The organism is Spirochaeta dissipatitropha, from assembly GCF_054657935.1.
Genome location: NZ_BAAHXT010000018.1, coordinates 1 through 41,402, shown reverse-complemented (window position 1 = coordinate 41,402; position 41,402 = coordinate 1). Strand labels below are relative to the sequence as shown.

Sequence of the window (41,402 nt, the reverse complement as noted above, 5' to 3'; positions counted from 1 at the left end):
GGGTCCCTGGCAACGACCGTGGCAAGTGTGGCTTTGGCGCAGCCAAAACGCACGTTGACGAAGCTTCCGCAATGCGGAAGCGGAGTGAGTTGCCAGTCGCGAAGCGTGCGAAAAAGGACAAAAAAAAGGGTCCCTGGCAACGACGAAGTTAAGTACCTCACGTACCGCAGTGCAAAGCACAAGGAACGTGAGGGCAACGAACGCGGCTTGCGCAGCAAACGCGTGGTTCCACGGCTTGCCGAAGGCAAACGCGCAAACGAAGACAGACGGAGTCTGGCGGAGTATAGTGCGGCTCGCATCCTGTGCGAACGCACGGATATTCATAGCCAGGCTTTTTTTTGTCCTAATCCTTTTTCAGTTCCGGCAGATAGACCGTGAAAGTGCTGCCTTCACCTGGTTTACTGTTTACAGTAATTGAGCCCTGATGCTGGCTGATGAAATCCTTGCAGAAGCCAAGGGCAAGGCCACTGCCTTTTTCCCCGGCTGTCCCACGTTGCGAGGGTTGTTTTTTGTCACTGAAGAGTCGAGTCACATCCGGATCAAAGCCTATGCCTGTATCCTCAACAGTAAACTTCAGAGTCTTTCCTTCAGTCTTGTCGGTAATCTCCCAGGCCACAGTTATTGTTCCGGAACGGGTAAATTTAATGGCGTTGGATAGTAAATTTCTGCTGACGAATCTCAGGATATTTGGATCTATAGAGATTTCATTGTCATTAGGCGCAGACAGAATTATTGCGTTGTTTTTTTTGACAGCGAGATGATTTAATTCGTTCATTACTGATTGAATTATCCCATGGATATTGCTGGGTACAGGATGAACACCGCTTTTCTGGATCAACATGGTTGTCCATGCAAGTAGATTTTCTATTAGAAAGAGTGAAGAAGATGCAATCTGCTTTAATTCTTTTAGAGCATATTTCTTTTCATCTTCAGTAAGAGTTATTGTTTCAAAGAGCTCGCAGACTGACTGAAGATGTGTAAATGGAGATCTGAGATCGTGAGCAATTATTGATATCAGTTTTTCCTTGAACAGGTTTTGTTTTTGTAGCTCATTATTTTTCACTTGAAGCTGCTCGGAAGTATAACGCAGTTCCAGTAGCGTAGTCACATATCTGCTTAATACCTTGAGTGTCTGCCTTTCATCCTCTGAAAAAGTACGGGGTACTGTGTCGATAGCGCATAATGCTCCCAGGGCAAAACCTTCTGAGGTTATTAGTGGCATACCGGCATAGAAGCGAATTTTGTCTCCACTTAAGACCAAAGAATTATCCCTGAAGCGTTCATCCTGCAGAGTATCCTCAACGACCATAATTTCGCTTTCGAGGATGGTGTGAGCGCAGAATGCAATGTCTCTGGGAGTTTCCTGGATGGAGGATCCGATATTGGCTTTGTACCATTGTCTAGTTGTATCTACTAGTGAAATATTCGCCAGCGGGGTTTTACATATCCGGCTTACCATAAACACAATATCGTCGAATTCCTGTTCTGCTAGAGTATCCAGTATTTTCAGGCTGTGAAGCTTCTTGATCCGTTCGGATTCATTTTCAGACAGGACTGCGCTAATCATTTCGAAACCATATCTACTTTACTCTCAGAGGTCAATCTTACAGCCGACTTATGAACAGTATTGCATAAATTACTATTTGAAATTATTTGGTTCACAATGGAAACTATTTGCTTGACATGTGGCATGACCCATGTAAAAATTAGTTAGTTTGAGGTGGAAACCAAATAAGGGGATTTCATGGATACATCATATAGCCTTGTATGGGAAGATAATTTTAACACAGCAGGAAAACCTGATCCACATAAATGGTCTTACGATCTCGGTCACGGAAAACGCGGTTGGGGTAATGAGGAAAGTCAGTTTTACACAGACAAGGAAGAAAACTGCAAGGTTGAAGATGGCAGGCTAGTCATTACTGCTGTCAGAAATCCAGATATGACATGCAGTTCAGCCCGTATTCATAGTTATGGTAAAGCTTCATGGAAGTATGGACGTTTTGAGATCCGTGCGAAATTACCGACTGGAAAAGGAACCTGGCCTGCTATCTGGATGTTGTCGGACGGTATTCGCGAAGGTGTTTCATGGCCCCTCTGTGGTGAAATTGACATCATGGAACATGTTGGTCGTGATCCGGAAAAAATACATTTTAGTCTACATACTGCTGACTATAATCACAGAAAAGATACACAAATAACCAGCACAAAAAAGCTGCCCGGTATCCTGGAAGGATTTCATACATATCGAATGGATTGGGATGAAGAAGGCTTTGTTTATTATGTGGATGATGAATTTATGTGCAGTTTCAGAAAAGAGGGGAAAAATAGAATTGAAGAATGGCCTTTTGACCAGCCCTTTCATCTGATACTGAACCTCGCAATAGGCGGTCATTGGGGTGGTGAGGTCGATGAGACTGTCTTTCCAGCAGTCATGGAAATTGAATTTGTTCGAGTATATAAAAAAATCCAAGGAAAAAGGAGAGAGCAATGAAGAAGGAAGGAAGAATTTTAATAGCCTGCGCACTGCTAATGGCTATGGTTCTGCTTTTTGTCGGCTGCAGCCGTGACCAGTATGAAGGTCTGGCTACAGATATTGAAGGGGAGTTGACCATCATGCTGTGGTCTGGTGACAATTCATTTTTGGAGGACATCGGTCGCACGACAATCCCGGTAGAGGATCTGCGGGGCCAGAATCAAGCTGCAGCCTATGCAGTAGCCCAGGAGTTCAACAAGATCTATCCTAACGTCAAGATCAACGTGTTTGCGAAAGCTGGTGGTCCTGATGACGGTGAAAGTTGGGTGCAGAGCCGTGAAAATTTCCGGGCTGAATACGGGCGGTATCCGGATATATGGGCTTCTACCGATATACCAGGAGATATCGCACGTGGTCTGATTGCTGATCTTTCAATTTTTTCCGATGATCCTATGTATCAGAGCTTCAACCCCGCAATTATGCAGATGATGAACCACGATGGTTTTCAGGCTGGACTGCCACAGTACCTGCTGCCATGGGGTGTATTTGTAAACCGCTCTCTTGCTGAGGACAACAACCTTGATGTGCCGGATCCTGACTGGGATCTTCAGGACTATACCAACTTTGTCCGTCAGGCAGACATGCGTAACTTCTTCGGGATGATGGCTCCACCACTCGCATTTATAGAGACTGGGACTGACTCCATCCGCTATCAGATGGTCAACCGAACTGAAGGTGATTTTGTGAATCTGGCAAGCGATCAAGTCCGGGATCTGGTAGACTACCTGCCGATTTGGGCACGCTATGGTGTATGGCCACAATTCGGTGCTGGAAACATTCCTCAGGAAATTCTGGATGAGAACTGGTGGTGGGGATTCCGCTTTTTTACACAGGGCCGCTTGCTGACTCTTGAAGGTGATCCCTGGATGATGGGTGATGCAGCTCATCCAGATCCTGATCACTGGGGTCGTGCGCAGATTGCTGACTGGGACATTTATCCTCGTCCGGCTACACCCTATAAACCGGCAACAGTCGGTGTTGTGCTCGATCCGATGGTTGTCTACAACTATGCCATGGATGACGGAGATCCAGCTATGTCCGAAGAAGAGTTGGCCAAAACCAGACTTGCATACACCTTCATGGCATTCTGGGTCGGAGACACACGCAGCTGGGAAGCCCGTGCCAACCAGATGTTCACAGATGGTGATACCGTTAAAACCAGTTTAAATGACTCTTTACCCTTCGTTACCGACGAGGCAACATTCGATGCGCAGATGGAGCATTGGTTCTCAACTGAAACTCACCAGCGTTTTGCCGACGAGAGTCTCATGCCCGGTTTTCACAAGGTGCTCGACATCTGGCGCCAAGGTGACGTATGGGATGTTTCTGACAAATCCTATCCATGGTTTCATGATTTCGAGGGTGGCCGCCGCGAAAATCTGTATGAGTGGAATGCCATCGGAAATGCTGACATAACCGGGGCTGACTGGAATGATCCGAATCTCGCAGATGTTGTGAAATCACGACTGGGTGACTGGAATCGGAATATCAACCAGAACTTCGAACGGTCTTATGCTGAAATGAAACGTGGTATGGAAACCTACTACTAAGACACCGCATTGATTTCCCCCTCCCGGATGGGAGGGGGATTCTCCTAATAGAGATACACCTTATGAAACAAACTAATTTTCGATTTCTGAGTGCTGCTGCAATTGTGACGCTGATATTACTGACTGTGTTTTTTGTTTTGCGTCCCGTTGATCGGGAGATACCAGAACCCGATGAGGCACAGCGTCTTTGGGCATATCTATTGCTACTTGAAGATTTACCGGAACAGAATCAGGATTACCTTGAATACATGCGACGCTACGATACCTCTGACGAGATGGCTCGCTCCAGGACAGGAGCATCCATTCAACTCATAGAACCCGGCACAATCCTTGAGCTTGGTTCAGAGGATTTAATCGTCCAGTTTGAGGTAGAACAATCTGGTCTTTATACACCCGCACTCAGATACCGAAGAACGGATTCCGGTTTGAGTAATACCAGTCTGGACATCCGGGTTAACGGGGTTCATCCTTTTACCGAATCGCGGGCCCTGGAATTGACCCGCCGGTGGGTCGATGAGAGCAAACATTTCACCCGCGACCGTTACAATGACGAATCTCTACCGTTGCAATTGCCGGTACAGGACTGGATTGATAAATATTTATATGATATCTCAGGCCGATTGATTCAGCCAATACAGTTTCATCTCGACCGCGGGATTAACGAGTTTGCAATTCGCAATGATTCTGCCTATAACCTTGAGCTTGAGGAAATATCCCTCGAAACAGTTATCAAACCTGAGTCTTACCTTGAATACTCCCGGGATAGAACTGTGAGTTTGGATAACATTCAACTTGCAGTTAACGCTATCGATTACAGCTCAAAAAATGCCTATAATGTGCGAATGGGATCATCCAACGATCCAGCGGCTACTCCGTTTCATCCGGTTGACCGTCTCTTAAATACAATAGAAGCATCCAGTTGGGCACGAGCCGGAGATGAAATTGCGTATCAGATCACCGTTCCACGCGACGGCTGGTATGCGCTGACCCTGCGCTACAATAATCCTAACAATGATTTCAGTGTATTCCGTTCCATACGGTTAAACGGAGAGATTCCTTTCAGAGAGTTCATGGCCTACGAATTCCCCGCACGTGGAGCTGTCCGTTGGGAACACCACACCTTAGCGGACGAGACTGGCGAACCGTATTACCTTTATTTGCCTGCTGGTGAACATGAGATCAGCCTTAAAGCGGAAAAGGAACCAGTTACCGAGGCTGTTCGGGCCTTGAACATGATTATCTCGCATATGAATTTCTTTGGAATCGAGATTATGAAGGTTACCGGGCGCGATATTGACCGTAATCGTACCTGGAGACTCACCGATTTCATACATAAAACTGCCGATTATCTGGATGCGTATACCATCCTTCTTAGTGATATAATCTGGAATCTGTCTGCGTACTCCAGCAAGGGCATGGAGTCGGCGGTGGTATCAGGACTACATACCGCATTGTTTAAACTCGAGAAACTCGCCGAAAAACCAGATGAATTGCCTATGTATCTGCAGGATATCTATTCAACCAGCATCTACGACAGGCCGGTTACGCAGATTCTTGGAGAAACTGTTAATATGCTTGAGAATACTGCAATGGGTATAGATATGCTGTACTTTGAGACGCAGCCTTCTGAGCATTGGAGATCTGCAAATGTAATGCAGCATATTCATAGCAGTATGAGATCGCTAGTGGCCACCTATACTGGTGATAAATACCGAACCGACCCTTCTGATGACGTTCTGGATGTGTGGGTAACCCGTCCGATAACCCACACCGATCTAATGCAGAAAATGGCTGACGCCGATTTTACAGCCCGGACTGGAATTCCAGTACGTATTTCCGTTATGCCTGAGTTCAATCGTCTTATTCTGGCTACCGCTGCCAACCGTACACCGGATCTCGCAATGGGACTTCCCAGTTTTATTCCCTTTGATCTTGCTATACGTGGGGCTGTGCTTGAGCTCTCTGAATTCGATGATTTTTGGGAGTTTGCAAGCAGTTTTTCACCTGGTGCCTTTATTCCCTATATTCTGAATGAGTCCGTCTATGGTATGCCGGAAACTCTTGATTTTCATGCCTTGATCTACAGAACAGATATCTTCCGCCAATTGCAGCTCAGCCCGCCGGATACCTGGCAGGATGTTATAGAAATGCTGCCGGAACTCCAGCGTTTTGGTATGAACTTTTATCACCCAATTGCAGGAGGCCTGCCCACCCTTAAATGGTTTTATCAGACTAGTCCATTTGTGTACCAGTTCGGAGGAAGCTTGTACGCTGAGGATGGTTTGTCAGTAAATCTGGATGACCCGAAAACGCTGGAAGGACTTCGTTTCCTGAGTGAGCTGTTCAGCCTGTATGCTTTGCAGGAACAGGTACCGATTTTCTACAATTCTTTCCGCTTCGGAGTTCTTCCCGTCGGAATAGTAGATTCAGTTACCTATCTGCAGCTGAAGTATGCGGCACCGGAGCTGAAAGGACAGTGGGCTTTGGCTCCATATCCAGGAACTCCGGATGTACATGGTGATCCGCAACGCTGGTTTATTGCGAATGGGGTGTCAGCAGTAATTATGAAAGATACCCCCATGCCGGATGAATCATGGGAGTTTATGAAATGGTGGTTGTCAGCAGAAACCCAGGCAGATTTCGGTTATCGTCTACAATCTACTTATGGGCCGGAATATCTCTGGTTTTCTGCAAATCTGGATGCCCTTGCAGATGCTCCAATAGAAGCACGAGATAAACAGATTATCCTCGATCAGGTCCGCTGGCAGCGGGATGTGCCGCGTACCCCTGCACAGTACATGCTTGAAAGAGGTCTGAGCGATATCTGGATCAACTCTGCAACCAGGAACCGGTCCCTACGGACTGAGGTTGATACAATGATTCCGGTAATTGACAGGGAAGTCACGAGAAAAATGACTGAATTCGGATTTATTGACAGCGAGGGAAATGTTCTCAAGCCATTTATTGTACCCGAAATGGATTGGATCCTTTCAAAGTTTGCATCTTACCTGGAAGGAGATTCCGATGGCTAAATTGCGCACAGACAGCCAGATAGATTTTTCTCTGGTTTCACTGCTTTTACCCTACAGCATCATATTTGCACTCTTTATTCTGGTGCCGGTCATAATAGCAGTAGCCTTGTCATTCACTTACTTCAATGTTGTACAGCCGCCACGCTATATCGGCTTTTTCAATTATATTACCCTACTCACACAGGATGAAATATTTCTGAGATACGTACTGCCGAATACATTCAAATATGCCTTTATTGTCGGTCCAGGGGGCTATGTTCTTGCCTTCATCATGGCTTGGCTTTTGGCTCAGATCCAGAAAATTCCCAGGAATATTCTTGCTTTGGCCTTGTACGCACCGAGTATGGTAGGTCCAATTCTGATTACGGTTGTGTGGCGTACCATTTTCAGTGGAAATGAGGCCGGTATTATCAATGCTGCTCTTCTACGGCTCGGTCTCATAGATAATCCGATTCAGTTTCTTCTGGATCCCTCGTATCTATTGAATGTAGTCATTTTCGTAGCCCTGTGGAGCTCAATGGGCATTGGGTTTCTGGCAATGATGGCTGGTATTCTGAATGTAGATAAAACATTGTACGAAGCCGCCTATATTGACGGTGTAAGTAAACGCTATCAGGAGATCTTTTTTATCACCATTCCTTCAATGAAACCTCAGATGCTCTTCGGGGCTGTAATGTCGATCGTCAACACCTTTAATATAGGCTGGATCGGAACTGCTCTCGCTGGGGTCAGTCCGACACCCGGCTATTCAGCTCAGTTGATTGTTAATCATATAGAGGACTACGGGTTCGGTAGATATGAAATGGGATACGCTGCAATGGCCAGTGTCGCTCTTCTTTTAATGGTTCTGTTTTTCAGCCGTGTATCCTATATTCTGTTTGGAACAAAGGAGTAGTTATGGGTTTCAGAGGTTCAGTAATAAACCCCGACCGTTTTGATTGGTCGCAAATCAAATTTTATCTCATTCTCATACCGATCAGCATCTTCATGATTCTGCCGATTATTTTTATTATCAATCAAGCTTTCAAGCCTTTGGATGAACTTTTTCTGTTTCCTCCCAGAATTCTGGTTCGGCGCCCGACCACTGAGAGTTTCCGTTTGTTGTTTCAGACGGGTGGTTCTACCGGGGTGCCAATGAGCCGTTATCTTATGAATTCGGTTCTGCTTGCCGCAATAACTGTATTCCTGAACATTCTTTTTTCGGTCTTTGCTGGTTATGCATTGAGTAAGCGTAAATTCAGCTGGAAAAGTAGGCTATTCAAGATCAACCAGATGGCCTTGATGTTTGTTCCGGTTGCAGTAGTCATTCCAAGATATCTGGTGCTGGTTAATTTAGGTATCACCAACACAATGTGGGCACATATTCTTCCAATGCTGGCAATGCCTGTATCCTTGTTTCTGATCAAGCAGTTTATTGATCAGATTCCCGACAGCCTTCTTGAGGCTGCAAGGATAGATGGTGCAGGAGATTATCAGATTTTATTCAGGGTTGTAGTTCCGCTGATTAAACCAGCGCTTGCAACCGTAGCAATTTTGACGTTTCAGCTGGTCTGGAATAATCCTGAAGCATCCAATTATTTCGTAGAAGATGAAACACTCAAAACCTTTGTGTTTTATCTTTCTACTTTGACATTTGGACCTGCCGCAGGAGCAATGCATATTGCCGGTGCTGGTATGGCGGCCGCTGCAGGCTTGATTCTATTTCTGCCAAATCTGCTGATTTTCGTTTTTATGCAGTCACAGGTCATGAATACCATGAGCCATTCCGGAATTAAATAGGGTGGTATGATGAAAAAAATTGCAATAGTGTTAGTGCTGCTGTGTCTGGTTTTACCGCTTGCAGCACAAAGAGCTACAACTTATACCTACACCCCGAATCCGAAAGGCTCCGGTTTTTTTACCAGAACCGGTGATGCCTATCTTCCGGGGGCAACAATTACCGAGCTCGGTCTGGTACAACCTCAGGATCTCTTTATTGATTCAGATAATTTGCTGTACATTGCCGACACCGGTAATCGACGGATTATCCTTTTTGATCCAGAGACAGAAACTGTTATCAACGAAATCGTTCATCCAGACATGATAGGACCGGCAGGGCTGTGGGTTACACGTGACCGACTTATCTACGCAGCCGATCCCCGAGCCAGGACTGTATTTGTATTTCGCATAGACGGAAGTTATGTTCGCCGATATGAACGTCCTACTCAGTTGTCTTTTGGCAACAGACAGTTCGCTCCGCGTAAGATCAGTGTTGATACTGCCGGGAACATGTATATCATCGGGGAGGGTTTGTACGATGGTGTTATACAGCTCTCTCCGGACGGGAATTTTCTTGGATACTTTACCAGCAACAAGATCCAGCTATCAATTATTGAGCGTTTACAGGACCTGTTTTTTACAGATGCCCAGAAGGCAAACCTGCTTGATCGGGTTCCGGTAACTTTTTCCAACCTTTTTCTTGATCGGCAGAATATTTTGTATACAAGCAGTATCGGTGATCATCCAAGAGCGATCAAGAAACATAATGCCGCTGGATTTTCCATTATGACTGCGGGAATACGTCCCCAGTCCGCACCTGTAGATCTCTGGGTAGATCCATCCGGTATTATTGTTGTGGTATTTGATCAGGGGCAGACAATTATCTACTCGAATGAAGGTGATGTAATCGCATCTTTTGGCTATACCAGACAGAGCGATGATATTATCGGCTTATTCACCCGGCCGACGGCAGTGGCAATCGATTCTGTTGGACGGCTGTGGTATCTGGATGGCGAGAAGGGCTTCCTTCAATCCTACGAACCAACACCATACATTACAAATACCTATCGTGCCCTGGAACTCTTCGATGAAGGTCGTTACCGGGAGTCGATTGAAGTCTGGCAGGAGGTGCTGAAGGTAAATCAGGTATCGCAGATCGCTCACCTGTCCATTGGTAAGAACTATCTGTTTCTTCGTGACTATAACCGAGCTATGTATCATACCCGAATAGCCAATAACCGCGAGTTTTACTCAGCTAGTTTCTGGGAGATCCGTAATGTCTGGCTGCAGCGGAATATTATGTATATTGTACTTCTTATAGTACTTTCCATGACCATTGGACCTGTTTTTCGATTATTGCGTAAAAAGATCCCGGCTCTGGATACGATCTTTGATCCGTTTCGAAGGTTTGCTGCTGTACCGTTTGTGAATGATGTCCTGTATCAATTCACCATTATGAAGAAACCGTCGGACGGGTTTTATTACCTGCGACACCGTCAGAAAGGCAGTACAGCCGCGGCTGTATTTTTGCTGCTAACCTTTTTTATAGTATTTCTGTTGAATCTGACAAGCAAGGGTTTTATCTTCCAGCAAGTCTTTATTGAAGACATTGATTTCACCAGTATAGTGATTGGTTTCTTTGGCGGTATATTTCTGTTTATCCTCTGCAACTATCTTGGAACCAGCGTCAACGACGGACGCGGGGGCATGTCCGATCTGTTCAGAATGTTCGCGTATTCACTCGCTCCACTGGGGCTGGCACTGCTTTTATCAACCGTGTTGACCCATATTCTCACACTGAATGAAGTATTTGCTATTCAATTGATTATGATCATTGGGTGGACATGGTCTATCGTGCTGCTGTTGGTCGGGGTAAAGGAAGTTCATGACTATGGATTACAGGGAACTCTGTTCAGTATTGCTTTCTCACTTATGTTTATGTTGGTGCTCATAATTGTCATGGTGATCCTTACAGTAATGGGACAGCAGCTGTATCAGTTCATTATGGCTCTCGTGAAGGAGTTTCTGCGAAATGTTAGTTAAACGTATTTCATTTATAGTGTACATCATGATGATCGCGGGGCATGTCTTTGCAGGCACTGCTCATGTGCTCACACCTCGGGCGACAGCTCCAGCACCTGAAGTCAGTCAGTATAATCCAGACCTGGATGATTCCTACGAGCTGCTGTACCAGGGTGATCCTGTTGAGCTGTATTTTCGTGAGGACAGAGGAATCTTTGCTCTCAAAGATATCAGAAACGGCTATGTCTGGAAGACCGGGCTGGATTTACCCTTTAACGTAGATATACGCGACCTTGTCGACCGGGGTGGTGTTGACCCCGACGAACTGCCGCCACTGGAGGCACGGCTCAACACCACTTTTACCGGGATTGCCAATTCCGTGCTTTCTATTGAATTCTTTGACAATGCTAATAATATCCGACGGATCGGCAGTTCGGCCCAACGTAATGTAAGCCGGTCACTGCGTGTACTTCCGGGGAGCGGCTGGTCAGCAGAGATGAGTATCAGCTTTGAGGATATCGATCTACAGCTGCTGCTTCAGATCAGGCTGGATGGGGACGAGCTGAGTCTGAGCATTCCTGATGATGCTGTGTCCGGTTCCGGTCAACGGAGATTAGCCTCCATCAATCTGATGCCCTTCTTCGGTGCCTCGGGTGGTCGACAGCTGCTCTGGGATCCCGAGCGGCAGGATTTCACCATCCAGGTCAAGAAACCTGCTCCGACAGGCTATGTAGTCGTTCCCGATGGATCCGGCTCTTTGATACGCTTTAGAGACAACTCTGATCAATTCTCCGAATACAGGGCGAGAATTTATGGCCCGGATCTCAGCCAGGGGTCGATGTACAGCAGCATGGAAGATTTTTCGGTAGCCCCGAGGCAAAATCTCATGCCGCTTTTCGGCATAGTGCACGGGCGTAATCAAAATGCCTTTGCTGCATATGCTGTGTCTGGAGCTGAACATCTGGAGATCATAACCTTTCCCCAGGAGAACACCACCAATTATACTCATGCCTATCCTCGTTTTGTATACAACAGATTGTACTATCAGGTTTATAATCAGCGTGGAGATGGTTATTTCAGGATACTGGAAAATCGAAACAGGTTTGATCTGGAAATGAGGTATAGATTCCTTCAAGGGGAGTCTGATTCCACTCGTAATCATGCAGCAGACTATACTGGTATTGCCCAGGCATACCGGCAATTCCTTGAAGAAACCAACCAGCTTCCAGATCGTGATCCCGGAACAGGTAGTGAGACTGCTCTTGCCGGTAACAGGCGGGATATTCCTTTACGTATAGACTTTGTTATGGCTGATGTCAGCAAAGGTATTGTCGGACACAATCACCAGGTCACCACCACTATTGCTGATGTAAGAGAGATCATTACTGATCTACAATCTGAAGGAATCACTGAGTTGTCAACAGGTTTTATAGGTTACGCCCGAGGCGGGACGGTTCTATCTACTCCCGGCAGACTCCGGTTGCTTCCGGCGGTAGGTCGTTCCGGTGAATGGTCATCTGTGCTTGAATCCCTGGCAGAGCAGGGTGTTGACGCAAGTTTTAGTCGGGACTATATACGTATTGCAGAAGGGCAGATTCTGCCTTGGGGCAATGTGATCCGTGCAGCCAGCGGATGGTATACCGAACGCTCGACAATACAGGCCAATGCCCCGGTCAACCGATTCTACTTTGCAAAAGCCGCACGTTCCGTTGAATGGCTGAGACGGGAAACTGAGCTCATGACAGGTGTCGGTGCTACTTCAGTCAGTATCGATGGAATTGGAAGACGGCTGCTGAGTGATTTTCCTCCTGACGGGATGATATCCCGGGGCGATACAATCGCCATTTACCAGTCTGCTCTGGAAGAACTCTCAAGGACAACCAGTCTGAATCTGTATCAGCCCAATCAGTATCTCTGGAAATATACCAGCCGCTTTCTGAATACACCGGTCTTTTCGACCCAATATCTCCTTCAGACCGATACCGTGCCTCTGCTTCAGATGGTGCTGCAGGGTACCATGGATATGTTTGCCCAGTACAGTAATTTCTCTTTTTCCAGCAGGCAGGATATGCTTCGGATGATTGATTATAACGTATACCCAAGTTTTCTGATCACAAAAGAATCCAGTCATGCCCTGCTGCTGACCAACTCGGCAGAATTCTATTCAACCGAGTACAGCAACTATCGCGACCTTATTCTGGAGGTATATCAAAAGGTCAATGGTGCTTTACGTGAAGTTATGGATGCTCGCTGGCTGAACCGTGAGGTACTATCGCCGGGAATAATACTGAATACCTATGATAACGGAGTACAGATTCTGATCAACTATACAAAACAAACGGTGACACATGCCGGAGAGAGCATTCAGCCTGAGTCGGCACATGTCTTTCATATGTCAGGAGGTGTGCAATGAGCAAACTACGTCATGAAAATATATCCGGCTACAGTTTCCTTGCACTCTGGCTGATCGGCTTTATCCTGTTTACTGTCTTTCCCTTGCTGTACACATTTTTTCTGAGTTTTCACGATGTACAATTGACTGTTCAAGGCTGGCAGACTACCTGGATCGGACTTGAAAACTATATCTCGGCCTTGCTCAGAAATACGCAGTTTGTACCAGGGCTGATTGAGTTTGTAATCATAGAGACCGTGTATACAACGGTTATTTTGATTATATCTTTTATTCTGGCACTGATTCTGAACCAGCGTCTCCCATTCCGCCTGGGGTTCCGGCTGATTTTTTTCCTGCCGGTTATCATTTTGTCCGGTTCGGTAATGATCCAGCTTATGGAATCTGGTACGACACAGATGGTGCAGTATTTCGAGAGAATCTTTCTGATCCGAATGATAGACAGTTACAGTTCCCTCCTGGCTGCAGGACTCGAGATGCTGCTGGAAAACTTTATTCTGATTCTCTGGTTTACCGGAATACCGATTATTCTGTTTCTTAACATTTTGCAGAAAATCAATCCGAGTGTACTTGAAGCTGCCCGGATAGACGGCGCCAATGGATGGCAAATTCTGTGGAAAATAATCATCCCTTATGTTCGCCCGGTTGCACTGACTGCTGCTATTTTCACAATCGTTCAGATAGGACTTTTTCCGATTAATCCTGTCTATGATCTCATCCGCAATGCGAGCTTTAATACTGCATCTGGTCTGGGAATCGCAAGTACCCTGTCCTGGCTGTACAGCCTGGTTCTGCTATCGCTTATCGGGGTCGTTTATCTGCTGCTGAAACAACGGGAGGATGTATGAGCACCACTGTATTGCAAAAACTGAAAGCTAAAGCAAAAGTATTTTATTTCAAGGAAATACGGCAGAAGGGCAGGCTTTTCAATCTTGTTCTGGTAGCGATTTTGCTGGCATTTTCATATGTCTTTCTGTATCCATTGCTGCGCATGATTACCATGTCTATTATGAGCCAGGCTGATCTTCTGAATCCGGAGGTCAGCTGGATTCCCCAGGAACTGACCTTCCAGAGTTACCGGGTGGCAGCCTCGGTGTTGCGGCTAGGATCTACATTCTTCAATACTCTCTGGTTTACTACAATTCTGGCCTGTGCGCAGACCTCTGTGACTGCTCTCACCAGCTATGCCTTTGCCCGTTTCAACTTCCGGTTCAAACGCTTCTGGTTTGTGATGGTGCTGGTATCGTTCATCCTGCCGATCCCGGTTCTGCTCATTCCGAGAATCATGATTTTCACGTCTTTTCAGAATTTGACAGGTATCCGCATGTTCGGTACTATCTGGCCTCAGCTTGCCATGACCCTGAGCGGGCAGGGGATCTATTCCGCTATTCTGATTCTCATATTCTACAACTTTTTCAGATTGATTCCTCATAGCCTTGATGAAGCTGCACGGATCGATGGTGCGAATTCGTTTCAGATATTTATCAAGATTTTTCTGGGACTGTCGGTACCTACCTTGTTTACGGTGTTTTTATTCAGTTTCCTGTGGAACTGGAACGAAAGCTATATCACTACGACCTTTGTCCGTGGAGGACTGCGTTTAATCACTCCACAGCTGGCTGTGTTCGACAATAATTTTGTGCAGATGGCCGGATCTTTGCCCGATATGGCAGAGGGGGCTCGCATCAACGAGGCGTACAAGATGGCGGCGACTATGATTTCCATTTTCCCGCTTCTACTCATGTACACCTTTGTGCAGAAGAAATTCATACAGGGGATTGAGCAAACCGGTATTACCGGAGAATAATCTATATTTAGGCTGGCGATCAGCAGGAGAAGAGCATGGCTCTGATGGATATTACGGTCAATACTACGCGAGTTCTCAATTCCATCTGGATGGATCCGGGTATAAGCCGAATTGACTTGTCCCGGGAACTTAATCTCAACAAATCAACCATTACCAAAATAGTCACATCGCTTCTGAGCGAAGGTCTGATCCTGCCGGCAGATGCACCATATGTTACGAGCTCAAAGGGCCGGAAGCCGACCGGCCTTTTCCTTAATAACAGCATGGGAATTATTCTTGGGTTCGAGATACAGACAGACAGCTGGAGCGGTGTGGTTCTGAATCCGAACGGTAATGTTCTTGATACCTTCAGCTCCGGCTACCTTCCATCGGACAGCCAGCTTATGCCTTTGATTGATGATGCAATAATGACAGCCTTATCCCGCGAAAGTGTAATCGGTAAAAGAATTATCGGTGCTGGTATTGCTGTTTCCGGGCAGGTTAATCCCTATGCCGGGATTGTCATTTCTTCAAATCCGCTGAATATCCGGGAACCATTGCATGTTCATGATTTTTGCAAGAAAAAGTATCCTTTCCCGATTGTCATTGAAAACGATGCCAATTGCTGCTGCTGGAGCGTAATCCTGGAAAAGAAAAAAAGTCATGACAGGAATTTTCTCTGTCTGCTGACCGAGCAACGGCGAACAGGCTGGGGAATGGATGAGGACATATCTGAGGTTCGTGGAGTTGCTGTTGGTATGGGCATAGTCATAAAGGACAGTGTGCTCCACGGAGACAATTTCTCTGCTGGCGAATTCCAGAGTGTTTTCAAGTTTATCGAGAATCCGACCCAGTTTGATCTGCCTATACCAGAATTGCCGGAACTCTACACAAAACGTGAACTCTGGGAACGGATCGCACGTGAGCTCAGTCGCAACGTCTCACTGCTAGTGAACGTACTGAATATCTCCATGGTCAAAATATTCGGCAACTTTGTTATCGATGCTCAGAGAATGAAAGAGATCATGGGAGAAGAGATTCGATGGAACTGGTTGTACGACAGTGATGTGAGCTGTGCGATAGAAGTATCAAACAGCGAACCCGAAGCTGTAGCTATAGGTGCCGCCGGGTACTTTCTGCATCGCGTATTTTCTCTTCCTGACATTTGGGAAGCAGGTAACAGTGAGTATCCCGAAGGTGTTGAGCTTCTTCGATTTTCCTGCCGCCCGGGCTGCAGCATGGAGCAGGATTCTTTATCCGGGTATTCCAGCACTAATCAGGCTGTAATGCAGGCATAGGCCTCAAGGGGATTTCTCCTTATGATCTTTTCTATAATACTCCCGTCGATTCTTTGCTCTGCAAAAGGGATGAAGTCATTGATCAAGGCGGTGTAGCCAATAACGTTTCCTCCATTTTCTTCACCGACATGGTACCAGCCTGCATCCTGGCTGAGTAGCACCTGCCTGCTGTATCCGTGTTCAACAAGGAGCCCTAGTTTTTCTGCATGATTATCGTAGTCACCCCAGGCCAGGCCATCAAGTTCGATGTAGCAGCCTCTTCCGGCAACATCCAGAAGATCATTATTGTCAGTGACAAGCTGTGAGTGAACCAGTATCCACTTCGAGGAAGGTACGGATTCAGAATCAAGTATATCCAGAATTTCATGAGCAGCCTCAGCATCTCCACAGTGGGTTGCTATGGTGAGCTCAGTCTCTCTGCAGCAGATAGCTGCCGCGCGCAGGCAGTTCCGGGCTTCAGGGTTTAATGGTCCAGGATTGACAGCAGCTTTTATGAACCCCGGTTTGATGTCTGTACCGTCAATCCCGTATTTGAATTCAGAAATCCAGAGTTCAGCGAGTTTCTCCACCGATGACTGGCGAGCCCACTCTGGAAGATATTCATCCTTGTAAAATCCAGTATTGGTAATTATATGTATATTTGTTTGTTCGGATATGTTTTTGAGCAGTACGGGATCCCGTCCCAGATATGCAGGAGTACAGTCAAAAAACATGTTCACATCCTGAGCTTTCAGCTCTATAAGATAAGGAATGATTCTATCGGCTACCTCAGCCCGGTTCCATCGCTCAGGGCCCGTTTTCTCTGCACCAATAAAATCAACCATAATATGCTCATGTGCCAGAATACGGGAACCCTCCTCTGCCTGGATTTGCCCGCGGACTGTCTGTATTTTATGTAATGCCGTGCTTTCTCCCATAGACTCCCTCCTGTCTGACCGTTTCTAATTCAAGGATAACAGTAGAATGAGATGAGTGCAATCCAGAGTAAATTGCAGAATATTTTATAGTTTACTCATTATTTTCAGATTATATCTTGTTATCGATTCGGGAATAAACTAGAATTACATCTTCTCGGTATGGAGGTTTTTATGGCTAAAGGTCGCAAGCGTATGCTGGGGCTGAGGGTAGTGATCCTTTTGTGTGTAGCCTTGTTTTTAGCAGGTTATACTCTGGGGAGTTTTTATCCAATTACTGATTTTGATGATTCTTCTTTTCTGGGATCCATGATGCGTCCCGGTGACAACAGACATCGGAGATAATCAAAATGAAAAAAGTATTCCTCCTTCTCATGACCATGGTTTTGTCAGGATCCTGTGGTTTATTCAGTGATTTCTCACGTGAAGAGGCTGTGTTTGTCGTTGTGGACAGCAGCAATCAGGTCCTGAATACCTATGAGTATGATTTTCGGGAAAGCAGTTCTCCCTTGCGGACAGTTTCGTATAATAATCCTGCAAGAGATGCCCATGAAAGAAGGTTCAGTTATGATGAACGGGGCTATGTAAGCAGAATGTATGAGAAAGTGCCCGGCCAGGCAGAGCGGGTAATTTCGTTTCAGACCAGTGAAGTGTATGATGAAGACGGAAGACTGATTCAGCTTGTACAGACCAGCTCCCTCGGTGAAGTAATTGAAACCTATTATGGGTATGACGAGACTGGAAGGCTGAGGGGGACTGTAGTCCAGACCGCTGGAAGCACACTTGAGATGAAAGACTATGACAGTCCCGAGTAAACGTTTCCTTACAGCTTTTGTGCTGTTCAATTCGTGTTTGCTTCTGTTCACTGCAAATATCTGGTCACAGACTATGATTACAGGTGTTGAGTTACTCTACAGTCCGGAGTTGATAGATACCCGGATTATAGGTGGTATGCGCAGCCGTTCAGCGAATGCTCCTGCCTCCGGAGTTGATATGCGTGAGCTGCAGGTCGGATCAATATTTCTGACAGAAGACAATATTGCTCGCCGGGTAACCGACATTTATACCCACAATGGTCGTACCATTATAGAAACAGTGGAACCTCGGCCTGAAGATGTTCTGCTTGGAGTTTTTGTTCCTGATTTTGATCTGGTACTGGATGAGACAAATTTACTGCCATTACCACGTGGGGTGAATTATCTGAGGGACAACGACAACTATCCCTCTCATGCTAATCTTCTCTCCGAGCAAGAGAATCCAGCCCTTTCGAAGCTTGGTTCAACTCTCTGGATCGAAACAGATGAACAGGTCAAGGATCTGGAACTCCTGTCGCTTCGGATTGATATTCCACTATGGCAGAGTTCAGTTCCTCAGGAGAGCCGTGATCAGATTGATGGAATGATCGATGCCGGGAATACCAAGGGAACCAATACCGATAATAATGAGACCGATAGCGAATCCGGTGGAAAACCTTCTCTGGAGGTGGGCAAAAGCGGAGAGATCCGGCTCACCGGGGTGCTGCGTTTTACCAAACCACGTGTGAGCGGGGGACTGAAAAAACCAAGCATGAAAGTCAGCTGGATTACTAACTGGTGGCATCCGCCGATTCCCCGGTTTTCCTTCACCAAAGGCTATGGCAGAGCAGAGGTCACCGCTGCGCAGCAGTTTGATTTTCTTTTAAGCGGCACAATGGAGTTAAGTGCAGAAGTCAGTGTTCCAATAGCTATGTTTATGGTTGCTGATCCTACCGGAACTGTTCGTTTTGTTGTTTCGCTTACCGCACGCATTAATCTGGACGGTACAATTACCCTGGGTGCTGAAGTTTCGGAGTACACATATTTGCGTATAGGGGTGCAGGGGGACTTGATATGGCCGATGATACCAACCCGAGCCTCCGGCAATGCAGATTTTTATATGAATGCTGCTTTTCGGCCTTTTGTAGCGGCAGATGCGGAGCTGAGAGCAGGTCTGTATCTGGGCGGCGATTTTAATATCGCAGGAATCAGTGTAGCCAGTCTTGAGGGTGGAGGAGGCTTGTATATTATGGCCACTGGATACATGGAGCCGCTGGGCGTCATGGGTTTCGATACCAGGCGGGGTGGATACGGAAACTTTAATGAGTGGATTCTGTACGTTGCCGCCGAGGCAGGGGCATTTGCCAATGTAGATGCCAGTATACTTTTCTGGAATAAAAATCTGTATTTTCGTCGCTGGCCCTTCTGGGAATTTGTAAACCAATGGGAGTTTTAGTCATGTATTCGTCTGCAATCCGCTTTGTCAGGGTTTTTTGTATCATGCTGCTTATAGTACTGATTTCTGCCTGCCCCCTGTTGCAGCCGCCTGTACTGGATGACTCCGGGATTGACTATAATTCACGAGAAATTGAGTACAGCAGATATATAGATCCTTCAGGGTGGTACCTGGAACCGGTTGAGACGCGTATATATGGTGAAGACGGAAAACTGGAAGGCTTGTTCCGCAATTACTACGAAGATTTCAACAACAGTGACTACTGGTTGCTGGTCAGGACGGAAGTTTTCAACATTGCTGAAAATGGCGATGAACAGTTGAGGGAATACTATTTGTACGAGTATATCGAGAACATATATACCATGTACGATGAAGAGGACGAAGCATTCACGGCCGTATCACATCTGCTTTTACGCGGTGAAGTTTATGGGCCGGATGATTTTTTGTATAACTATTACGAGGTTGATTATGACATCCCGATGCAGAATCAGCCAGATCTCTATACCAGGATTCTGGATTATGCATATGATGCAGACAGCGAATCATATATCGTGATTGGGGAGCAAACTAGCAGCTATCGGATTGTATACAGTTTTGAAATTTCCCCGGGTGTAGATTATGAGTTCTGGGATTATGTAACCGAAAAGGTTTTTCTCATACCCTCGAATGGCGACGAGCTTGAGCTGACCGATGAGTTTGCAAGTTGGTACGATGATTACGGACTGTGGACACATGAACTGTATCATACCGTCCGGAGCAGCGAAGATAACGGCAACGAGCTGTACTACTTCACTAAATACGACTGGAATGACGGGTTTCAGGTGTATTCACAACAGGATTTTCTGTATGACTCTGCAGGCATCCCTGTGCTGTCGACCTCAGATCATCGAAATGGAACCTTCGACGAAGCTGTAATCGGTATGCATGTTCTTGATTTTGAGGCGATCGGTCCACTGCAGGAAACCCTGCTTCTTGCGTATGACGATCTGGGCAATGTTATCCAGAGACTGTTGAAATACCATGGCACAGAACATGAGAGAGTCGTCTACCGCTATAACAGTAATTCAGAAGAAATCTCTATGCAGCGATTTGTCCGTGGGCAGTCATCACCATACGATCGTGAAGAAACCCGCTTCCGGGAAGAGTTCCGTGACGGTGAGTATTATCGTATCCGTGACAAGATGACCTATGCTTCCTGCGACAGCAGTTCGTTCAGATCGGCCCGCACTGTAGTAAGTAATCACAATTATCCAGATCACAGAACCGTATCACAGCCCCTGAAGCGGGTTAGGAGCAATCATGAAAGGTAAAACCTGCCTGGTAGTTGCAGTATTCAGTATACTGTTTGGAATCGCATGGGTTTCTGCAGAAGAGCCTGCTGGTGATCCGGTTTTCTTTATTTCGGGAATCGGTTCTCATGGGTTATATCCGGAACTTGATTACAGACGATTCACATCTGTTCTGACCGCTGTCGGCAGATCCGCATTTATACAGGATATCAGACTTGATCAGGACTTCTCGTGGGAAACTGCACAACGGCTGGATGACAGCAGTGGAGCTATCGGTGGAATCCGGCGTGATCAGAATTTTTCACTTATAGCGAATGCTGATCTGCTCTGGCTTACTCCATTAGGTTCTGCTGTTCTCGGCGCCGGCATAGGGGCGGATTTTGATTGGCGCCAATCGATAGTTGAGATGAATGACTACAATGCCTTTACGCAGCATGAGAAGGAAGAGACAAGCACGGCACCTTATGCATTGCGCAGCATGTTACTCTGGGCTTCCCGGGGAGATACACTGGCTCAGGGTTATCGTCTGAAATATTCCCTTGGCGTCAGCCCCGCAGTTTTTACCTGGCTTACGGATGGAACCCAGGATCCTGTTCTCGAATATGTAAATGATACCTTGAATGATGCAGACCAATATGCCCACCAGGCAGGTATAAGTGGTGACTGGAACAGGCAGCTGGGAAATCTGCTTGTAACAGGTGGATTGTCATATACTTTTGGCTATACATCACGTAGCAATAAATATCTTTCAATTGATACCACCGGTGATGGATACCGTGAAACCGTACTCAGCTATCAGGACTGGTCTGCCCGTAGCGGAACTGGTGGACCGGAGGAGGAAATTACATCCTTCAATCAAAATGACGAGGAATACAGTCATCGAATTGATTTGAATACACTGATCAGAATTACCCTGTCCGATTCGCTGCATCTGCAGCTTTCTGCCTCCTACACTCCGCTTGATATATCCAGTCGAATAAGCTACACCCGGATTGAGACTGATTCAATTCCAGATGACATGAGCTGGGAGGGGGTAAACAGATCCCAGGACTGGGGGAATTTCATGATCGGCGGATCATTGGCAAGCCAGGTTGATTCCGAAAAGGAAGGCATGCGTCTTGGTCTGTATTACAACAGAACAGCCAAAACGGTCTTGCTTGACGGCGCACAGGCGGCAGGACAGCGCTTGTTCCATCGAGATAATCCGGGGCGCTATACCGAGGTCGATTTAGGCCGTGATCCAGTCAGGGGATCGATTATGTCAGCGGTAGATTATCCTTCTCTTACAGTTGTACATGACCTGCAGTTGTTATCCGGCCGTTTCTGGCAGTTTGATAATCAGATACGGATATTCACTGGATTGGAGTTGAATGGTGTACTGCATCAGGAGCATTATCGGGCCTACAATCTGAATACCCGTACGGTTTGGGAAGAAGTCGCTGCTTCCAATGGGCTTGGCTGGCTGCTTCTACCGCAGGTTGGAGTTTCAGTCCCCTTAGGTGAGCGTTGGAGGTGGATTGGTGATATCGGTGCATTCCGTATCCCGGGAGACTACACTCAAACACATAATACTGCTCCTCAGGATCTTTCTGTCGGCAGGGTGACTGAGGACGGAACTCTGGATTTACTTCAGCGTGGTGGAATTGCATTTGCTCTGCGAATGAGGTTTGTACTGCTGCCATGAACATACTGACCTCGGGTATTATTTTTATTCTGATGATAATCGCTGCGTTCTTTTCGATGAAGCAGCGTTTCTCCGGTCCCTACAGTCTTGCCGCAGCCGCAATTGCCGGGTACTGGCTGATAGTAACTTTTGGCGAAGCAGTGCGTGTACTTTTAGAACCGGGAGCACTGGTCACAGAAATGCCGGTACCGGCAGGTATAACCTTGCTTCTCATGGCGTCCGGATGGGAAAAAATGCTGCGAAGTCATAAGAAGACTTATAATTCTGCATCTGCTCGCCGACTCTGGGCAGCCATTGTGCTCATTTTTCCTGCAGGAGTTATTGTACTGCTTCTGCGCAATCCAGACGTTCTGTCAATCTATGGTTCAGTAGTTCTCATTCTGCAGTCCATATTATTTCTGAGCCTGCTCCTGTGTGCCGATGCCCGTTTCGGTTTTCTCGTTCTGACTGCAGGGTCTGTACTCATGGCGGAGGTTCTGCTCTTGCTGGCTTTTGTACCTGAGACTGCAGTTCTTGGGGTACTTGAATCTCTTCCCTTGATCATTGCTCCCCTGGTTTTTCTGATCGGACTAGGAAGATGTAAAGGAGTCGAGCATGATTAATGCGGTATATTTCAGTTTTATACTGCCTCTGCTTTTTTTGATACTGGTGACCAAAGGAGAAAGCCGATCCCTGATTCTTCTATTTGCATGGGGACTGACTGCAGCACTGACGGTGTATACGATGACAGATTTACTCGCACGGTACAGTACGATTTCGCTGGAAATCCAGCTGGTATATATAATCCCGGGTATGGAGGAATTTATCAAGATTCTTCCCCTGTTTATTCTGTTCCCGAAGGTGAACCGCAGCCTGCGCTATAGTTTACCACGCTATGCAATGGCCTCTGGCATCGGGTTTTCAATTCTGGAGAATTATGTGTATCTGTCGCTGCTATACGCAGACGGATCCAACCCTGTGTTGTTTATACTGCTACGCAGTCTCACTGCCTGTCTCATGCATGGATCAGCATCCGCTTTAATCGGACTCGGGCTTCAGTATTTGCTGAACTATGGGTATATGTCCATTCAATTGATTATTGGCTTCTTTCTCTCTGCAGTTGCTCTGCATGCCTTGTACAATCTCCTGGGTATGCATCCTGTATGGGCGCCTATAGGATTTCTGCTTCCTCTGGCAGCCTTTGGTTTTCTGTTGTACCCGCTCAATGCATTCGGAATACATGTCTCACGGAGAGTCCCTGCTAAAAATGGAGGTGCCGATAATGCGTAGAGATAGGTTGAAGAGACGATTTGTAATTCCCTTGGCGACACTTTTTCTTGCTCTTGCTGGCTGCGGACTGCCTCTGCAGGATGCGGATGGGCGTCTGGTATTTCCTGACTTTGTCGAATATAGATCGATACGTGGGGGAGTGCGTGGCGAAATAATCTTCGGTGAATTATTGGTCGGTGGTGAAGCAGTTATTCCCCTGCGGATCAAGAACAGCGGAAACAGGACACTGAGCCTGACTTCACTGGCAATTGCAGGCGAAGGCTTTGATTTTCTGAACAGAAAGGCACCCGACTTCCCCTTACAGATTCCATCCGGAGAGATTCGAACCGTGTATATAGGCTTCTATCCCCAACGGAACGGTGATCATAGCGGGCTAGCTGCTGTTTCTGTTGATGGTTCGACCAGCTATATTCTCATGAACGGCACCGGTGTGTGGGAAGTCAGGCTATCCATAGGAAGTGAAGATGGAGAAATCCTGGCACCTGTTAGCGTGAATCAAACCGGAGCTGAGCATGAAGCTGTAATAACAACAGTTGACGGCCGTCTACAGCTTGCGGCAGAAGCTGCTTTCCTGCGTAAGTTTTCAGGATGGCAGGTAATTGGCAGCCCGAAAAATGATCCTGTTTTCCAGGATTCGCTTGCAGCTGTGACTGAGGTATTTGTTACCGCACATACGCATATCCAGGCTATCTTTCTGAATCCATGGGTATTCTTCCCGGATCCACATGCTAATCTGCAGGATGCCGTTAATGCTGTAACCTTGGATGCCGACAAGGAAGGCGTCATAATTCTCAATGGAACACACTCCCTGAATTATGATGTTTCTGTTCCAGCAGGGGTCTCACTTTATGGGGGGTATAAGTATACCACGAATCCGCAAGAACCGGAAGACCGAAAATACCGTAGTCCGAATGACCGGATAGAGCTTGACTTCAGGAGTGTTCTCGAGTTCAGTAATGGAGAAAAGAGCTTGAGTATCGAGTCGGGAGACGGTATAACCATTGAAGGACTGACGATTCAACGGAGCACAGACGGAACGAGTCCCGTTGTAGACATTCGGCCCGGTGCCAGCCCGGTACTGCAGTACAATACCATTAATTCCAGTGGTGAAACCGAGGCTGTACGGATTCAGCAGGCAGCGCCGCTGCTGCGGCATAATCTGCTGCAGGGCGGCAACGCCCCGGAATACAGTAGAACTATTTTCGTGACCGGCCGCAGTCAAATCAGTAACCGAAAGACTGTGCTCGAATACAATGATATCCGAGGGGGTAATACAAGCGCCCCGTACTCACGGGTCTATACCGTCCGCTTATATGATACCGATCCGGTTTTCTTTCGGAATACCATTACCAGCGGCAACGCAGGTGGCAGCGGATCCCGAAGTCATGCACTGTATATTGACTGGGAAAACCAGCCATTGTTTGTAGGTAACCAGATATCCGGCGGGCTTGCTCCGGGCATTGGAGGTGAAACCTATGGTATCTACTTCATTAACAACGGAAAATCCACGCTTCGTTACAATTCAATAGATGCCGGCAGTGCTTCAGGCACAGCACATGCACTCTATTCTGCCTACGGAACAAACTATTATCTTCGATGGAATAATTTTTCTGCAAGCGGCAGCAGCTACGGAATCTATCTTGGTGCAAATGGCCGTGTCCGACGTGTGGTGAACAATGGCTTTCATGGTTTTTCCACCGGTATGCAGTATAGGTTGATTCAGGGTGATGTCCTTTTGACAGTTGATGATCTGAATGATTTCTACAATACTGATTCCAACAAGTCCGGGACGGTATCTTATACCATTCCAGATGAACCAGGTAAACAGGAGTGGGAATAATGAAAACTGCTTCAATACTGATCTGTACAGCTTTACTCACGGTCCTTCTGGGAAGCTGCCCGACACCCTACACAGGAGATATCCTCCTTGCAGAACGGATTATCCGGGTAGATATAGAAAACCGGCTTTTCAATGTATACGGCAGCCCGGACTCCCGGACATGGTTATGGGGTCTGGGTGCCGATAAGCTGACAATAACAGTGCGCACAGATGCCGCTGATTTCACTCATGAACTGAGACCTTCTGAACTTGACACTTCTTATGATTATACTGCTGTTGCAATTGAAGTACATGGAAGGCTGCTTGAAGTAGAACTCAGCGCAGGAGGTATACGAAACTACAAGGCTTTCATACGCGATGTCCCTGACCCGTCCTACTGGGAGGGTTGGCAGACCTTTGCGAATCTTACGCGCTTCAGGGCGTTCCCATTGATCGACGGTGATTCAGCTGCAGGCAGTGAGATTGTACTCGAGGCTGCACCCAGGGGAGGGGTCGGGCTATTATCTGACACCGGCGCCGGGGATCCAGATTTTGTACAGACTGACCGGGGTCATACACTTATTAGTGGGCAGATAGCATTACAACCTCAATTCCGTGAACACCCATCCGGGCTGGAATACTACTTCTATTACACCACAGTACAGGAAGATCTGAAAAGTCTTTATGGAGTTGCAGATAATTTCGACTCAGGCTACTTCGATGATCCCTGGGTCGATAACTGGACAGTGACGGAAATGACTTCCACGGGACGCAACGTAGGCGTGCAGAATATACGGCTTATACATTCTCATACCAGTCCACGCGATGCGATGGATCCGATGGGAGATGGACTGAGATCAATTCTTATTGATTTGACAGGCAGATCAAATTTTGATGATCTCATCGGCAGGTATCTGGTCGGCGGACTGGTAATTCATGCCGATGGGCTGCAGGTTGCCAGTCGTATGGTCTGTATAGAAATCCGTTGAGTCAGCACGCGTATCAGGAGACACTATTTACGTGTTTCTTCTTTATGCCAAGTAAGGTAGGCAGTAAGCTCAGGGAAAAAAAAGCACTGAGTACCATGGTTACCCACATGAGCAAGCTAAGTATGACGTGGATCCTGAATGGACTGAGATTCATCGCACTGAAGCCGATTGCCAGTCCGATTGCATTTGCGAGAATTGGACTGGCAACATAATCCAGTGCCTGACCAGCAGGATTACTTTGACTGCTGTCTTCACCGGCTCTGTCTTTCGCATAACGGTACAGGGAGATATAGTGAATAGCGTAATCCACACCTACACCTACGGTAAGACCGGTCATAATACCGGATACAATACTTAACTCCAGCCCGGCAAACCCCATGAAACCAAACAGAGAAACCAGGGTCAGGCTGATCGGCAGGCCGGAAAGCAGCCCGAGTTTCAGGCTTTTCTGGGTCAGGCTGGAGAGAACGATTACCAGAACAAGCGCCAGAACAAGTGAATAGAACTGCTGATGGATAATCCGGTCATTCATCTCTTTCATGGCGAAGACCGTACTCACTGGTTCCAGAACTATACCATGTTCACGGCTGACCTCGGAAGCAGTTGCCAGAAATCCATCCAGCGTCTCGTTGGTCAGATCCGGGAGAAAGAAAAAAGCCCGACCATACCCTTCGGGAGAATAGAATGAGTCAATAAGTTCAGGGTGAAAGTTTTCTATGGCGGCCAGAAGCATGGATTGTGCAGCTGAACCCTCAGGCAGGCCTGCCTGACCAGGCTCACCGGGACGGTCATTCATCATAGACGCCATGGCGGATAAGGCTTGATACAGGGAAATACTGTTATTTGTAATACCGGAGCGGGCAATCCGTTGCTGGAAATCTGTTACTGCCTCTGCGGCAGCTGAATCGAAAACACTGTCTGTTTCAAAGAGTAAGCTTACAGGAATAGCACCGCCCAGGATCTCGCTGGTTTTTTCAATACTCTGCCTGACATCGGTATTCTGCTTGTACATGGACAGCATCGAGAAGTCTGCACGCACCAGAAATATGCCCGGGATAGATACTGCGAACAGGATTAGGGTAATAACAATAGCAGGTTTTCCCTGAATTACTCTCAGGTACTCAAGTACTATATTTCTGGATGAACCACCTTTTCGTCGGAGCGGCTTGAGTTTCAGCAGAAATACCGGAAGCACAATCCAGGTTGCGAGACCTGCCAGGGCAATACCCCAGGCTGCGGCTATGCCCATCTCGCGGATTGCAGGACTGTCTATAAGCATGAGCGACAGAAAGCCCGCCATGGTAGTCAGTGAAGTCATAATGATCGGGATTCCAACAGCCTCGAGAGTAGATGCAACAGCGCGTGAATTGCTGACTCCTTCGGCCAGGCGGTCCATAACATGGCTGGTAACATGCAGACCATCGGCACTGCCCAATACAATAATAAAAACCGGAACCAAAACAGAAATTATGGAAATACTGCCGCTGATCCAGCTTATGGTTCCAAGTGTAAACAGACCGCCTAAAACTGCCGGGATCATACTCAGTAACGTAGCCTTGGTGCTTCCTATACGCAGGCGGAATACCAGGAGTAAAAGCAGAATGGCTGCAGGCGGCAGGAAAATAAGCAATGACTGAACGTAATGATATACCTTTCCCTGTAGGTAGGGCTCACCGGACAACAGATAGTCACGGCTGAGTGAATCAGCACGTGTTTCGATATCTGCAATTACCTGTCCAGGTGATTCTGACTGCTCATCCAGTGAAATACGGATTGTCACCCAGTAGCCGCCTTCTGTTCTCGCAGCCAAGGGACTCTGCCCGCTTATGCTCTCCAGCAGTCTGAGACCTTGACTGAATTCTTCCGGAGACAGCTCCTGGCCCTGTTGAGACTGCAGCAGACCGGGAGGAATGGGAAACTGTGCAGACTGAATACCGGGAATAGAGGAGAGATCCCGGGAAATCCCATTGAGCATCTCAAGATCTTCAGGGGAACCGTCAGTCTGTACCAGGAATAAAAGTTGATTTGAATCCCCGAAAAGCATTCCCATTTTCTGAACAAGAGGCAATTGAGCAGACTGACTCGGCATGAAAACAGTGAAATCAGTATTTATATGTACCTGATGGATTCCGACTGCTGAAGCAATCATAAGAAAAAGGGTAAGAATAAGGACAAGAGAACCATGACGGTCGAGAAATGAAACAAGGCGTTCGAATGCTTTCATATAACACCCCTGGAAAAAAGTATATATTACTATATTAGTTTAGTTTTCCAGATCAGTATTTTCAAGTATTTCGAAGGGAACCGAGTGTATATCCTCACTGAATTCCTGTCCGCACTGAAGGGCGACATCATTTTCTGGATGATAGAACCACTGGATTTTAACATCTCTGCCTGAAATTTTCGATTTTTCAAGCAGCTCAAAGAGGTTGAACAGTAATTTAGCGGTACTGGTGTTGAAATACAGAAGTTCGCATCTCAGGACAAAAGGCAGTTCGTAATCTTTGAGAAAGGAACTTATCCAATCAATAATTGGTTTGTAAAAACTAAAAGTGTTTTCCGGGAACGAATGTCCCTTCAGTAATGCTGTACCTTGATCAGGATCCAGAACTGCTTCAGGACTCGAGCTGGTTTTCTCTATTATTACTTTATCCACAATCAATCTCCATTGATGCTTACTATCATATCATATCAATTGCATGCTTCCCAGCCGTAAATGTATTGATTATCCTGATTATGTATACCAGCTCAGGACAAGTGATCGTCTACTTGCTTGTAATCAATTTACAGGATATTGATGAAAAATAAATATATTTGCTCAATGCATGAAATTAAAGTATAATTTCATGGGATGTTAGATCATGAACAATCAAAATGACGCTCAGGTCTATAAAAATGAACTCGATCTGCTTCATAGAGCCAGGAATGTATTAGATAATCCAGAAGAAGCCGATCCATCGATTGACTTCAGCCGTATGGTACGAGAGTATGAAAAACTTCTTACTACTACAATCCGCATAACAGCAATTAATGATATTAATCAGAAAAAGATGTTTGAGATTAACACCGAGTATGCCCGGACTCAATTACGATTGAGTGAAGAAATGAAGAACGCCGAAATTTTGCGTCAGGAGGCTGAGTCTGCCAGCCAGGCAAAGTCGGATTTTCTGGCAAATATGAGTCATGAGCTCAGAACACCAATGAATGCAATCATTGGCATGTCTCATCTTGCAAAGCAGAGTGGTTTAAAACCCAAACAATTGAACTATATCACCAAAATACACAGTGCTGCACATAGTCTGCTGTCAATCATCAACGATATTCTGGATTTCAGCAAAATTGAAGCAGCAATGCTCGAACTTGAGTTTGTGCGCTTTTCAATTGCACAGGTTTTGTCGGAATTCAGAGACATTGTCGAAGTTTTTGCTGAAAGCAAAGGACTTCAAATGCAGATTACAGTTGAGCCTGGAGTACCGGAATATGTATTTTGAGACCCTCTCCGGCTTGGCCAGATATTGATAAACCTTGGCAACAATGCTGTTAAGTTTACCGATAAGGGGCGGGTAGAGGTTATGGTCTCTCGTGTCAGTGACATATCTCTTAAAGACTCCGGTGCCGTAATACTACGCTTTTCTGTAAAGGACACTGGTATCGGCATTTCTGATGAGAATATATCAAACCTGTTTTCTTCGTTTACCCAGGCCGACAGCTCTATCTCACGGAAATATGGAGGAACAGGGCTGGGTCTCGCAATCAGCAAGCAGCTTGCTGAGTTAATGGGGGGCTCTATTGATGTAGAGAGTATGCCTGGACATGGTAGTATTTTTCACTGTGACATTCCCTTTAAGACCAGTAAAGCCGTCGGTCAATCTCCTCAGGCACAGATCAAAAACAGCAGGGGACTGTTAGGAAAGCACGTTCTGCTGGTGGAGGATAACCCAATAAACAGTGAGCTTGCTATTGAGCTGCTGCAGAATCTCGGTATATCCGTGGATCATGTCGAGAATGGTCATGCGGCTATTAAGCTTGTACACAGCAGGCAATATGATCTTGTTCTAATGGATATTCAAATGCATGGTATCGATGGTTTTACGGCAACCAGACAGATACGCTGTGACAAGCGCTTCGATACGCTTCCCATAATTGCTATGACGGCGTATTCCATGCCTGAGCATATTGAAAAAAGCCGGGAGTCAGGTATGAACGGCTACCTCTTTAAACCCATTGATCCTAAAAAACTCGGGGCTACATTATCCAGCTGGCTTTCTCCGGTAACGAATGGTTCCAGTGATGAATCAGAGCATGCCTTGGTGCTTCCCGAGGAATTGCCTCCATTCAATATCCAGGCTGCATTAACCAGATATGATGGAAACGCTGTACTTCTCAAGCGTTCGCTCATCAGTTTTGCCAGGCGTTATTCCGACGCTGGAGAGAGAATGCGGGGTTATCTGCAAGCTGGATTCTATCATGAGGCCATTCATCTGGCACACAGTGTCAGAGGGGTAGCTGCAACACTTGAAGCTACCGATTTAGCAACAGCAGCAGATGAGTTTGAAACTGCTCTTCAGGAAGGCACAGCAAATACTGATTACAAAAGACATATTGCATTATTTGAGCAACAGATCGTTTATGCTATTACAGCTGCATCCTCTATAGAACCATAAACACTATAGCTGAATAAAGGATTTGCCATTCCAGAGTATAATATGAGGATTATCGACATATACAAGGCAGGACAGAATGGATATTGAACTGAAGCAGGTGAGTCGGGACGAAAAGGAAGTTCTGAAGAATTTGCTGGAAAAATATGATTACGAGTTTTCTCAATGGGACAAACGGGATGTAAACATGCTCGGTCTTTTTGGTTATGACTATCTCGATTATTACTGGACAGAGAGTAAACGCTGGGCTTATTTTATTTTTGTCGATAGAAACCTCGCTGGATTTGCAATGGTGAATGATCTTCCTGAGGTTGATGACCAGCCGACCGACTTTCAATTGGCGGAATTTTGTATTCTGCCCAAATACCGCCGCTGTGGTATAGGTAAAAAAGCTGTATTCAGAATTCTCGAGATACATTCGGGGAAGTGGCAGCTGAAGCTTCATCCATCCAATATTCCTTCGGTACACTTCTGGAAACATGTCATTCATGAATTCACAGCTGGAATGTACGAGCTGAAAAGGGCATACCCGCGTACTGAATATGCCGATGGTACCCCTGGAGATATATTTTTTTTCAGTAGTTGAAATATCTCCAGATACAGTTAAATGGAAAGCGTATCTTTACCAAAGATGATGTACCAGTGGCTTTATACGGCTGGCATATACATCGCTGATCAGTTTGAGTTGTTCAGAATTCAGCTCCGGCATGTTGGCAGCGTCAATATTCGCTTTCAGCTGCTCAGGTGTACTGGCTCCAGGAATTATTGTAGATACACCCTTTTGCATGAGAAGCCATTTCAATGCGTATGCTGCCAGGGGATATTCATCGGAGAGTCCACTTTTCAGAATCCTGACTGCTTCGATTCCGGTTTCGTAGTCCACCCCTGAAAAAGTCTCGCCTTTATCAAATGCTTCACCATTTCTGTTGAAGTTACGGTGGTCCTGGGGATCGAATTTGCTGTCGTGAGAGAATTTACCGGTGAGTAATCCTGAGGCCAAAGGTACGCGCACAATTACTCCGCGTTTCATGCTGTCACAGAGCGGCAGGAACTCCTCAAGCGGACGCTGGCGGAACATGTTTATAATAATCTGTACGCTTTCCACGTTTGAGTACTGAAGAGCTGTTTTGGCTTCCTCAATTTTTTCGACACTAACTCCAAGGTGGGCAATTTTACCCTCGCTCCGAAGATCCTCAAAGAGCCTGAAAACTTCCGGACGATGGTATACTGGTGTGGGAGGGCAGTGGAGCTGGATCAGATCAAGCCGATCAAGGCCTGTATTGCGGAGACTGTCTTCCACAAAGTTACGCAGTGCTTTCGGTGTGTACTGCCCGGAGGTATGCGGATTCAGGTAGCGGCCGCATTTGCTTGCAATGAATACCTGTTCTGAACGCTTACGAATCAGTCTGCCTACTGCAGCTTCACTCTTTCCGCCTTCATAGACATCTGCGGTATCGATGAAATTGATTCCTGCGTCTACGGCTTCATTCAGAATACGGTCGGCATGGCTGTCGTCGAATCCGCTGCCCCATTTTCCGCCGACCTGCCAGGTTCCCAGACTGATTTCCGAAATACTCATTCCAGTACTTCCAAGATTTCGATAGTTCATACAGCAATTTTACCATAGGACTGTCATGATGTCAGTAGAGAGGAGATCATTACCAATTTTATCAGAAAAAACGGCTCAGGACCGAATGTTTTGTTGACAGAACTTGATTTGTCGAATTAGGCTTTTATACGGGGGAATATAAAATGGAATTACGCGAACGACGAACCAAAATAATCGCTACCCTGGGACCAGTGAGCGAGTCGTATGAAATGCTTGTTCAGCTGATTGAGCGTGGAACCGATATATTCCGCCTTAATATGGCACATGCTACACATGACTGGGTCAGAAAGACATGCGGACATATACGCCAGGCAGCTGCAGATGTTGGCCGTGAGGTCGCTATAATGATGGATATCAAAGGACCGGAAATAAGGACCGGTACGGTAAACAGTCCGATTGAACTGCAGGTCGGTCAGATTTTTGATTTTACCGTACGTCCGGATGGTAGTGAATCCAGTGACGAAGAAGTTCACAGTGTCGATGTTAATTACAAGGCAATAGTGGATGACATTCACGTTGGTGACACCGTGCTGGTGGACAACGGATTGATCCGTCTGGAGGTCCTGGAAAAGAATCAGTCACGAATCCGCTGCCGTGTGCTGACTCAGGGTACCATGGGTAGCAAGCGGCATATAAATCTGCCCGGTATCCGGGTCAACCTTCCGCCTCTTACCGAAAAGGACAAGTCCGATATCCTGGCAGGTATAGAGGCTGGTGTGGATTGTTACGCGCAATCCTTTGTCAGGGAAGAGAATGACATCGATTTACTCCGTGATTATCTCAAGATGCATGGCTCTGAAGCCTTGATCATCGCGAAAATTGAGGATCAGCAGGCAATTCGCAATCTGGACAGCATAATTGCGCGCTGCGATGTTCTGATGGTTGCCCGTGGTGATTTAGGCATAGAATGCCCGTTTGAAGAGTTACCTATTATACAGCGCAGAGCTGTAAAGCACTGTCTGGCAACCGGCACGCCTGTAATTATTGCTACCCATATGCTGGAATCAATGATTGAGAATCCAATGCCGACCCGGGCAGAAGTTACCGATGTAGCAAATGCCGTGTACGAGCAGGCCGATGCTATAATGTTGTCAGGTGAAACTACGGTCGGGCGGTATCCCTTGGCATGTATCGAGGTAATGGACACAATAGCCCGCAGGATCGAGCGCTCAGGCGGAGCAGGCTTCGCTGATATGCGCGTCGCGGAACATGACAAGGATAAAATGCTGCAGTCAGCCAAGGTAATGGCTGAAGGCTTATCGAGTGCCGGACTGATTGTGTTCACCCGCCGTGGCTATCTGGCCCGCAGTCTGGCAGCCATGCGACCTGGAACCGCACCTGTCTTTGCTTTTACCGATCAACAGAAAACCCTGCGTGACCTGCTGATGTGCTGGGGAGTACACCCGTTCTTTCTTGAATATTCATCGGATCCAGAACAGATGGTCACCCAGGCAATTGCACTTCTGAAGAAACGTTCCCTGGTACAGCATCACGACCGCCTGGTAGTAGTTGGAAATGTGATCGTACAGGGACGTCCAATCGAGACCGTGCAGCTGCGTTATGTAGAATAGTTGATAAATTTAGTACAGAACCTTGTCTATAAAAAATATTGCGTTAGGTTTTAATTAGTGCAAGAAATATTTTATAGAAGAGGAGAGTGCTAAATGAAACTTGCAAAAACATTTTTTTATATTCTGACCGCAATCGCGACAGCTGCAGTTATATCCGGTTGTGATGCATTTCTTGAAGGGCTGGCGGAGGAGCTGGCCTCTACGGTCGAGGTGTCAGGACGCATTGATTCAGACCTTGTATGGAGCTCGGAGAATCAATTTATCGTTACCGATGATATTGAATTACATGCAGTACTGGAGATTGAGCCTGGTACCAGAGTGTCATTCGAGCAGGGAACCCAGCTTGAAATCCGTGAGTCGGGAACACTAATTGCGGAAGGAACAGCAGAAGAGCCAATACTGCTCACAGGAACCGAGAATACAGTAGGCTGGTGGGATGGAATCTGGTTTCGCAGCAGTGAGGATCCACGCAACAGCATTGATCACGCACAGATAGAATTCGCCGGTGGAGATTTCTTTGCAGTCCAGATAGGCGAATATCGTGTTACCGGCACCAGTGTGGATGCCAGTGCTTCAATAACCAACACAACTATCCAAAATACAGGCGGTCATGGACTCTATGTTCAGCGTGGGAGTGAGATAGCAGATTTTGACTCCAATAAAATTATAGGCAGTGAATCCTATCCGGTAACGCTGCGTGGAAATCCACCAGCCGCGGCATCAATTGGAGCAGGTTCGGATCTCACCGGTAACAATACTGATGCAGTGCGCATCTTTGGAGATAACGACAGCATATCAAACGACATGACCCTTGTTGATCCAGGTGTTCCATATCGGGTTGAAAATGCCGACATCAATGTCCGAAATGCAGTACTCACCATAGCTGATGGGGTGACAATGGAGTTTGATTCCGGATCATCCATTCAGGTAACACATGGTGGCGGCCTGCGAATTGAAGGTACTGAAGAAAATCAGGTGCTGTTAACCGCAGTGGAACAGATTCCCGGGTATTGGGCGGGACTACATTATATTGATTCAGACCGTCCCGATAACAGCATTGAACACGCAGTAATCGAATACGGTGGTAATACCCCGGATTTCTCGGGTTGGAATTCTTCCAGTGGGGCCAATATAACCCTTGGACGAAGTATTTCCAGCGCAGATTTGAGCATAAGCAACAGCGAAATACGGCACAGTTCAAACTATGGGATATACGTATATGACGGAAGTCTGGATCATACTTACATCGAGTTTGATGCTAATGCATCAGGCGAAGTGTATTACCGATAATTATATAATAATTCAGTAATCCCTTATGTGGGATACCGAACAGACCTGCCTGTCTGAATACAATAATTTCCTACATAGGGAGATTAATATGAAAAGACCTATCGAAATGAAGAGCATGAAACAAAGTGCCTTCGCAGCAATTGCTGCATTACTGGGCCTGGTTCTGATTGCAGGCTGTACTACAACCTCCGGAACGGACCGAAATAAAGCCGCAGTTGTCACTATGGTACAGGTTGAAGAAGACATTAAACTACTGCTGTTTGAAGTATCAATAACGAACTCAGTACTGGCATCTATTGTTAATCCGCTTCAGGATGACCTGAATGTTTCTTTTGAAGTGTTTACTGACGGGATAGAATCACTGGACTCTGCGTCTGATCGGTTTATTTCCCGGTCGAGAAAAATGGAAACTCAGGGACGTGAGTACTTTGCTGAATGGAGAAAACAGGGAGATACCTTTGAAAACCGTCAGATTCGGGAACTCAATGAACAGCATCGCACGGAATTAAGCCTGCTCTATGCAAACATTGCAGAATCCAGTGGTGGTATTGAAGGCGAGCTTGTACAGTACGTATCTGATGTGAAGGAGATAGAAATCTATTTCGCAGACGAACTAACTGTCAGAAGTATTACCGCAATCAAACCTATTGTAGATCAGACCATAATAGATGGGTTTCAGCTCAGTAGAAAGCTGAGAGATCTGCTCAGGTCGGTTGAAATTGCCCGTGCAAATCTATTACCTCTAGAAACAGAAGACAGGTAGAAAATTGTAGAATATTCCATAATAAAAAAGCCCCTTCAAGTTATGAAGGGGCTTCACATCCCTGATATAATCCTGGAGAGCCGCTTCATCTCCAAACCAGTCAGGTAAATCTTTCAGTATTTTCTCTGTGTATATCCAGCTTTCTCCAACAACCTTTTGACTGTAGATTCTCCGGTAGAAATGTTGCCTGTATTCTGTTGCAGTCGCTTTAATTTCTTTAATCTTCACTGTGGGTTTTCTTATTAAATATTTCAATCGCATAGAAACTTACCAGATATAGTATACCGAAAACCAAAATATCAACAAGAAAACTGAATAAATCAAATGGATCATTGAATAAGGAATACGAGAAATCAAATATACTGAAAATTATTTTAGATCCGAAATAAGCTACAAAGAACGGAAGAATTATTTTCATCTATCACTCCTTTATTTTTATGGTAGATGTAAAAAAGGGTAGTCAATTACATTTATTATTTCGCACTAATTGAACAAGGGCTCAACAAAAGAAAGTTTTTCTAGCATAGGGTCAATTTCCATGTTAATTCCCAAGGGCATAATGTGCCGAGGATCGGTGTGACCAAACTCGATATTACTTATTATATTTAAATCTCTGCATTTAAACTCTCCTGAAACAATTCTTATAATCATTTCGTCTAACTGCTGTTTTTCTTCTGTGCTATAATCTTTTGGTTTAGCAACAAGAATCCCTTTGATGTTGTGTAAGATCCCTTGAATCCCAAAGTTTCTTAATATAAAGCCGACTTCTTCCGGGCCTGGTTTATCTTCGGATGTTTCAATAAGCAAATATTTGTCATTCCAGAAATCTATTTTGGGCCATGCAAATGTTCCATTCATCATAGTTAGTACTTCAATACATCCACCAAATAGTTTTGCTGTTGTTTTATGGCTTTTCTGTAACCATCTGAATCCAATATCGTCGCTGAATATTTCTACAACTTTACCTACAGTGTTTTTATCACCCCATGGTTCATACTTTTCAGACCACCTGGTAAAAGGCTTAATCTCATAATGACTATTTGAGAAGAGAACCTTTTCATATTCTTCCTGAGCTTCAGGAAAATTCAGTAGATAAGAAAAACCGGCCATAATTGAATTTCCATAAAAAGTTACTAATCCATGCATATTCAGGTAGCAAAGAAAAGTTGTAGCATCTGAATAACCCATAATTATTTTTGGATTGCTTTTAATAATCTCTAAATCCAGAAATTCTAGAATTCGAATAGAATCACTGCCTCCTATTGTAGTTATAATAGCTTTTACTTCTGGGTCTCTAAATGCGTCATTTATATCTTCTGCCCTGATTTCAGGATTATTATATACTTCTTCAGGATCCATTTGGACTGTTTTAAATTCTTTGACTTTCAACCCTAAATATGTAGTGAGATAGTCGATCCCGTTTTTATATACATCTGGAAATATTGCGGCTCCACCCCATGATGGTGATACCACTGCTACTGTATCACCTTTTCTAAGTTGATCTGGTTTCAGCATTTGTTGAGTTCTCCTCCAGCGTAAGCAGCTTATCTCTTTTCCTGGTCATATTAAGGTAAATATTTCAATATGGCCATGGCGGGGTTTCCTATTATTCTGTTTTTGCCCGATGTATCCCGAAATCCACCAACAATCATGCCAATCACCTTATCTTGAATATCAATAATCGGTGCACCGCTAAGTCCCGGGATATCTATCCGCTTTTTAGGTTGTAGAATCAGGTATTTCATATTTACATCTAAAACTATGCAAGGAAACTGTTTTATTGATACAGATTCTATATTATATCGATCAATACCCAGTATTCTGACTTCCTCTCCCGGCTTTACGGCGTCTTGTGCAATGATCATCGGTTTTAAATCTGATTCTTCTGGTACCGGAAGAATAGCAATATCGCCAGATGCATCCAGTTCGCTTGCGTGTGGATTTAGTGGGAAAGTATTAATCAATGAATAAGGAGTAGATCCTGTTCCAATAATATGATCTGTTTCAGGATCGTGAATTATGTATTTATATACCGAAGACGGAAGATCCTCAGGCCTTATAGGCGTTCTTAAACCACCGGCCGGTCCAAATAAATGCAAACAAGTGAGTATATAACTGGAATTAACGTCTGCTGCACAAAAACAGTGCCCGGCGTTGATTCGTCCTTCATACGTATGGAATTCAGGTATAAATACTGGGTAGTTCATTCTACTGTTCATGGGATAATTAATCAGTCATCTTGCTCTGTTTCCGGATAATTACACCATTCCGGAAGTTTAAGTTTACGAGCCTTGAAGCGATAATATAGTGCCATCCCAAAACCAAATATCAGCCCGAATTGAAATGAGTTTATAATTAGTTCAGTTCCTGAATACGACTGTAACAGCAACTGGATAATACCAAATAGTACACCAACACATAATCCGGTAAAAACAATAATCGAAATAAAACTCTGGAAAAAAGGGGGGCGTATATTCCAGCCTGATTTCCAAGCAAGCCGATAAAGTGGAGGCGCTGCTGTAAATGGTTTTATTCCATTAGATTCTAGATGGTTGATCATGTGTTGAACTTTTTCTTTGTGTTTCATTTATCCTCTTTTCTATGTTTGAATATAAATTTGTCCTCGATGGTGTCTGTGCTGCCAAACCCATTGCTTGGCGGTATCCTTCATCAAAATAACAGTTTAATATAGTCCAGTTCAAAAGTTCCAATTTTTTCGTTATCTTCCAAAGGTGTTTCCCAATATCGACCATTTTTCCAGAAACACATCCATACCTGCGAAGAACTTTTTGATTGAATCATAGAAATGTTTCCATCCTGGAGAATCATTGCTGCATTATCATCTATTCCGAACCCAATTAGTTCAGTATCTCGAAGGGCTTTTTTGAATTCTTGACGACGTTCAATTTCAGTATTGTAATGTGGGCAAATTGTGAGGGGCTCAAAATTCAGACCAGGAAGGAATGAAAAAGGTGCATCTGGAATGTCGAGTTTACGATAATCTGAAAGAAGATTCTTGAACCAGCAAATTGCGCCTGCGCTCAGTCCGCTTATTATTGTACCCTTCTGATATGCTTCCTTCAGCATGATGTCAATCTTTAATTCCTGCCAAATCTTCATCATTGACATGGTATTACCACCACCTACGTATATTGCATCGGCATCCTGGATTTTTCTCCTGTACTCAATATTCGTATCAGCATTTCCATAAATGCGTAGTACATCTACTGTGCAATTGTGAATACCACCGAAGTTTCTCATAAAAAGTTCAATGTATCCGGGGGCATCGTTAGAGGCAGTAGGAATAAACAAGACCTGCGGGGCTTCTTTCCCGGTTAAGTCAATTATTTTTTGATCAATTAATTCTGTTTCATAGAATTCATCATCCCTACCGAAACTTCCTCCACCGATTGCGATTATTGTTTTCATTTATCATCCAATTCAAATCAACATAAAATCGAAGTAAAATGCCTGAGAACGCGCATGTCATCTCCTTGGAATTAATTCCAGGCAGAAATCTCGAAGTAAAAATATCTTAAAGGTTTTTGGTATTCATTGAGCATCTGGAATGAAGTATCAGCATTATAGTAGTTGTCCAGAACTGCGTCATTGAATTTACTATCCTGGGAACTAAATTCAACTAATATTTTAGTAGCGACTTCAATAGGATTAGAAATGATCATACCAGCTTTTGCGACCATTGTACCTTCTTGCGCTTGTAAGGTTGTCTGATCAGTGCATTGGTAAATAAATCCTTCGTTATATACATAGCGATCTGCGCGTTCTTCTACCACACCATGAATGATTGATGCATTGAATGTGGTGTCTGAGCTTTCTATGACAAAATAATGCAGTTCATCGTTAGTAGTAATAAACTCATATTCTACTTGTTCCGCATTGTAGTTCCTGAAAAAGAATGTGATCATAACTGAACTGCCGGTCCTATTATCAATTAATAAGACTTTCCCATTTCGCCTGGATAAATCAGCTTCTACTTTACTGTTCAGCTCAATTTTATGAGAATTACCGAGTACACCTAAATAGATTGCTTCACTCGGATTTTGTGCAACACTGGAAAATTTATCGCCAGCAGTGACAGTGAATAGTTGTAACACTGTCATTAAAATAAATAAGATTTTCATTGAAGCTCCATTACATTCCTTGAGTATTTTCCATATATTCTTTAATTTGATTGACAATTCCATTTCTGTTTCTATCTATATTCGATTTTAAATGGTATTCAATCCTTGGTACTTTAAATATTCTGCCTCTCAATTCTATATCTACCTGATCTTTAATTATCGTTTTAGTAGCAAAAAGACTAAAATACCAATTGCAAATCTCTCAATGATTTTCATTTATTTTGTACTCCTCTTTGGCTTTGTTCTTTTTTTGCTATAACCAGCCCATGCATGCTCATTCCAAAGCTGCTTTTATCTTCACAATGCTGAAGGTGAAACTGTATGAATGAGTGCCAGTATTCTTCCGGCAGTTTTTCTAACTGTTCTTGTATAAGATATGAAACACTATCTGTTCCTATATTTTTGATTGGTTGCAACCCATTATCTAGAATTTCATTCTCAATCTCTTGTGGATCAGTAAAATAGCTTATGTCTAAAAAGGTATCAAAGCCTTCTGGAACTACACCATCTGCGCGATCGATTTTTTTCAATAGTTCAGGATTTATGATTTTTTCATTTTTTGTGAAATAATAGATTGCGGTTAGCTTATTGATGTAGGCAAAGAAGGCTATGCCGCCGGGTTTTAATATTCTCTTGTGTGTACTCCGGTGATTTCGGACAGTGATTCCGGCGGAAAACGGACAGCTGTCTGAAGGAAGCAAGTCCTCGTCTCCAGTATGTTCAGGTGTCCGTTTTCAGTCAATCTACTGCATACATTTTT

At 45.3% G+C, this 41,402-nt stretch carries 38 protein-coding genes and 1 pseudogene; 27 read left to right on the top strand and 12 right to left on the bottom strand.

What is annotated here, in order from left to right:
• The first annotated feature begins 105 nt into the window (after positions 1-105).
• Positions 106-378 (top strand): hypothetical protein, encoded by a 273-nt coding sequence (locus ACYQ2L_RS16035; RefSeq protein WP_460057853.1) that lies wholly within the window; start codon positions 106-108, stop codon positions 376-378.
• Here ACYQ2L_RS16035 and ACYQ2L_RS16030 read toward each other — a convergent pair.
• Entirely contained in the window at positions 344-1,567 is a 1,224-nt protein-coding gene (locus ACYQ2L_RS16030) for a GAF domain-containing sensor histidine kinase (RefSeq protein ID WP_460057851.1), read from the bottom strand. The genes ACYQ2L_RS16035 and ACYQ2L_RS16030 overlap by 35 nt on opposite strands.
• Before the next feature lie 177 nt (positions 1,568-1,744).
• Here ACYQ2L_RS16030 and ACYQ2L_RS16025 point away from each other — a divergent pair, with 177 nt between their 5' ends.
• From ACYQ2L_RS16025 to ACYQ2L_RS15980, 10 genes are all read left to right on the top strand, one after another.
• Positions 1,745-2,494 (top strand): glycoside hydrolase family 16 protein, encoded by a 750-nt coding sequence (locus ACYQ2L_RS16025; protein ID WP_460057849.1) that lies wholly within the window; start codon positions 1,745-1,747, stop codon positions 2,492-2,494.
• A complete protein-coding gene (locus ACYQ2L_RS16020) occupies positions 2,491-4,086 on the top strand; it encodes an ABC transporter substrate-binding protein (RefSeq protein WP_460057847.1) in 1,596 nt (531 codons plus the stop codon). Before ACYQ2L_RS16025 ends, ACYQ2L_RS16020 begins: the two co-directional genes overlap by 4 nt.
• Before the next feature lie 62 nt (positions 4,087-4,148).
• Positions 4,149-7,118 carry an extracellular solute-binding protein gene (locus tag ACYQ2L_RS16015; protein ID WP_460057845.1) on the top strand — a complete coding sequence of 990 codons (2,970 nt, stop codon included), beginning with the start codon at positions 4,149-4,151 and terminating at the stop codon, positions 7,116-7,118.
• Positions 7,111-8,013 carry a carbohydrate ABC transporter permease gene (locus ACYQ2L_RS16010; protein ID WP_460057843.1) on the top strand — a complete coding sequence of 301 codons (903 nt, stop codon included), beginning with the start codon at positions 7,111-7,113 and terminating at the stop codon, positions 8,011-8,013. Before ACYQ2L_RS16015 ends, ACYQ2L_RS16010 begins: the two co-directional genes overlap by 8 nt.
• A gap of 2 nt (positions 8,014-8,015) precedes the next feature.
• A complete protein-coding gene (locus tag ACYQ2L_RS16005) occupies positions 8,016-8,897 on the top strand; it encodes a carbohydrate ABC transporter permease (protein ID WP_460057841.1) in 882 nt (293 codons plus the stop codon).
• 6 nt (positions 8,898-8,903) lie between these two features.
• Positions 8,904-10,919 carry a YIP1 family protein gene (locus tag ACYQ2L_RS16000; RefSeq protein ID WP_460057839.1) on the top strand — a complete coding sequence of 672 codons (2,016 nt, stop codon included), beginning with the start codon at positions 8,904-8,906 and terminating at the stop codon, positions 10,917-10,919.
• A complete protein-coding gene (locus ACYQ2L_RS15995) occupies positions 10,909-13,311 on the top strand; it encodes a DUF5696 domain-containing protein (RefSeq protein ID WP_460057837.1) in 2,403 nt (800 codons plus the stop codon). The genes ACYQ2L_RS16000 and ACYQ2L_RS15995 overlap by 11 nt, the downstream gene beginning before the upstream one ends.
• Complete coding sequence (locus ACYQ2L_RS15990; protein WP_460057835.1) at positions 13,308-14,156, top strand: carbohydrate ABC transporter permease; 849 nt, start codon at positions 13,308-13,310, stop codon at positions 14,154-14,156. Before ACYQ2L_RS15995 ends, ACYQ2L_RS15990 begins: the two co-directional genes overlap by 4 nt.
• Positions 14,153-15,115: a carbohydrate ABC transporter permease gene (locus ACYQ2L_RS15985; protein WP_460057833.1), complete on the top strand. Its 963-nt coding sequence runs from the start codon at positions 14,153-14,155 to the stop codon at positions 15,113-15,115. Before ACYQ2L_RS15990 ends, ACYQ2L_RS15985 begins: the two co-directional genes overlap by 4 nt.
• Positions 15,116-15,150: 35 nt before the next feature.
• Entirely contained in the window at positions 15,151-16,392 is a 1,242-nt protein-coding gene (locus ACYQ2L_RS15980; protein WP_460057831.1) for an ROK family transcriptional regulator, read from the top strand.
• Here the strand turns inward: ACYQ2L_RS15980 and ACYQ2L_RS15975 are convergent.
• Positions 16,371-17,309, bottom strand: a complete 939-nt coding sequence (locus ACYQ2L_RS15975; protein ID WP_460057829.1) for a phosphotriesterase family protein — start codon at positions 17,307-17,309, stop codon at positions 16,371-16,373. The genes ACYQ2L_RS15980 and ACYQ2L_RS15975 overlap by 22 nt on opposite strands.
• 171 nt (positions 17,310-17,480) lie before the next feature.
• On the opposite strand from ACYQ2L_RS15975, the gene ACYQ2L_RS15970 reads away from it, so the two are divergent.
• From ACYQ2L_RS15970 to ACYQ2L_RS15930, 9 genes are read left to right on the top strand one after another with little or no spacing between them, the layout of a single operon-like run.
• Complete coding sequence (locus ACYQ2L_RS15970; RefSeq protein ID WP_460057827.1) at positions 17,481-17,651, top strand: hypothetical protein; 171 nt, start codon at positions 17,481-17,483, stop codon at positions 17,649-17,651.
• 5 nt (positions 17,652-17,656) lie between these two features.
• The gene (locus ACYQ2L_RS15965; protein ID WP_460057825.1) at positions 17,657-18,121 is read left to right on the top strand and encodes a hypothetical protein; all 465 of its coding nucleotides are present in this window, start codon (positions 17,657-17,659) and stop codon (positions 18,119-18,121) included.
• Positions 18,105-19,556 carry a hypothetical protein gene (locus tag ACYQ2L_RS15960; protein ID WP_460057823.1) on the top strand — a complete coding sequence of 484 codons (1,452 nt, stop codon included), beginning with the start codon at positions 18,105-18,107 and terminating at the stop codon, positions 19,554-19,556. The genes ACYQ2L_RS15965 and ACYQ2L_RS15960 overlap by 17 nt, the downstream gene beginning before the upstream one ends.
• A gap of 2 nt (positions 19,557-19,558) precedes the next feature.
• Positions 19,559-20,866: a hypothetical protein gene (locus ACYQ2L_RS15955; protein ID WP_460057821.1), complete on the top strand. Its 1,308-nt coding sequence runs from the start codon at positions 19,559-19,561 to the stop codon at positions 20,864-20,866.
• Positions 20,856-22,529 (top strand): hypothetical protein, encoded by a 1,674-nt coding sequence (locus ACYQ2L_RS15950; protein ID WP_460057819.1) that lies wholly within the window; start codon positions 20,856-20,858, stop codon positions 22,527-22,529. The genes ACYQ2L_RS15955 and ACYQ2L_RS15950 overlap by 11 nt, the downstream gene beginning before the upstream one ends.
• Positions 22,526-23,131, top strand: coding sequence for a hypothetical protein (locus ACYQ2L_RS15945; protein ID WP_460057817.1), 606 nt, complete (start codon positions 22,526-22,528; stop codon positions 23,129-23,131). The genes ACYQ2L_RS15950 and ACYQ2L_RS15945 overlap by 4 nt, the downstream gene beginning before the upstream one ends.
• Positions 23,124-23,798: a PrsW family glutamic-type intramembrane protease gene (locus tag ACYQ2L_RS15940; protein ID WP_460057815.1), complete on the top strand. Its 675-nt coding sequence runs from the start codon at positions 23,124-23,126 to the stop codon at positions 23,796-23,798. Before ACYQ2L_RS15945 ends, ACYQ2L_RS15940 begins: the two co-directional genes overlap by 8 nt.
• A complete protein-coding gene (locus ACYQ2L_RS15935; RefSeq protein ID WP_460057812.1) occupies positions 23,791-25,638 on the top strand; it encodes a right-handed parallel beta-helix repeat-containing protein in 1,848 nt (615 codons plus the stop codon). The genes ACYQ2L_RS15940 and ACYQ2L_RS15935 overlap by 8 nt, the downstream gene beginning before the upstream one ends.
• A complete protein-coding gene (locus tag ACYQ2L_RS15930) occupies positions 25,638-26,606 on the top strand; it encodes a hypothetical protein (protein WP_460057810.1) in 969 nt (322 codons plus the stop codon). The genes ACYQ2L_RS15935 and ACYQ2L_RS15930 overlap by 1 nt, the downstream gene beginning before the upstream one ends.
• A gap of 13 nt (positions 26,607-26,619) precedes the next feature.
• Here ACYQ2L_RS15930 and ACYQ2L_RS15925 read toward each other — a convergent pair whose 3' ends face one another.
• Together ACYQ2L_RS15925 and ACYQ2L_RS15920 are read right to left on the bottom strand one after the other, a co-directional pair.
• Positions 26,620-28,830: an efflux RND transporter permease subunit gene (locus tag ACYQ2L_RS15925; protein WP_460057807.1), complete on the bottom strand. Its 2,211-nt coding sequence runs from the start codon at positions 28,828-28,830 to the stop codon at positions 26,620-26,622.
• Between the two features lie 39 nt (positions 28,831-28,869).
• A complete protein-coding gene (locus ACYQ2L_RS15920) occupies positions 28,870-29,262 on the bottom strand; it encodes a DUF1987 domain-containing protein (protein ID WP_460057805.1) in 393 nt (130 codons plus the stop codon).
• A gap of 205 nt (positions 29,263-29,467) precedes the next feature.
• Here ACYQ2L_RS15920 and ACYQ2L_RS15915 point away from each other — a divergent pair, with 205 nt between their 5' ends.
• The 4 genes and pseudogenes from ACYQ2L_RS15915 to ACYQ2L_RS15900 all read left to right on the top strand — a co-directional run bounded on the left by ACYQ2L_RS15915 (position 29,468) and on the right by ACYQ2L_RS15900 (position 31,853).
• Complete coding sequence (locus ACYQ2L_RS15915; RefSeq protein ID WP_460057803.1) at positions 29,468-30,097, top strand: histidine kinase dimerization/phospho-acceptor domain-containing protein; 630 nt, start codon at positions 29,468-29,470, stop codon at positions 30,095-30,097.
• A gap of 12 nt (positions 30,098-30,109) precedes the next feature.
• A pseudogene (locus ACYQ2L_RS15910) lies at positions 30,110-30,844 on the top strand (response regulator); the annotation flags it as partial.
• A 198-nt stretch (positions 30,845-31,042) separates the two neighbouring features.
• Entirely contained in the window at positions 31,043-31,270 is a 228-nt protein-coding gene (locus ACYQ2L_RS15905) for an Hpt domain-containing protein (RefSeq protein WP_460057855.1), read from the top strand.
• A gap of 76 nt (positions 31,271-31,346) precedes the next feature.
• Positions 31,347-31,853, top strand: a complete 507-nt coding sequence (locus tag ACYQ2L_RS15900) for a GNAT family N-acetyltransferase (RefSeq protein ID WP_460057801.1) — start codon at positions 31,347-31,349, stop codon at positions 31,851-31,853.
• A 36-nt stretch (positions 31,854-31,889) separates the two neighbouring features.
• Here the strand turns inward: ACYQ2L_RS15900 and ACYQ2L_RS15895 are convergent, their stop codons facing one another.
• Entirely contained in the window at positions 31,890-32,876 is a 987-nt protein-coding gene (locus ACYQ2L_RS15895; protein WP_460057799.1) for an aldo/keto reductase, read from the bottom strand.
• A gap of 143 nt (positions 32,877-33,019) precedes the next feature.
• Here ACYQ2L_RS15895 and pyk point away from each other — a divergent pair, with 143 nt between their 5' ends.
• The 3 genes from pyk to ACYQ2L_RS15880 all read left to right on the top strand — a co-directional run bounded on the left by pyk (position 33,020) and on the right by ACYQ2L_RS15880 (position 36,500).
• The gene (gene pyk, locus ACYQ2L_RS15890; protein ID WP_460057797.1) at positions 33,020-34,447 is read left to right on the top strand and encodes a pyruvate kinase; all 1,428 of its coding nucleotides are present in this window, start codon (positions 33,020-33,022) and stop codon (positions 34,445-34,447) included.
• A gap of 93 nt (positions 34,448-34,540) precedes the next feature.
• The gene (locus ACYQ2L_RS15885) at positions 34,541-35,737 is read left to right on the top strand and encodes a hypothetical protein (protein ID WP_460057795.1); all 1,197 of its coding nucleotides are present in this window, start codon (positions 34,541-34,543) and stop codon (positions 35,735-35,737) included.
• Between the two features lie 88 nt (positions 35,738-35,825).
• Positions 35,826-36,500, top strand: a complete 675-nt coding sequence (locus ACYQ2L_RS15880; RefSeq protein ID WP_460057793.1) for a hypothetical protein — start codon at positions 35,826-35,828, stop codon at positions 36,498-36,500.
• Here the strand turns inward: ACYQ2L_RS15880 and ACYQ2L_RS15875 are convergent.
• The 7 genes from ACYQ2L_RS15875 to ACYQ2L_RS15845 all read right to left on the bottom strand — a co-directional run bounded on the left by ACYQ2L_RS15875 (position 36,480) and on the right by ACYQ2L_RS15845 (position 41,343).
• Positions 36,480-36,728: a hypothetical protein gene (locus tag ACYQ2L_RS15875; protein WP_460057790.1), complete on the bottom strand. Its 249-nt coding sequence runs from the start codon at positions 36,726-36,728 to the stop codon at positions 36,480-36,482. The genes ACYQ2L_RS15880 and ACYQ2L_RS15875 overlap by 21 nt on opposite strands.
• Before the next feature lie 255 nt (positions 36,729-36,983).
• On the bottom strand, positions 36,984-38,015 hold the full coding sequence (locus ACYQ2L_RS15870) for a S66 family peptidase (RefSeq protein ID WP_460057786.1): 1,032 nt from the start codon (positions 38,013-38,015) through the stop codon (positions 36,984-36,986).
• 50 nt (positions 38,016-38,065) lie between these two features.
• Positions 38,066-38,707: a S1 family peptidase gene (locus ACYQ2L_RS15865; protein ID WP_460057784.1), complete on the bottom strand. Its 642-nt coding sequence runs from the start codon at positions 38,705-38,707 to the stop codon at positions 38,066-38,068.
• 23 nt (positions 38,708-38,730) lie between these two features.
• On the bottom strand, positions 38,731-39,087 hold the full coding sequence (locus ACYQ2L_RS15860; protein ID WP_460057781.1) for a DUF6404 family protein: 357 nt from the start codon (positions 39,085-39,087) through the stop codon (positions 38,731-38,733).
• 83 nt (positions 39,088-39,170) lie between these two features.
• A complete protein-coding gene (locus ACYQ2L_RS15855) occupies positions 39,171-39,929 on the bottom strand; it encodes a Type 1 glutamine amidotransferase-like domain-containing protein (protein WP_460057778.1) in 759 nt (252 codons plus the stop codon).
• Between the two features lie 71 nt (positions 39,930-40,000).
• Entirely contained in the window at positions 40,001-40,642 is a 642-nt protein-coding gene (locus ACYQ2L_RS15850; protein ID WP_460057776.1) for a hypothetical protein, read from the bottom strand.
• A 212-nt stretch (positions 40,643-40,854) separates the two neighbouring features.
• A complete protein-coding gene (locus tag ACYQ2L_RS15845) occupies positions 40,855-41,343 on the bottom strand; it encodes a hypothetical protein (RefSeq protein WP_460057774.1) in 489 nt (162 codons plus the stop codon).
• Positions 41,344-41,402 lie beyond the last annotated feature (59 nt).

Excerpts from the sequence above, each read along its gene's own strand:
- ACYQ2L_RS16030 (WP_460057851.1), bottom strand. The coding sequence starts at position 1,567 with ATGATTAGCGCAGTCCTGTCTGAAAATGAATCCGAACGGATCAAGAAG.
- ACYQ2L_RS16025 (WP_460057849.1), top strand. The coding sequence starts at position 1,745 with ATGGATACATCATATAGCCTTGTATGGGAAGATAATTTTAACACAGCA.
- ACYQ2L_RS16020 (WP_460057847.1), top strand. The coding sequence starts at position 2,491 with ATGAAGAAGGAAGGAAGAATTTTAATAGCCTGCGCACTGCTAATGGCT.
- ACYQ2L_RS16015 (WP_460057845.1), top strand. The coding sequence starts at position 4,149 with ATGAAACAAACTAATTTTCGATTTCTGAGTGCTGCTGCAATTGTGACG.
- ACYQ2L_RS16010 (WP_460057843.1), top strand. The coding sequence starts at position 7,111 with ATGGCTAAATTGCGCACAGACAGCCAGATAGATTTTTCTCTGGTTTCA.
- ACYQ2L_RS16005 (WP_460057841.1), top strand. The coding sequence starts at position 8,016 with ATGGGTTTCAGAGGTTCAGTAATAAACCCCGACCGTTTTGATTGGTCG.
- ACYQ2L_RS16000 (WP_460057839.1), top strand. The coding sequence starts at position 8,904 with ATGATGAAAAAAATTGCAATAGTGTTAGTGCTGCTGTGTCTGGTTTTA.
- ACYQ2L_RS15995 (WP_460057837.1), top strand. The coding sequence starts at position 10,909 with ATGTTAGTTAAACGTATTTCATTTATAGTGTACATCATGATGATCGCG.
- ACYQ2L_RS15990 (WP_460057835.1), top strand. The coding sequence starts at position 13,308 with ATGAGCAAACTACGTCATGAAAATATATCCGGCTACAGTTTCCTTGCA.
- ACYQ2L_RS15985 (WP_460057833.1), top strand. The coding sequence starts at position 14,153 with ATGAGCACCACTGTATTGCAAAAACTGAAAGCTAAAGCAAAAGTATTT.
- ACYQ2L_RS15980 (WP_460057831.1), top strand. The coding sequence starts at position 15,151 with ATGGCTCTGATGGATATTACGGTCAATACTACGCGAGTTCTCAATTCC.
- ACYQ2L_RS15975 (WP_460057829.1), bottom strand. The coding sequence starts at position 17,309 with ATGGGAGAAAGCACGGCATTACATAAAATACAGACAGTCCGCGGGCAA.
- ACYQ2L_RS15970 (WP_460057827.1), top strand. The coding sequence starts at position 17,481 with ATGGCTAAAGGTCGCAAGCGTATGCTGGGGCTGAGGGTAGTGATCCTT.
- ACYQ2L_RS15965 (WP_460057825.1), top strand. The coding sequence starts at position 17,657 with ATGAAAAAAGTATTCCTCCTTCTCATGACCATGGTTTTGTCAGGATCC.
- ACYQ2L_RS15960 (WP_460057823.1), top strand. The coding sequence starts at position 18,105 with ATGACAGTCCCGAGTAAACGTTTCCTTACAGCTTTTGTGCTGTTCAAT.
- ACYQ2L_RS15955 (WP_460057821.1), top strand. The coding sequence starts at position 19,559 with ATGTATTCGTCTGCAATCCGCTTTGTCAGGGTTTTTTGTATCATGCTG.
- ACYQ2L_RS15950 (WP_460057819.1), top strand. The coding sequence starts at position 20,856 with ATGAAAGGTAAAACCTGCCTGGTAGTTGCAGTATTCAGTATACTGTTT.
- ACYQ2L_RS15945 (WP_460057817.1), top strand. The coding sequence starts at position 22,526 with ATGAACATACTGACCTCGGGTATTATTTTTATTCTGATGATAATCGCT.
- ACYQ2L_RS15940 (WP_460057815.1), top strand. The coding sequence starts at position 23,124 with ATGATTAATGCGGTATATTTCAGTTTTATACTGCCTCTGCTTTTTTTG.
- ACYQ2L_RS15935 (WP_460057812.1), top strand. The coding sequence starts at position 23,791 with ATGCGTAGAGATAGGTTGAAGAGACGATTTGTAATTCCCTTGGCGACA.
- ACYQ2L_RS15930 (WP_460057810.1), top strand. The coding sequence starts at position 25,638 with ATGAAAACTGCTTCAATACTGATCTGTACAGCTTTACTCACGGTCCTT.
- ACYQ2L_RS15925 (WP_460057807.1), bottom strand. The coding sequence starts at position 28,830 with ATGAAAGCATTCGAACGCCTTGTTTCATTTCTCGACCGTCATGGTTCT.
- ACYQ2L_RS15915 (WP_460057803.1), top strand. The coding sequence starts at position 29,468 with ATGAACAATCAAAATGACGCTCAGGTCTATAAAAATGAACTCGATCTG.
- ACYQ2L_RS15905 (WP_460057855.1), top strand. The coding sequence starts at position 31,043 with ATGCGGGGTTATCTGCAAGCTGGATTCTATCATGAGGCCATTCATCTG.
- ACYQ2L_RS15900 (WP_460057801.1), top strand. The coding sequence starts at position 31,347 with ATGGATATTGAACTGAAGCAGGTGAGTCGGGACGAAAAGGAAGTTCTG.
- ACYQ2L_RS15895 (WP_460057799.1), bottom strand. The coding sequence starts at position 32,876 with ATGAACTATCGAAATCTTGGAAGTACTGGAATGAGTATTTCGGAAATC.
- pyk (WP_460057797.1), top strand. The coding sequence starts at position 33,020 with ATGGAATTACGCGAACGACGAACCAAAATAATCGCTACCCTGGGACCA.
- ACYQ2L_RS15885 (WP_460057795.1), top strand. The coding sequence starts at position 34,541 with ATGAAACTTGCAAAAACATTTTTTTATATTCTGACCGCAATCGCGACA.
- ACYQ2L_RS15880 (WP_460057793.1), top strand. The coding sequence starts at position 35,826 with ATGAAAAGACCTATCGAAATGAAGAGCATGAAACAAAGTGCCTTCGCA.
- ACYQ2L_RS15870 (WP_460057786.1), bottom strand. The coding sequence starts at position 38,015 with ATGCTGAAACCAGATCAACTTAGAAAAGGTGATACAGTAGCAGTGGTA.
- ACYQ2L_RS15865 (WP_460057784.1), bottom strand. The coding sequence starts at position 38,707 with ATGAACTACCCAGTATTTATACCTGAATTCCATACGTATGAAGGACGA.
- ACYQ2L_RS15860 (WP_460057781.1), bottom strand. The coding sequence starts at position 39,087 with ATGAAACACAAAGAAAAAGTTCAACACATGATCAACCATCTAGAATCT.
- ACYQ2L_RS15855 (WP_460057778.1), bottom strand. The coding sequence starts at position 39,929 with ATGAAAACAATAATCGCAATCGGTGGAGGAAGTTTCGGTAGGGATGAT.
- ACYQ2L_RS15850 (WP_460057776.1), bottom strand. The coding sequence starts at position 40,642 with ATGAAAATCTTATTTATTTTAATGACAGTGTTACAACTATTCACTGTC.